34 protein-coding genes are annotated in these 40,837 nt (G+C 39.3%); 1 reads left to right on the top strand and 33 read right to left on the bottom strand.

All coding sequences use genetic code 11. From position 1 onward, the window contains the following. Positions 1–10: 10 nt before the first annotated feature. Positions 11–274, bottom strand: a complete 264-nt coding sequence (locus tag D9603_RS11955) for a ribbon-helix-helix domain-containing protein (protein ID WP_128731481.1) — start codon at positions 272–274, stop codon at positions 11–13. Positions 275–294: 20 nt separating this feature from the next. On the opposite strand from D9603_RS11955, the gene D9603_RS11960 reads away from it, so the two are divergent. Continuing rightward, entirely contained in the window at positions 295–690 is a 396-nt protein-coding gene (locus tag D9603_RS11960) for a VOC family protein (protein WP_128731482.1), read from the top strand. Between the two features lie 339 nt (positions 691–1,029). On the opposite strand, the gene D9603_RS11965 is transcribed toward D9603_RS11960, so the two are convergent. The 32 genes from D9603_RS11965 to D9603_RS12120 all read right to left on the bottom strand — a co-directional run bounded on the left by D9603_RS11965 (position 1,030) and on the right by D9603_RS12120 (position 40,368). Then, positions 1,030–2,619, bottom strand: a complete 1,590-nt coding sequence (locus D9603_RS11965; RefSeq protein WP_128731483.1) for a hypothetical protein — start codon at positions 2,617–2,619, stop codon at positions 1,030–1,032. 219 nt (positions 2,620–2,838) lie between these two features. After that, on the bottom strand, positions 2,839–4,443 hold the full coding sequence (locus tag D9603_RS11970; protein WP_128731484.1) for a hypothetical protein: 1,605 nt from the start codon (positions 4,441–4,443) through the stop codon (positions 2,839–2,841). Between the two features lie 291 nt (positions 4,444–4,734). Further along, on the bottom strand, positions 4,735–6,321 hold the full coding sequence (locus tag D9603_RS11975) for a hypothetical protein (protein ID WP_128731485.1): 1,587 nt from the start codon (positions 6,319–6,321) through the stop codon (positions 4,735–4,737). Between the two features lie 642 nt (positions 6,322–6,963). Continuing rightward, entirely contained in the window at positions 6,964–8,301 is a 1,338-nt protein-coding gene (locus D9603_RS22125) for a YjbH domain-containing protein (RefSeq protein ID WP_241651654.1), read from the bottom strand. After that, positions 8,295–9,083: a YjbH domain-containing protein gene (locus tag D9603_RS22130; RefSeq protein ID WP_241651650.1), complete on the bottom strand. Its 789-nt coding sequence runs from the start codon at positions 9,081–9,083 to the stop codon at positions 8,295–8,297. The genes D9603_RS22125 and D9603_RS22130 overlap by 7 nt, the downstream gene beginning before the upstream one ends. A 497-nt stretch (positions 9,084–9,580) precedes the next feature. Further along, positions 9,581–11,542 carry a nucleoside-diphosphate sugar epimerase/dehydratase gene (locus tag D9603_RS11985; RefSeq protein WP_128731486.1) on the bottom strand — a complete coding sequence of 654 codons (1,962 nt, stop codon included), beginning with the start codon at positions 11,540–11,542 and terminating at the stop codon, positions 9,581–9,583. A gap of 132 nt (positions 11,543–11,674) precedes the next feature. Beyond that, a complete protein-coding gene (locus D9603_RS11990) occupies positions 11,675–12,850 on the bottom strand; it encodes a DegT/DnrJ/EryC1/StrS aminotransferase family protein (protein WP_128731487.1) in 1,176 nt (391 codons plus the stop codon). Position 12,851: 1 nt separating this feature from the next. Continuing rightward, entirely contained in the window at positions 12,852–13,475 is a 624-nt protein-coding gene (locus D9603_RS11995) for an acetyltransferase (RefSeq protein ID WP_128731488.1), read from the bottom strand. Next, positions 13,465–14,067, bottom strand: a complete 603-nt coding sequence (locus D9603_RS12000) for a sugar transferase (RefSeq protein ID WP_128731489.1) — start codon at positions 14,065–14,067, stop codon at positions 13,465–13,467. Before D9603_RS12000 ends, D9603_RS11995 begins: the two co-directional genes overlap by 11 nt. Continuing rightward, entirely contained in the window at positions 14,060–15,286 is a 1,227-nt protein-coding gene (locus D9603_RS12005; protein ID WP_128731490.1) for a glycosyltransferase family 4 protein, read from the bottom strand. Before D9603_RS12005 ends, D9603_RS12000 begins: the two co-directional genes overlap by 8 nt. Beyond that, positions 15,283–16,704: a phosphomannomutase gene (locus D9603_RS12010; protein WP_128731491.1), complete on the bottom strand. Its 1,422-nt coding sequence runs from the start codon at positions 16,702–16,704 to the stop codon at positions 15,283–15,285. The genes D9603_RS12005 and D9603_RS12010 overlap by 4 nt, the downstream gene beginning before the upstream one ends. Positions 16,705–16,819: 115 nt before the next feature. Next, complete coding sequence (locus D9603_RS12015; RefSeq protein WP_128731492.1) at positions 16,820–18,226, bottom strand: mannose-1-phosphate guanylyltransferase/mannose-6-phosphate isomerase; 1,407 nt, start codon at positions 18,224–18,226, stop codon at positions 16,820–16,822. 5 nt (positions 18,227–18,231) lie between these two features. Beyond that, a complete protein-coding gene (locus tag D9603_RS12020; protein WP_128731493.1) occupies positions 18,232–18,705 on the bottom strand; it encodes a GDP-mannose mannosyl hydrolase in 474 nt (157 codons plus the stop codon). Positions 18,706–18,718: 13 nt separating this feature from the next. Next, positions 18,719–19,684, bottom strand: a complete 966-nt coding sequence (locus tag D9603_RS12025) for a GDP-L-fucose synthase (protein ID WP_170178646.1) — start codon at positions 19,682–19,684, stop codon at positions 18,719–18,721. A gap of 68 nt (positions 19,685–19,752) precedes the next feature. After that, positions 19,753–20,868 (bottom strand): GDP-mannose 4,6-dehydratase, encoded by a 1,116-nt coding sequence (gmd, locus tag D9603_RS12030; RefSeq protein WP_128731495.1) that lies wholly within the window; start codon positions 20,866–20,868, stop codon positions 19,753–19,755. After that, positions 20,869–21,567 (bottom strand): hypothetical protein, encoded by a 699-nt coding sequence (locus D9603_RS12035; protein WP_128731496.1) that lies wholly within the window; start codon positions 21,565–21,567, stop codon positions 20,869–20,871. Between the two features lie 137 nt (positions 21,568–21,704). Next, positions 21,705–22,052, bottom strand: coding sequence for a hypothetical protein (locus D9603_RS12040; RefSeq protein ID WP_128731497.1), 348 nt, complete (start codon positions 22,050–22,052; stop codon positions 21,705–21,707). Positions 22,053–22,062: 10 nt separating this feature from the next. Further along, on the bottom strand, positions 22,063–22,896 hold the full coding sequence (locus tag D9603_RS12045; protein WP_128731498.1) for a glycosyltransferase family 2 protein: 834 nt from the start codon (positions 22,894–22,896) through the stop codon (positions 22,063–22,065). A gap of 12 nt (positions 22,897–22,908) precedes the next feature. After that, the gene (locus D9603_RS12050; protein WP_128731499.1) at positions 22,909–23,844 is read right to left on the bottom strand and encodes a polysialyltransferase family glycosyltransferase; all 936 of its coding nucleotides are present in this window, start codon (positions 23,842–23,844) and stop codon (positions 22,909–22,911) included. Between the two features lie 670 nt (positions 23,845–24,514). Then, entirely contained in the window at positions 24,515–25,048 is a 534-nt protein-coding gene (locus tag D9603_RS22135) for an ISAs1 family transposase (protein WP_241651651.1), read from the bottom strand. A gap of 961 nt (positions 25,049–26,009) precedes the next feature. Beyond that, the gene (locus D9603_RS12065) at positions 26,010–27,824 is read right to left on the bottom strand and encodes a hypothetical protein (protein WP_128731500.1); all 1,815 of its coding nucleotides are present in this window, start codon (positions 27,822–27,824) and stop codon (positions 26,010–26,012) included. 84 nt (positions 27,825–27,908) lie between these two features. Next, entirely contained in the window at positions 27,909–29,150 is a 1,242-nt protein-coding gene (locus tag D9603_RS12070) for an oligosaccharide flippase family protein (protein WP_128731501.1), read from the bottom strand. Between the two features lie 85 nt (positions 29,151–29,235). After that, the gene (locus D9603_RS12075) at positions 29,236–29,934 is read right to left on the bottom strand and encodes an acylneuraminate cytidylyltransferase family protein (protein ID WP_128731502.1); all 699 of its coding nucleotides are present in this window, start codon (positions 29,932–29,934) and stop codon (positions 29,236–29,238) included. Next, positions 29,934–31,025: a nucleotidyltransferase family protein gene (locus tag D9603_RS12080; RefSeq protein ID WP_241651652.1), complete on the bottom strand. Its 1,092-nt coding sequence runs from the start codon at positions 31,023–31,025 to the stop codon at positions 29,934–29,936. The genes D9603_RS12075 and D9603_RS12080 overlap by 1 nt, the downstream gene beginning before the upstream one ends. Further along, positions 30,982–31,638 (bottom strand): NeuD/PglB/VioB family sugar acetyltransferase, encoded by a 657-nt coding sequence (locus tag D9603_RS12085; protein WP_241651653.1) that lies wholly within the window; start codon positions 31,636–31,638, stop codon positions 30,982–30,984. Before D9603_RS12085 ends, D9603_RS12080 begins: the two co-directional genes overlap by 44 nt. Continuing rightward, positions 31,631–32,701 carry an N-acetylneuraminate synthase gene (gene neuB / locus D9603_RS12090; protein ID WP_128731503.1) on the bottom strand — a complete coding sequence of 357 codons (1,071 nt, stop codon included), beginning with the start codon at positions 32,699–32,701 and terminating at the stop codon, positions 31,631–31,633. The genes D9603_RS12085 and neuB overlap by 8 nt, the downstream gene beginning before the upstream one ends. A 7-nt stretch (positions 32,702–32,708) precedes the next feature. Next, the gene (neuC, locus tag D9603_RS12095; RefSeq protein ID WP_128731504.1) at positions 32,709–33,857 is read right to left on the bottom strand and encodes a UDP-N-acetylglucosamine 2-epimerase; all 1,149 of its coding nucleotides are present in this window, start codon (positions 33,855–33,857) and stop codon (positions 32,709–32,711) included. A 3-nt stretch (positions 33,858–33,860) separates the two neighbouring features. After that, positions 33,861–35,015: a LegC family aminotransferase gene (locus D9603_RS12100; RefSeq protein WP_128731505.1), complete on the bottom strand. Its 1,155-nt coding sequence runs from the start codon at positions 35,013–35,015 to the stop codon at positions 33,861–33,863. Positions 35,016–35,029: 14 nt separating this feature from the next. Then, positions 35,030–36,220 carry a UDP-N-acetylglucosamine 4,6-dehydratase gene (locus D9603_RS12105; RefSeq protein WP_128731506.1) on the bottom strand — a complete coding sequence of 397 codons (1,191 nt, stop codon included), beginning with the start codon at positions 36,218–36,220 and terminating at the stop codon, positions 35,030–35,032. A gap of 337 nt (positions 36,221–36,557) precedes the next feature. Next, a complete protein-coding gene (locus D9603_RS12110; RefSeq protein WP_128731507.1) occupies positions 36,558–38,792 on the bottom strand; it encodes a polysaccharide biosynthesis tyrosine autokinase in 2,235 nt (744 codons plus the stop codon). Positions 38,793–38,806: 14 nt separating this feature from the next. Beyond that, complete coding sequence (locus D9603_RS12115; protein WP_125254061.1) at positions 38,807–39,241, bottom strand: low molecular weight protein-tyrosine-phosphatase; 435 nt, start codon at positions 39,239–39,241, stop codon at positions 38,807–38,809. A gap of 11 nt (positions 39,242–39,252) precedes the next feature. Next, on the bottom strand, positions 39,253–40,368 hold the full coding sequence (locus D9603_RS12120) for a polysaccharide export protein (RefSeq protein ID WP_128731508.1): 1,116 nt from the start codon (positions 40,366–40,368) through the stop codon (positions 39,253–39,255). Positions 40,369–40,837: the final 469 nt, after the last annotated feature.

Below are 40,837 nucleotides of genomic sequence, written 5' to 3' on the forward strand. Positions count from 1 at the left end.
AATAGACCACTTAATTAAGCAAGTTGGTATAAGTTAAGCAAGTGACCCGTAACATAGAAGCAAGATTGTTAATCTCACCATGACGTTCTATCACCTCTTGATACAGTGTAGATATAAACTCAGCGAGTGATAGTTGCTCCTGTTTTGCGATAATTTCTAACACAGACCAAATTTCGTTTTCTAACGCAAGGCTTGTTACCACGCCTTGAATACGAATAGAGCGCCGATCAACTTCATATCGATGCGGTGCCGTTGAAGCGTATAGCTCACACATAAACATTCCAAAGGTTACAAATGGCAAAAATGATACATACCATGATCAGAGTAAAAGATGCTGATCAGTCAATTAGATTTTATCACGACGTATTTGCATTGACTGTAAAACGACGTATAGATTTTAGCAACTTTTCTCTTATTTATCTGGGTAATGGGCAAACCTCGTTTGAGCTAGAGTTGACTTGGAACCATGACATGCAGTCAGAATACATTCATGGAAATGGCTACGGGCACCTTGCTTTTGTTGTAGATGAACTAGAGTCTACCTTTGAGCAAGCCCAGGCGCTTGGTTACCGGCCAAAGGCAATTAAAGATTTTTACAATCAAGATGTGCTAGTTGCCAAGTTCTTTTTTATCACCGATCCTGATGGGTATGAGATTGAAGTTATTGAGAAAAGCGATGTATATCGCTGATCTGAGATTTAGGATAAAAGCGAGATAACCTGAAGCTGCGTTAGGGATCGAGTGAGTTTATCGTGTATTACACACGCCTGACATTATACTTTTCAGCAAAGAATTAGGTATAACGCAGCTTTTATGCTTACTCTTGCAAGATTTCAGTTTTTTTAGGCTCGACTAACTCACACTCCAGCGCAACTCCTTGGGTAGGCGCAATTTCTTGATATAGGGTAGCCTCTGATTATACAAAACTTTTTGCAGTCCGAATTAATGCCACTCTGAAGGTATGGTTAAAGGTTACCCAGAAAAAAGCCGCGTCTCCGCGGCTTAGATGATTGGACTAATCATTATTTTCTATGCACCTGTCACTACTGAGCAAGTCACCGGCACATTAATTGTTTCAGCTGTACCGTCCGCTGTAATTGTTGCAGTTACAGGGCCTGTCGCATTAGCTATTCTTGGCTTAACTGACACGGTATAGGTTTGCCCTTGAACCATGTCACTTAAAGTGTAGGTGCCGCTGCCACCATTTGTAGCCACTCGTCTTGAGCTATTACCCCGAGCATACCTCACAACGGCAGCAGGTACTGGTGTAGATACGGTACTATCGTTTGTACAAGTCGCTGTTATAGAGACGTTTTCACTCACTAGTGTAACAGGGTTAGTCAGCGGTGTATCAAAAGTGCCACAAACAGGGATTTCACCATTTGATTGAAACCAAGTGTTACCAGAAAAGTCAAACACTCTAATACTTGCAGTTGCAGTCGACGATACATTAACTCGTGATGATTGAGGTCCGGTCAACAATGTGGTGTTACCATCTTGTGTAATCCCAAACAACTCGCCCATATCTGAAGACTGCAAAGTCACAAGTAACCCTGAGCTTGGCACTAATGCACCGGATGTATTGATTATCACGCCAGCATCACAGCGAGGTTCATTTCTTGTAACAGCGAAGAAAGTTAAGTGATCCGTTTGAAAGGTACCGTTGTAGGTGTTTGTGGCCTCATTTAACGCGCCAACGGTGACCATTTGTTCTTCAGCAGACCATACGCCAGTGTCCTCATTGTGCGATCTGAGGTTTAGCATATCACCAGTTTTAACCTCTACACCATTGACTTTTTTTCCAGCTGGTATGGACATTGAAACGGTGATTGGGCTTGAGAATTTTTTAACTTTTTTACCGTTTGCAGCTGTCATTACAACATTTGATACTCCAATAGATTGAAGTACGTTGCCAGAGTCGTTACCAGTATTCAAGCCAGCAGGTAAAACTAAGGCTGCTGCTGAGCTATTTGAGTCTGCACCACTCACGTTAAGTGAAACAGCGCCAGAGATAGCAGTACCATCCGCATCCTGTAATACAACACCTGAAGGGATTTTTGCACTAGCTCCAGCTTTACCCGTTGTTTCAGCAACAATTTCACTGGTGGTTGTACCATCAGTACCTACTGACGCTTCAACAGTAGTGTCAGACACATCATCACCAGTTTTGGCCACGATAGGAAGCAGAGTATTGACAGCGGTGCTGTCCCCTGATGTCTCAAGCGCTACTGTAAAGTCTTTACTAAAGTAACCTTCAGCACTTACCCGAATGGTCACCTCACTCAATTCGGCGCCCTCTTTTTTGGTGAATATGAAAGCACCTTCCTCATCACTCAGTGATGTTATCGCATTACCATCTACGTCTACAATATTGCTTGATACCGCTCCACTTTCTAGGAAGCGGATTGTGCTTGGCACAATATCATTTGACGTTCTATCCACAACGCTCGCACTGATCACTAGAGCGAGTGGATCTGAACTTTCTGGTGGAACCACTACAGGATCCGTTGGTTCAGGCGGCGGCACAACAACATTATCGTCGTCATCACTAAAACAACCAGAAAGCACAAGTGCTGAAGCCACTGATAAGGCCAGTACAGACTTTTTATTTGAAATCATGATTAATCCTTGTTCCGATTTTTAAAGCGCACGAGTGCGCAGTAGCGCATTTTTTAATATCAAATAAAAACTATAGAAGAGGTTTTAAATTTCTCCAGCTTTGGAATGAGATTTTTATGGCGCTGATCACCCGTTACTTCCAAACTGGTGCAGCTTGTGGAAGAAATTTTTAGTAGAGCTGATCTAAATGCCAGCTCTACTGCTTTGTTTTATAAAATATTAGGCTCCTGTTACCTCAGAGCAAGATATTGTGATATTCAATGACTCTGCTGCACCTCCTGCAGTTATAGTCGTAGTTTGAGCAGCGACGGGGCCATTGGTATCATTGACGCGAGGGTTAATGCTCACGTTGTATGTTGAACCTTCAACCATGTCAGAAAACTGATAAGAGCCGGCACCTAAATTTACAGCTGTTTTAGCAGAAAAACCAGGTAGAGAGTAACGTACAACTGAAGCTGTGAGTGGTACAGACACAGTAGCATCGTTACTACACGTAGCTGTTAGACTGAAGGTTTCAGCAACATAGGTTACAGGTTCAACAAGCTCAGCCTGCACCGTTCCACACACTGGGACTTCACTTACCGAGTCAAACCAAATGTTATTAGAGAAGTCGAATACCCTGACTCGAGCCGTTGCCTCAGCAGAAACGCCATAACGAGTCGCAAGCGCACCACTTAATATTCTCAAAGAGCTTGAGCCCCCAGGCGCGTAACCACTTGCGCTTGCATCAGATGAGGTTTCTGTTACCAAAAGGCCCGCAGAAGGCACGGCTGCTCCAGTAAAATTAACCACCATATCATTGGTACAAGCTGGCGTTGAACGCGTTATGGCAAAAAACGTTAGATGGTCAGTTTGAAAAGACCCAGTATAGGTATTGGTCTCCGCATTAAAGCTCCCAACCGTAGCTTGAGTAGACTCAGCAGTCCATACACCGGTATCTTCATTGTGAGACTTAAGGCTCAATGTATCGCCAGTTTTGATTGGTACACCGTTCACCGTTGTTGTTGCTGGGATAGAAGTCGTTACTGTGATTGGGTTTGAAAACTGCTTAACTTTGCTACCTGACGCGCTATTCACTAACACGTTTGCCACCCCAACTGCTTGCTCGATATTAGCAGCGCCGCCTGCATTCAGTCCTTCAGGTAAAATAGCAGTGACTGCACTGGTTGAAGCGTCTGCGCCACTGACATTAACCGAAACTTGGCCAGTGACAGGGTTGCCTGACGCATCTCGCAGAATAACCCCTGCGGGTATGTTAGCCCCAACGGCCGCTTTACCTGAAGTTTGCGCTACAATCGCTTCAGAAGACGAACCATCATCTCCTATCGTTGCAGGAACCACAGTATCTGATACACCCTCAGCATTTTTGGAGGTGATCGCCAACTGCACGGGCAGCACCGTTTGCCCTTCTTGTGCCGTTAAGTTAACCACAAAACTTTTACCGATATAACCGTCAGCGGTTATACTCACCGTTACCTCTGTTAGTGTTGCATCCTCTTTTTTTGTAAATGCAAAGCTTCCACCAGTCCCCTCAATCATGGAGATGGCATTACCATCAACATCAACGATATTTTGAGATGCGACACCGTTTTCCAAGAATCGAACATCAGCGTCGACCACCCTTTGCGTTGCTGCATCTACGATATTTGCGCTCACAACCAAAGCTAGTGCATCGGGCAGCTCAGGTGCAACCACAACGGGATCTGTTGGTTCTGTTGGTGGTACCACCACAACCTTGTTGTCATCATCATCACTAAAACAACCTGACAGTGTTAAAGCTGACGCTACAGATAAAGCGAGTAAAGATTTTTTGTTCGAAATCATGATGGATCCTTGTTCCCTTTTAGCAAGCGCCCATTGGCGTGGTGGCGCATTTTGATATGTTGAGATTTAAATATAGAAAAGCTTCAAGGATTGTCTAGGCTGGAGGTAAAATAATTTTATTGTAGAAACATAAGAACTAAAAGGGTTAAGGTAGTTGGGCTGGGCAGCTTATATGGGTGGACAAAATACAATAGTCCATACGAATACACCATGAAAAAGGCCAATGATAAAATCATTGGCCTTGACAAACCGTCAACTTATTTTAAGACGGCTCACAATAACGATAAATGCTTATGCACCTGTAACTTCTTCACAAGTAACAGGAATGTTACCAGACTCACCGTTACTATCTGCTGTAATTTCGAAAGACTGAGGTGATGCACCTTCAATACGAGGGTCTACTTGTACGCTATAAGAATTCCCTTCAACTAAGTTCGTCAAAGAAAATTGGCCATTACCTGTGCTAGATGCAACCAAACGAGCTCTATTAGGTTGTCCGTAAGTAACCAAAGCAGCAGACATATCAATGGTCTGCGTCTCATCATTTGTACATGCAGCGGTTAGTGAGAACGTTTCATCTACTGTTGGGTTCGTATTCGCAAGCTCAATATCAACTGTACCACACAGTGATGCGTTTGCAGCACTTCCCCAAGAAGTGCCATTGATATCAGATACCAGAACTTCTACCGTCGTATTTTCAGTAATACCAAGGTTTGCAGCTGTTTCAGCCGTTGCTAACTCTAGTGATGTTGAACCACCAGCAAGAGCGCGAGTCAGATTAATTGAGTTTGAGACAAAGCGAACGTACAGACCTGAAGCAGGTACAGCTTCACCGGTAAAGTTTACTGTGGCTGCCGATGTACATGGAGCAACTCTAGACACTGGTACAAATGAGGAAAGGTGCTTAGTCTCAAGTGTAGCTGCAAACATATCAGTTTCAGCATTATAAGCACCAATAGTTACTAGGCTGTCTTCTTCAGTCCACACGCCTGTATCTTCGTTATATGAAGAGTATGGCATTGTATCACCAGTTTTTATCTTTTCGCCGTTTAGCATGGTTGAAGCAGGGACGGACATAGATACAGTAATACTATCACCACCAAAGCTCTTTACTTTGTTACCGTTGGCATCATTCATAATGACAGTTGCAATGCCAGCAGGTACTGAAACTGAGTCACCACCCATACCATTTAGCCCTTCAGGGATAATGGAAGCTGCTGCACTAGATGATGCATCAGCACCTGCAACGTTTAGTGAAACTTCACCAGATACTGGCTCACCTGCAGCATTAAGCAATTGAGTACCAGCTTTAATTTGTGCGCCCGCAGCAGCTTTACCAGACGCTTTACCTGCACTGATAGGCTCAGCTGTTGTACCGCCTTCGATTGTGGCCGTCTCTACATCAGCAACAATACCAGTACCGTTTAAAGAAACCAGCGCTAACTGTGTATTGACAGCAGTAACGCCTTCTGACGCGTTTAGACCTAATATAAAGCTTTTACCAAGGTAGTTATCTGCAGTGACGATAGCTGTAATTTCTGAAATATCAGCACCTTCTTTTTTTGCAAAGACAACTGTACCATCTTCTACTGTTACTTCTGTTATTACTTCGCCGTTTACATCAACGATATTTTGTGAAGGCTCACCATTTTCAAAAAACTTTATCGTTGCTGGTAATACATTAGTAGTTTCTTGATCAACAACGCTTGCAGATATAACAAGAGGAAGTGCTGCTGGTGCTTCCGGAGCAACAACTACTGGATCAGTAGGTTCTGTTGGCGGAATGGTAACGTTGTTATCGTCATCACTAAAACAGCCTGAAAGCGTTAGTGCAGACGCTACAGAGAGCGCTAGTAGAGATTTTTTATTTGTAATCATGATTAGTCCTTGTTTTCCTTTTGTTAACTTTCGCTTTGATGACGCGTTAACTCATAAAAAAAGCCATATTGTGGACAATATGAGCTTAAGTTTTTAAATCATTTTAATTAAGACAGACAGGGACTAAGTCGCTCCCTGACTAAAGCCAACTTAGCTACTTTACCTATTCGAGATAAAACAACCAGATAGTCGAAGTTAGCAGCCTTAATTTATCACAGAAAAGCGGTAGTTCCAACCGCCTGTGATCAGTTGAAAGTAGGATACCTGTGGCATATTAAATAAACAATGAACAAAGTCAAATATGTGGTAAAAACACGCTTACTTAATACTTATTAATTAACAAAGTAGCGATGGTAAAGTACAAATATACAGCAGTGAAGACCACAGACACACCAAGCCCATCTTTTTAGCTGGTATCTATCATTTTTTGATTTCTTATATCATTGTTAATGGTTGAGGAAATTCCCAGTGCTGATAGCTAACTGAATTGTAAGATGTGGTGCTAAATCAATAACATCGCGAGGTAAACTCGCTCCCACAATATGGCCACTTTGATCGGGACAGGTTTCCCCGCGATAAAAATAACGTCTGATTTATCAGTGTAAAACTCAAAAGCGCGGGTTTGCCCCGCGCCTTTATGTATTACCTGTAAGTTAAATACGCTTCTCTCAACCTTGCCAAGTTACTATAAATATAACTGCTTGATAAGCGCCCTTGATTAAGGAATGTTTTGTCTAAATTTACAGGGGTTTTAACTGTATGAGCACGACCAACAACTAAGGCATTAGTCGATTCACCAATACGCGTACTTACCTCATGACGCCACGCTTCATTGCCTTTAATTTGGCCATATCGGATAGGTGCCATATCTTTGCGTGGAGTAAGTGGAATACTAAATGCGATACCAGCTACTTGGACATCAGTATCTTGTGCAAATACAGAAATATAGCTGTCACCAAACCAAAAGCGCGTTTCAAGTTTTACGCCGCTATCTTCATAAAAGAACCGCCCAGCGGTGGCATGAAAGCTCACATCCTGCTCGACCCAGTTATAACGATATGACAAGGTTTGATAATCCCTGTCTAAATCAAAGTCGTCATATTCTAAATACCCAATTTCTGCATTAATTTGGTGACGACCATTTTCACTTAGCCAAGCGGTCTCATTCTTGATGCCTGTGTAATCGTTAAACTCTTTAAAGAAGCCAATATGGGTTTGGTTATAAATACCGTAAGGTAAATCTAGCGTTTGATAGATTGTTGCTTGGGTAACACCACTGTCTTTTGCAAAGCGGCCAAATGGTTTACCGGCCTCATAGTCATCTGTTTTAGCAACTTCCGTTTCAGCGCTAACGCTAATACCACCGCCATACCACATCGGTACATCTACATCGGCTTTAATTGCGAGTGAAAAGTCGTAAACACCTATTTCAGTCGCAAAATGTGAATCTAGTGAAGGCCCAACTGTTACCCGAGGCCTAAAGTAAGGGCTATTGGCCTTAGGCATACCCACCCAAGATACACTGCCGATTGGATCCATTTCTCCGCGGCGAATATCCATATCTGGCGTGCTGCTGGTATTAATAAACTCACGGTAATTGTCTATATCACCACGCACTGAGAGCATTGGAATACCGCGGTTTAGCAACTGAATAGTATATTTGGCATTTGGTTCATCAATGTGCTCTGCAATTCGACCAAGTACCAAACCTATGGCGTCTATATCATTGCGATTAAACACATAGTTCTCAAAACTTACCACAATATGTGGGTCACGATTGAAGCCAACGCTAATAGCCTCAAGGCCATCATCAATTAGGGCATTTTTAAGCTCACGAGTTTGTAATGTGAGGGACTTTCTAAACTCATCTCGCTCAGTTACTTCTTGTTTAGCTTGTTCTAGCGGCTTTTGAGCTAATTCTCGTTGCTGTTGATAATGAGCTTTAAATGCAGCTTCTCGTTTTTTATGGTTATTTAAAATAGGCGCAGGCGCGCTTCAGCGGGGTCATTCAACTGAGCCTGCTTAAATAATGGCATAGAGAAGTTAACTCCCCAAAAGGTGTCCTTTTCAGCATGATCGGTATTACTGTAGAACTTGCTAGTTAACGTAAGCGTACCTACATCGTAAATCCACTTTTTAGGTACTGTTAACCGTAAGCCTGCATTCACAGCATCTGCATCGTGTTCAAGCTGTAATGCAAACCAGTCTAGTGGTTGCCATTCAATCCCTGCAAAAGCACCATCCATTTGCCCTGTAGCACGGTCGCTTACTGCAAAACCCGCAGAAAATCTAAAATCGTTCCATTCACGAGAACCAGCTAGGTAATAAGTTTCGTAGTTATTTGCAGCACCACCTAAGTCTTTACCGCCGATAGCAAGGTTAAACCACTCTTTGGGAATAAAAGGAATTTGGTATTTTAAATTAAAGGAGAGATCTCGCGTTTGCCCTTCAGCCTTCACCTCTGATTTAAACATATTATCGTGCATCGAGCTTGCTGCTATTTGACCACTTACCTCTAGCCCATCGAATAATCCAGCTGAGAATATATAGTTATGACCATCTTCATACCTCACTCCATTTAGATCGAGATTATTATTATAACCAATATCAATACTGCCTTTTTTGAGTACTTCAGCGGTAGGTGTGTTTAATAACCCAGTATAACCTGCAAATGCAGTGTAATTATTTATTTGGGTGTCAGCTAAGACAGGCATACAAGCAAGCACAAAGCTACTTGCAATTATCGTATTTATTTTTGACATGTGCGCAGACCGATTTATAGTTTTGTATTCTTGACATTAGATGAAGTAGAGCAGGCTCACGAGGACTCCTTGCCCTAACTCTTAAGTTTATTCAGCTATCGTACAGTGAACTGTAAAAAAACCCAAGTCCACTGTTAGAGGTTCTGCCTACTGCCGCGCGCACAACCCGATATAACTTTGCTCTAGAAGAGCAACTAATGAGCCGAGTATCTACTATTGCTTATTTTCAATAGCTCCCTCTTGTCATTACAGCTTCCCCCATGAGCACTTTAACTGAGGAGCACTCCGTAGGAGCGAGTTTACCTCGCGAGCTCCTAATTTCTCGCCGCGTAAAGCGGCTCCTACCATTATCCCGCGAAAGGTTTAGTTCCAAACAACTAGAATAAAAAACCGTTTCATTCACTTTATTTGCCATCATTAAGCAACCCATGTGGGAAGAAGCTCACTCCACGGTAGTTATTAAGCCCAACCACTCAAAGCAGCTCTCAGCCAAACCACTACGGGTTTCTGAGATTAACAACTTTTCGCTCTGCTTCGTCTTGAGTAGGAAGCACTTGACGCTTTTCATTCCAAACTAAGTCACAAATACCATCTGTAGGATTAAAGCCCGTAGGCGCTTCTAGCATCAACTTACGGATAAGCTTATGATCAAAGTTATGACAAGCATCATCCATCGCTTTCATTAACGACTCTAACTCAATAAGTGGCAATTTGACCTCATTAGCAGTCATGATTCTTGGGTGTGAAGTATTCTCAACATTGTCACCAATCAAAAGCTCTTCATACAACTTTTCACCGGGTCGTAAACCGGTACATTGAATTTCAATATCACCGTGGGGGTTCGACTCTGACTTAACTTCCAATCCTGATAGGTGAACCATTTTTGTCGCTAAGTCTTTAATTTTAACCGACTCCCCCATATCTAATACAAACACATCACCACCTTTACCCATGGCTCCCGCTTGAATAACTAACTGAGCGGCCTCTGGGATGGTCATAAAAAAACGTGTAATGTCTTGATGAGTCAGGGTAATAGGGCCACCCTCTTTGATTTGTTTGCGAAACAAAGGTACTACAGAGCCACTAGAGCCAAGCACATTACCAAAACGCACCATACAGAATCGTGTATGTTTAGCAGTTACTTTGCTCTCGGCAAGTGCTTGCAACACAAGCTCTGCCATCCTTTTTGTAGCCCCCATTACGTTAGTTGGGCGTACAGCTTTATCTGTAGAGATTAGAACAAAAGTCTCGACCTCGGCATTTATTGCAGCCTTTGCCGTGTAGTATGTGCCAAAAACGTTATTACGTACCCCTTCTACTACATTTTGCTCTACCAATGGTACGTGTTTATAAGCGGCTGCGTGATATACGGTTTGAATACCAAACGCCTTCATGCAGGTTTCAATGCGGTTAATTCGTTGCACCGAGCCTATCACCGGGACAATTTCAACAGTAATCCCTTTATCTAATGCTAATTGGGCTAATTCTTTTTCAATGTTATATAGGCCAAACTCCGATACCTCAAATAGCACTAACTTTTTTGGTTCGTTTAAGACAATTTGCCTACATAGCTCAGAGCCGATAGAGCCACCAGCTCCTGTTACCATAATGACTTTATTTTTGATATTGGCAGCCATTAAATCTGTTTTTGGTACCACAGGGTCACGCCCGAGTAAGTCTTCAATTTCAACTTCTTTAATTTCACTTAACTGGGCTTTGCCATCAATAACATCCGCCATACCAGGCACCGTCATCACTTCCAGTGGTAACTTTTCCAGCTTAGTTAAAATTTCTTTTCGACGAGAGCGAGGTACGCTCGGCAAAGCGAGCAATACTTTATCCACCCGCTTTTTGTCAATTAAGTTATAAATTTCATCAAAAGCGACTACGGGGATCCCTTGAATAATAGCGTTATGTTTACTCTTATCGTCATCTAGATACGCAGTAACATAATAGTCCGGCCCAGTTGCGAGCGCTGTAGCTAACTGCCTACCAGCATCACCTGCTCCATAAATAACCACTGGAGTTTTAGTAAATGAAGTAAGCCTCCAGATGATCGCTCGCACTAAAATACGCGAGCCACCAACAGATAAGATCATTAGCCACGCGTAAATAAATGGCATAGTACGAGGAAGGGCAGTATGAGTAAAAAATGAGGAAAGTACAAGCACCACAGTACTAATGAGTGTGCCAAGTACCACAGCGCCCACAGCATTTGCTCCGACATAACGAAGTACAGCGCGGTACAAACCAAGTTTTACAAAAATAACTAAACTAGCTGGTAGTAATATACCAAGTACTAGCCAATTCTTATAGTTAGCAAGTGGAGCCAAGCTATCTAACCTAACGATAAGCGCTAACCAAAATGCTGTAATAATAAATAAAGAATCTAATACGAGGGTGAGCAGTCGCTTTTGGCTACGAGAAGCACCTAATAAGGCGCGAAACCAACTATCCATTGTGTTCCCTTTTTTATTCAAATCCGAACTAAAACCGCAGGCAAACTAAAGCATAGTACACATTACGGTATACACAAAAATAGCAAACATGTTTGGAGGAAACATGAAGAGTATAATTGTACTCTTCACTATTTATTTTGATGCTTTTTTGAGCACCCCTTCAATAGCAGCGCAAGTTTTGTTAATTTCTTCAGTTGTAAGTGTAGGATGTACCAAAAACATCAAAGATGTTTCACCCAATTCTACCGCATTCGTTAAACGCTTTTTTGGCCGCCATGGCGTATTATCAAAGGCTTTTTCTAAGTAAACTTCTGAGCAACTACCTTGAAAACAAGGCACGCCAAGTGTGTTGATTTCGTCGACTATGCGATCTCTTGTCCAGCCTACCTCTAGCTCCGCAGAGTTTACAAACAAATAATGTTTATACTCTGCATGCTCAATATAATCCGGCACGTTCACTGTACGTACGACATTGAATGCTTTTGCAACTTGATCTATCGCCTGGGCATTGCTTTGCCTTTTAGCAGTCCAGTCTGACATACGAGTAAGCTGGATACGCCCGATCGCAGCTTGCATTTCTGTCATTCGCCAATTGGTACCAAAGCTCTCATGCAACCAGCGAAATCCCGGAGGGTGTTCACGATTGTAAATGGCATCAAAGCTTTTGCCGTGGTCTTTATAACTCCACATTTTTGACCATAGGTCTTTGGAGTTTGTAGTAACCATTCCACCTTCACCACCAGTGGTCATTATTTTATCTTGGCAAAATGACCAAGCACCTATATGGCCTATAGTACCAACCGAACGCCCCTTATACTTAGCACCATGTGCCTGAGCACAGTCTTCTATAACATAGAAGCCATACTCTTTACTGAGGGCCATAATTGCATCCATTTCAGCAGGCATCCCAGCTAAATGCACCACAATAACGGCTTTTGTTTGTGGCGTTAAAACCGCTTTAATAGACTCAGCAGTAATAGCTTGGCTATTTAAGTCAACGTCGGCAAATACAGGAGCCGCCCCAACTGTAACAATACTACTTGCAGAAGCTAAGAAAGTACGAGGAGTAGTAATAACCTCGTCTCCTTCGCCAACATTCAATGCTTTCAACGCAACATCTAACGCTAATGTGCCATTACCAAGTGCAATCGCGTATTCCGCGCCAGTCCAAGCTGCAAACTCTTTTTCAAATTCACGCCCTTTTGTACCTGTCCAGTAATTCACTTTGTTAGAAAGTACAACTTTACTTACTGCGTCTGCTTCTTGCTGAGTAAAGCTAGGCCAAGGGGAAAACGGGGAATTTAACATCTTAATCCTTCACAACTTTAGCAGGGTTACCATATGCTGTAACACCTGCTGGAATATTTTGTACAACAACAGAACCGGCACCAATAATCGCTAGTTCTCCAACTTCAATCAACTGTTTAAAAGAGCTCCCAATACCTACCCACGCTCCACTGGCAATTTTACAGCCGCCAGCAATGGCTGAACTTGGGCTTATGTGAACATAGTCCTGTATAAAACAGTCGTGCTCAACTGTCGCATTCGTGTTGATGATAGAGCCCCGACCGACTTGAGCAAAAGCGTTGATCACTGCACCAGCCATAACAACTGTACCTTCACCAAGGCTAGCTAATTTACTTACCGTAGCACTCGGGTGGAGCAATGCAGGCGTTTTAGCTCCAAGAGCTAACAGTTTCTCCAGCTTCTCTTTTCTAATTTGATTATTACCAATAGCAACTATTACGCCTTCGTAATTATCGAGTCTTTGAGCTAACGCTTCCGAATCTCCAACTACAGACCAGTGCTCAAGCTTGCTCTTAACTCCAAATGTATCATCAAAGAACTCGACGTGATAAGCATTTAATTCAGCGATTTCCGCTATTACTTTTCCGTGACCACTTGCCCCTAAAATAGCCAGTTTAGCCATCATTTTGATTTCCTTTGAACGGCTCCATAGTCACGTGTCCATCACCACTTATTCCTTCGCGTACAAAGACTTTTTTTACAGTCAAAAAGAGTATTTTTATATCGAGTAAAAAGCTTTGGTTTTCAACATACCAAACATCAAGCTTAAATTTTTCTTCCCAGCTAATTGCATTGCGGCCATTCACTTGTGCCCAACCAGTAATCCCAGGACGGACATTATGGCGACGCGCTTGCTCAAGATTATAAAGAGGTAAGTACTGAACGAGTAAAGGTCTAGGTCCAACTAAGCTCATATCCCCTTTAATCACATTTAGCAATCCAGGTAGCTCGTCTAAGCTAGTTGAACGTAAAAAACCACCAAACTTGGTCATACGCTGGTCATCTGGCAATAAGTTCCCCTGCTTATCTTTAGCATCGAGCATGGTTCTGAACTTCATCATCTCAAACACCTTACCATTCAAGCCGGGTCGTTCTTGAGTAAATAAAATAGGCGAGCCCAGTTTAAAACGAATCAGTACAGCTACAACAACAATTACAGGTAACACTGTGAATATTGCACAGAGACTAACAAAAAAATCAAAAGTACGCTTAAACATTGACAGCATCCAAAAGTGTTTTCTCTACCCGTTCGGCCATTATATCCCTTGAAAAATGCTCATATGAGAGCAATTTACAACTTTCAATGGCTTTAGCGTACTTACTTTCATCGTTTAAAAAGCACGAAATACTTTTAGATGCTTTCTCATAGTCATCAACATCCAATACTAAACCACAATTATACTCATTAATGAATTCTTGTTGCCAACCCCCGTAATTAATTGCAATTGGAGTTTGTGATGCTAACGCATCAAACAATTTATTTGCCGAGTTATGCCACATTTCTTTCACAGGTCCAAATAAAGATAACGATAAGTCAGCAGCAGATAGCAGCTCAACGATCTCGGTTTTAGGAACTGGTGGTAGTATATAAAGGTTATTATTTAAAACCCCTGCTTTCTTAGCATCGGCAATCACTTGCTGCTTTTCCATACCATCACCAATAGCCACAAAACATAAATTAGCATCGAGCTTTTGTGCTGCTTTTGCAAGTTCCACAATATAACCCACCTTATTAATTAAACCAAAGGTGCCTGTGTAGGTAATTAACTTGCGGCCACGCACAAAATCGAGTTTAGTGTCTAAGTAATTACGACCAACACTTTTATCCACATCAAATAAACCAGTGTCGCAGCTATTAGTCGCTAAAGTAACATGCTCAACGGGAATACCATGTCTTGTAATACCATCACACATTCCCGGCGATAAGCCAATAAGGCGTTTGGAATTTTTATAAGTGTATTTTTCTAACCAAGTTGCAAACCTAATAACAAGTTTATTTTTAATCACACCTGTTGCGACTGGTAACTCAGGCCAAAGATCACGAACCTCAAAAACGAGAGGGACTTTTTTTCGCTTAGAGTAAATCAAGCTAGGAATTGCAATTGTTAATGGTGTACTGGTCGCATAAACTACATCAGCTTTGATCGAAAGTGACTTTGACGTTGATTTAATTGAGAAGCTGATAAATTTGAAAATACGCTTAATAAAGCTATCTTTGTTTGAGTAGTCAAGATGTAGCACGTGTAGCTTAATCCCATGAATTTCAACAAAGTTCCAGCCATTTTTCAAATTATAATTTTCAGAAAAGTATGCCGAGCTTGTTACAAATGTAACATTGTGGCCACTTTTAACTAGCCGCTTCGCCATTTCATATGAGCGAGTTCCCGCATTCGACTCTGGTGTAGCGAAGTACTGGTGTAGATAAATAATTTTCACTCCCACCTCCCACTAACCAGTTGCAACAAATCATGTACTAAAACTAAACTTTTTAACTCAGACTCAGTTTCTGAATAACACCTTAATTCAGGTGCATTACCAGAAGGCCTCAAATGCACAACATCACCATTTTCAATTGTAATTCTTACACCATCGATTGTATTTACTTCATATTCAAGTTCATAACCAAGCTGAGCAATGAAGTTGCTAGCATCTTTATTAAGTTCTTCAATTAATTCTACACTTTTTTCTTTAGCAAAGTTTTGCAAGCGGTCACTTGCTGTAAATCGTTGTGGTAATTTCTTAATTTGGGATGATATTGGCTGGTTCTGTGTTAGCAACATAAGCGCAGGTAGAAGTGCATCACGAGTAGGTAATGCTTTGATTATTTTTCCATTTAAACTAACATCAGAACCCAATAAATATCCTCCATTAGCTTCAAAACCAGCTACATTTTGATAGTCATTTTTTAGGTTCGCAAACTTAGCTATTACATAAGGTGATCCGATCTTTGTTCGAACTACATTTTTAAAACTATTTGACTGTTCAATTGCAGTATTACAGCTAACAGGCACTGCTAAAGCGTCAATGCTTAGTAATTGACTACATAGCAACCCCAATATATCACCACGCAACCAGTTGCCATTTTCATCTGCAATTAATGGGCGGTCTCCGTCTCCATCAGTTGAAAAAATAGCATCAAACTTATATTCGTTTGACCAATTGAATGCTTTTTGCTGATCCGCATCCGACACTGCTTCAGTATCTATAGGAACAAATTCGTCGCTACGGCCAAGACTTGTTACTTCTGCACCTAACCGCTGAAATAGTGATTTATAGATATCACGACCAGCACTCGAATGCTCATATATACCTATCCTTTTGTGTGCTAGAGAGTCTTCGCTAAATAAGGTCGCATAACGATTTATATAAGCCTCTTCAGCGTCCTTACTTACTATAAGTTCAGGTAAATGATTAATCGTGCTTAGCTCTGCCGTATTAGCCAAAATAGCTTGTTCATCAGCCTTTGTAATTTCACCATCGGGACGATAAAACTTTAGCCCATTGCGGTCAAATGGGATATGGCTACCAGTTACCATAATTGCTGGCATATCATCTTGCATTGCTTTATGGGCAAGTGCTGGAGTTGGAATCACTCCATAATACACAACACCTATATCACGTTGATTTAGGGCAGCAGCACAAGCCTGCGCAATTACATAACTACTTGGCCGATTATCTATCGCAATCGCCACAGTATCAAACTTAAATTCACCTTTAATTGCTGAGATAAAGGCTATCGCAAATGCCGCATTCACATCTGTGGTAAAATCTTTAACAAGTCCACGAGCACCACTTGTACCAAAAGCAATACCGCTATGAGCAATAACTTCTGAGCAAACTAACGGGCTATCCATAAAAAACCTATCTAATTTAATCTTTATATAAACTTACAAGCGAGTACAATTTCAACTAATAAAATACACTAACTGCATGTCAAATGACATCTAACCGTGATACCCACTTTTTAGTTTACTTCACTCGACCATAGCGGTCTTCAAAACGTACAATATCATCTTCGCCTAAGTAGGGACCTGACTGCACTTCAATAAGTTCTAAATCTACTTTACCAGGGTTTTCTAGTGCATGAACTGCGGTAATAGGAATGTATACTGACTCATTTTCAGTCACGAACTGCTCAGTGTCATCGATTTGTACTTTTGCAGTACCAGAAACCACAATCCAATGCTCTGCTCTGTGGTGGTGCATTTGCACAGATAACTTTGCACCTGGCTTTACCGTGATACGTTTTACTTGGAAGCGCTCACCGTTATCTACTGAGTCATATTTACCCCAGGGACGATATACTTCACGGTGGAATTTCACTTCAGATCGCGCGTCAGCTTTCAACTGGCTAACGATTTGTTTTACCTTTTGAGATTCATCTTTGTGCGCAACTAATACAGCATCTTTGGTATTGACGATGACTAAGTCTTCAACACCCACTGTTGTGACTAGCTTGTCTTCACCAAATACTAAAGTGTTTTTTGTATCTACAGATTTAACGTCGCCGATGAAAGCATTACCATTTTCATCTTGAGTCGATACTTCCCACAAAGCTGAAAATCCGCCTACATCGCTCCAGCCGGCATTCATAGGAACCACAACTGCGTCTTGTGTGTGTTCCATTACTGCATAATCAACAGATTCATCTGGGCATGCTTCAAATGCTTCTTTATCTACTCGTACAAAGTCCATGTCATTATTTTGTATTTGTACTGCTTTTTCACACGCTTCATAAATATCTGGGCGAAATGCTTTTAGCTCTTCAAGATAACGACTAGCTTTAAATAAGAACATGCCGCTATTCCAGTAATAGTAACCACTGGCAATATATTCATGAGCCGCCTCAAGATTCGGCTTTTCGACAAAACTATCAACAACAAAGCCGCTTTCAACTTCAGCACCACGCTTGATATAGCCATAGCCCGTCTCTGGCGTATTGCCGACAATACCAAAGGTCACTAATTTACCTTGCTCTGCCAACAACGTTGCTTTATTTACACTTTCTTGGAAAGCAGCTTGGTTTTCAATGACGTGGTCAGCAGCTAAAACGAGCAATAATGCATCTTGATTGTTTTCAACTGCTTTAAAAGCTGCTAACGCAATAGCAGGTGCGGTGTTACGACCCACTGGCTCTAAAAAGATACCACTGTGCGCTACGCCTATTTGGCGAACTTGCTCTGCGGCGATAAAGCGGTGCTCTTCATTACAAATTAACATTGCTGGTGCATGTTCAAGACCATTCAATCTTAAAATAGTCTCTTGCAGCATCGTGTTTTCACCATGCAACTTTAAAAATTGTTTTGGGTAGTTTCCGCGTGATAATGGCCATAAACGTGTGCCTGAACCGCCTGCCATGATGATTGGAAGTATCATATTCTTTATCCCAGTGCTTTTTGTAATGCTTCAAAGTACCATTTTGTATGCTTATGGACTTTTTTATCTTCTAATAAGCTGTCTATATCGAACCATTGATATTTACCATGTTGAATATCATGCGGTAGGTCATATAGCGGTTTGCTCAACCTCAGGATATAAGCAATGGCGACATAATGTGTGCTAAAATCGTCACCAAAAACATTGTCATCATAAAAATGGTCATATGGCCCTAAAAGACTCGCTTCTGATAGTGAAAATGCCTCACCAAGCTCTTCTTGAGTTAACCTTTCAAATGCCTCTGCAAGCGGTTCATTTTTTAAAATTCGTCCTCCAGGCACAAACCAATTCCCTTGTGCTGGTTTATTTAGCCGCTCACCCAACAGCGCTTGGTTATTTCCATCTAATATAACCAAATCAATTGAAACAAGTGGCGCACTTTCTATTACTGTCGAAAACGTATTTTTATTTAGAAACATCCTATGTTCTCTATTATTTTCTAAAATTATCTTGGTTTGCTAAAAACCACCCATAGGTATCAATTAAGCCTGCTTCTAAGGAAATGCTATATTCCCACCCCAGTGACTTAAGACGAGACACATCCATCAATTTACGCGGCGTACCATCAGGCTTAGTCACGTCAAATTCTATAGCACCTTCAAAACCAACTACTTTCGCTACTGTCTCTACAAGCTCTCTAATTGTACAATCTACGCCTGTGCCTACATTTATATGACTTAACATCTCTTGTGTATTTGCACTGTATGTTTCTGAATCTAAGTTCATTACATGGATTGATGCAGCAGCCATGTCGTCTACATGCAAAAACTCTCGCATCGGCTTGCCTGTGCCCCATGCAACCACTTTATCATCACCTGCTAATTTAGCTTCATGAAAACGACGTATAAGTGCTGGAATAACATGTGAGTTTTCTGGATGGAAGTTATCATTTTCACCATACAAATTAGTTGGCATGACAGAGCGGTAATTACGGCCATATTGCCGATTGTAAGATTCGCACAGTTTGATACCTGCAATTTTAGCTATCGCATAAGGCTCATTGGTAGGCTCTAACACCCCAGTTAACAGCGCAGTTTCTGTCATCGGTTGCTCTGCAAATTTAGGGTAGATACAACTTGACCCTAAAAACAGTAAATCATTAACACCAGATAAGTGCGCGCTATGGACGATATTATTTTGAATCGTTAAATTCTCATAAATGAATTCTGCCGGGTAAGTATTGTTAGCAATAATTCCGCCCACTTTTGCCGCAGCAAGATATACTTGGTCTATTTGATGCTCGTCAAAAAATGTACGAACCGCCTGCTGGTCTAACAGGTTTAACTCAGCCCTGCTTTTTGTAACAACTTTAACATCATCAGATTGCTTTAACTTTCTAACTATCGCGCTGCCAACCATACCATTATGGCCTGCGACAAAAACTGTTTTGGAACTCATTTCTTTATCCATTATAAAACACAGCATAAGCTGGGTTATCATTCTATTTCTGACTTACTACTCTGGGATTACTCCACTGAAACACTCACATCATAGCCATGAGATTTCAATAATGCATGCTGCTTCGCTTTAGCTAAATCATGTTGGACCATTTCTGCACACATTTCTTCTACAGTAATCTCTGGCTCCCAACCTAGCTTCTCTTTCGCCTTAGTAGGGTCGCCTAACAATGTTTCAACTTCTGCTGGACGAAAGTAACGCGGATCTACACGCACAATCACATCACCTACTGATAGCGCCTGTGCATTATCACCTTCAATCGCAACCACTGTCGCTACTTCATCAACACCTTCACCACTGAATTCAAGCGTAACACCCAGCTCTTTTGCTGATAAAGACACAAATTCTCTTACTGAGATTTGTTTACCTGTCGCAATTACAAAATCTTCAGGACTATCTTGTTGAAGCATCATCCACTGCATGCGAACGTAATCTTTTGCATGACCCCAGTCACGTAGCGCATCCATATTACCTAAATATAAACACTTCTCTAAACCTTGTGAGATATTCGCTAGACCGCGCGTGATTTTACGCGTTACAAAGGTTTCACCACGACGTGGAGATTCGTGGTTGAATAAAATACCGTTACACGCATACATACCATAAGACTCACGGTAGTTTACCGCAATCCAGTACGCATACATTTTCGCTACAGCGTAAGGTGAGCGAGGGTGGAAAGGTGTAGTTTCCTTTTGCGGGATCTCTTGTACCTCACCATAAAGCTCAGACGTTGAAGCTTGATAGAATTTAGTCTTTTTCTCTAACCCAAGAAAACGGATTGCTTCTAATAGACGTAAAGTACCAATCGCATCTACATCAGCTGTATACTCTGGTGCTTCAAACGATACAGCTACATGGCTTTGGGCACCTAAGTTGTAAACCTCGTCAGGTTGTACCTCTTTAAGAATACGAGTTAAGTTTGAAGTATCTGTTAGGTCGCCATAATGAAGGAAAAAATTAGGGTTTTCCTCATGTCTGTCTTGATAGATATGATCTACACGCTCGGTATTAAAACTTGACGCGCGACGCTTAATACCATGAACTTCATAGCCTTTTTCAAGTAGAAACTCAGCTAAGTAAGAGCCGTCTTGACCTGTAACACCCGTAATTAAAGCTACTTTCATTTATATCACCGTTTTATATTTTTTTAATAAACCTATCGAAACTAGCACTAATGATAACATAGAGTAGTTGTAAATATTTGTGCTAGGAATTGCAGATACATAAACTATATTCAAGAATGACCAACAAAAGACTACTAGCAAAGCATACAGAAAAGAATGGGGACTTTTCCTTAATTCAAGAAGTAGGAGTACACAAGGTAAGCAGAATAATACAACCAAACCAAGTAAACCAAAGTCTAGCATTATAGATGCAAGTCCGGAATGTGTGCGAAGCTCATAGGCAATACCATTGTGAACTACAGTAAACTCCATAGATGAAGAACCAACTCCGGCACCAATTAACATATGTGTAAAATTGTTGAAAGTTTCGATAACAGCTTTAAAAACCTCTACCCTCATCATTCCAGAACCTAACCTACCAGATGCATTGACAAAAAGCTCAAGCTGGGCTTGAATTAGCCAAAAGAAAGGAACAAACATCAATACTGCCAACAATAAAAGAGTTTTAAATAATTCAAATCTTTTTATAATAAAACTTTCGAGAAGAAGAAAAGTCGTCAAAAAAGATGATAAAAATACTATTTTATACTGAACCCGGTAATTACCAAACTCAGAAACCGCATATAGAATATAAATTAAAATCAAATATAAACTATAAGTAGCCCACCTCTTTTCATCCTTAAAAAAAAACTTCCCCACCAAGGCTGCGAACTAAAAAAATAATAACAAACAAATACGGCAAATTATTCTGAAAAACAATTATTAAATTATCACCACCCAAAAACTTATTTACCACTTCTAAAAACAAAACCCCTAAAAGGTAAAAAAAGACTGCCTTAGATAGTAATTCGAAAAGCTCTAAAAAGCTTCTTTTTTTTTATTACTAAATACAAAAACACACCTGTAAAGAAAGAAAGAAGAACATTCAAAGCTTCAAAGCTCAAATTATTGATATTTAAAATGGAAGTAACCGCAAAGTACAACAAAACAAAAAACATATACCAAAGCTGAGATGCTGATACTTTCCCAAAATTATAATAAATTAAAGATGCGAGTGACAACCCAAAAAAAACAAACATTACAAAAACATCTGGAATGTTGGCTTTTATGATAATCAAAGATACATAGTCTGACAAAGACAGAAGTGCTACAAGCACCGCTAATGGTGTAAGTTTATTAATCAATAATTTTTCCTCAAAAAATTTTCCTCAAAAAAGTTTTGACAAAGCCATTAAAAAACATACTCAAAACTATTAACTGTGATTTAAAAGGGCCAAAATTACACCTTAAAAATAAATATTTTTGCTTTATAGAATTAGATTTTTTCTCATTAAGCGAACTTTTAAAATAACCAAAAATACTCTTTTGATTTATAGCTGAATTATCATTATCATCCAGATGAACCTCAATGTCATTAACAATGCAATTTTTTATGCCTTTTTTTGTAGCTCTTAGTGTAAACTCTGAGTCACCATGATATTGGAGCAAACAAGTACTAACATTTCCATTTTTCAATAAAACAGAACCTTTCATACACAAAAATCTAGCAGTCAACATATCCACACTTGTAAGCTTACTCTTTTTGTCAATGCTGTGATCTGTGATGAAAGGTAGCCATGATTTTACTTTACAGCCACTAGAAATAATATCGCCATTGCGCTTCAACTTTGTTAAAGGGTGTAAAATACAGTTATCATCGAGAATATCAAATATTTTAAACGTACCATTATTCACTTCTACATCGTTGTTAGCTAAAACAATAAAGTCATTGGCAAGCTCGTGAGCTTGGATGTTGTCGAATAAATACTTAATTCCAATATAGACTGTTTCACACCACCAGACATCACCTTTTGTTTTAAGAACAGTTACATCGTGACTATTTAGAAACGTAATATAATTTGAATATCCAGGACTTTCGTCATCAACGATTATAAAGTGCACGTTTAAATCAGTAGAGTTACGAACAGACTCTACAAAAGAAACTGTCAAACTAACCCTCTTAAAAACAGGTAAAATAATATAAACCACTTAACCTCCTCTTTAAACTATTGCATCTTCAATTTTCAATACAAACTTTTCTTCATTAAAGCCATTGGAAGTGAGATAGTTTCTGTAGAAAGACTCTTGCTTACTGGCGCTTAGCATTAACAAGCTTTTAGCTTTTTTCTTTAGAGATGAATTGAAAAGAGCACTACTATAAAAACCACAGATATGATCAACACTGTCTATATCAATAAATTCCATGGGAATAGTATTTTTTATATATATAGCCCCCTTTACATCTTGGAGACATTTAGAGAGCCCTAATCTAGGGTGTCCTTTTATGATAATTTGTATGTTATTTTTTTTACAAAGATTTATTAAGTCGCTATAGATTTCTTTAACAAAAAAAAGATTTCTATTACGCTGATCATTTGAATCAACAATCAACAACTTCTTTGCTTGAGCCTTAATTTCGCCTAGTATCAAGAGCTTATTTATTTTCCTTTCTTCGCCATAATCCCAAGATTTAACTTCAATTCTCTTTTCGTTAACCGGTAGATAAAACTCTATTTTTTTATTACAACGCAACCTCACCCCAAATAAAAACAAATTAATTACATAGCTAAGGTTAAAACACTCCAAACCATCATTATAAAACTCTCCAAAATAAACATTACAGTCAACAAGGCCATTTATTATTGACATAGTTGTAAAGTCACATTCATTTGTAAACACGAATATATCATCAATATCAACACCATATTTTAAAAAGAATTTTTTTATAGATAAAAAGTTCAAAAAAAGCCCAAATATACTTTTACGCCTATACACAGGTAAAAATATCAAGTCTTCAGGGGGTACAACTTTATATTCAATTAAAAAATCATATACACCTTTCACCTCCCTTATCACAATTTTACAGTTTTTGGTTGCTTTATATTTATTAATTGAAGCCATCAAATATTTAGGAGATTGACATATAACATAATTCATAATTATTAAATCTTATAAAAACCGATTACTTTATAGAGTGAAAACCATTCAAAACTAGCCATATTGTTCAAATAGCTAGCGACAAATCAATTTTTCAACATTAACTCTGCTGCTAATATTTGGGAATATCTAGCTCTCTCATTTTATTTATTCCCTTCACTTTAATTATTGTTTCAGTATGATGATTATTGAATTGACGACTTTTCAACTTATCACGGATTAGTTGTTTAAAACTATACATCGCCGTCTCGGCAAGTGAACCTAGCTGAGAGCATACTTCGTTAATGACAATTCAAAAATAAGCTCTGCCCTGAATTCATCGTCAAAACTGGCCCGAACAAACTTGCCATCTATCGAATCTTTACGCCCTGATTGCTGCTTTAGCGAATTGCAAACATCACATCTGAACAGCGCCATATTCTCTACCGAAACAGACCCACTTATCTGGCAAGCGTCTTCATTAAACACAACATCCAATATTACTGGTTTTCTATATTCCAATGATGGCGGATCGCTTTTTGCAAAATCTGTCCACCTGGCTCGATAGAAGTAACATAAAAGTGTGTGTCTATTTTTGTTATTGAACCGGACTTACTGTGCCTTTCGACTGCGTCCAGCTAGGTAAGCCTTGGCAGTTTTTCTGCTTTAGAGCATAAGTGATGCGTGTTTCCTAACATCCATAACCTCTTCTGACTTGTACATCCTCAGGCGAATTCTTTTCTTCTCCAAAGGCAGTTTCAAAACACGAACTGACTGCTTTATAAAGTGTTTTCTTATTTACTTTGACCTGAAATAGACAGTCAGCCCCTCTTGAAGTCAGCGCCGAGAGAGCCGTTTTCTGGCAATGTAGCTGTATCTCATTGGGTTTACTTTCTACTTTACGCTGATGCAAATTTAAACCAGAGTCACAATCAAAAACGGACACCAAGTGTAGCTTTTTACTGGCACCACGCAGAGTTTTGCCACCAAACGCAATGATTAGCTTACCAGACTTCGAGCACAGTTTGTTAACCCAACTGAACAAGGCTAAAACCAACGAACCAGTCTCCACTGTTTTAAGAAATCGTGTAATGCTATGTTGTGTTGAAATACCGCGCTTAAATGCTCTTAACTGCCTAAGCAAAGGGAATTTACTGCTCCCAAACACTTCGAAACCTTTCCAACCTTCACAGCCAGATAAAACCGCCGAAATGATAAGAAACAAAGCATCTGTAGGCTCATGATGTTGATAGGTAGAATAACGCTAACCTTCAAGAAGCTCAAGGAGGCCAAATAACGACAAAACTAACAAGTAGATAGTGATAATGTGAGTGTTATTAGGTCAGAAAACAGCAGGATGTTAAAACCTTTTTACAAAGTGCGCTCCCGCTGTGGGAAGTGAACGAAGATGGTACTCTGAATTTATTTTCAATTGCGTCAACCCTATATTGGAACATCATAAATATGGCATTACCTCTTAGTGAACCCGCATAATCGCGTTTATGTAGTAACCTCTTCGTAGCAGCTATGTGTGTCATATACGCCACCACCAGTTACTCTGCCTATATTTCTACGCAGTGGCCTGACTAAAATAAAAGTGTAAGGGCTTCACCATCTGCCACTTTAACTATCAACAGCTAAGCCCCTATAATATCTTGACTTGCCGCATCAACGAGCAATTGCAATTTTCGCAAAGATAGAAGCTTATTCGCACGATGTTTTCTCGTATGCTATTCACCATTTCCGCACTGCTTAGGGCCTGTGCTATCGACTACGATGTCTATGAAACCTTTGTCTGCGTTTGCATAAGCAGCTTTAACCGGATGATTGTAACAAGGTATCCATTATATTGGGCAAGGACCTACAAACTCTTCTAAGTCTCTTAGTGAAAATGGTATACAGCCTTAAAGGTCAAACCGGTTTCAATTGCTAAATCAGAATAATAATTTGAACGACCAAGGCCACCTTGTTTTTCGGTATTTTGCTTCTTTGAGATGACACTATCACTTTGCCAAATGTTGATGTTACCGCGTTAAACTAAAGTACGATTGTACCGTGAACAACTCCTAACTTTCTTCATTTCAAGACATGGGTTAAGTCATTTAATGATCTGTTCACACCAAACCAAAGAAGTTCAATTATTTAGGAAACAACGCAGGCCACAATAAAAAATTTATATCTTTAAGTTATTTAAAGATGTGCTCGAGAGCTTTAATATGAAGATAGTAACGGTACAAACCTACAATATGACCGGGATAGTGCTGCGGTTTAATAAATTTTAAGCTTTCTGGACATTCATTTTCGAAATAATCCTCAACTATTTTTTCAACAGATTCCCTGGAACTCCTATTTCGTAAAGCTAAAGAAGCTTTCGCTTTATTTCTTTCAAAAAATCTAAAGTAGATATCTTTTGAATAGGCAATTGCATGGCTATTGAATTTAAATTTGTCCATTAAGCTTTTAACTTTTTGTGCCCATGTATAGTTTATGGTTAATGAAAAGCTCTCTTTGTTCAATGTTTGTAAATTACCATGTGAGAAGAGCGGTATTTCCAAAGCTTGAGGACAAAGCTTATGAATAACCCTCAATTGAAACTGGGCGTTTTTTCTCCATTCAGCAGGCAACGACCATGGAAACTCATGCAGCTCTGGGATTGATAATATTGCAAAAGATGAAGTAAATTCATTTATAAGATTCAAAGATCTTGAATCAGCCTTTCTTGCATGAATCCAACGAAACTCATCAAAATCCTTAGCCAAAATATCGTTATTTATATTAATCCCTAACAATGAAGCCTCTCTAAGGTACTCTTCACGTAATTTACTTTTTATTTCTTGACTATTAGGTAAAAAATCAACATTATTAATATCACCGTATCTTCCACCAAATAAATAATCATTAAAGAACTCATCTAGGGAGATTTTTTCTCTCTCAACGACGTACTCCCTCAGTCTTAAATTTTCACCGAAATAGCCAAACTCCAAAAAATCGGGGTAATTCGGGATAGCACCTTCATATTCATTAAAAAACGCTTCTGGAGCACCATAAATTGCAAATTTAAACCCATATTTTGCATAAAGATTATAGATATTAGTATTCGTATAATCTTTATCTATATGACCCCAGTCCATAATATGATGGTTTAAGGAGAAGATTTTTGAGTATTCTTGTACGCACTCTAAATCCTCCTGATTGGTTGTTGTTAAAATTCCATTTCCTCTACCGTATAAGAGTTGAGGATTAACTCCCACTGACATGAGGCCACTAAAAATTAGTCTATTATCAAGCCCTCCAGTCTGATGCACACCAATATTATTCCAAACTTTAGATATTTGAACTATATACTTTCTAACCATTTCTACGTATTGTTCTACTGCATGGTCGATTGTTTTGCCATCGAAGTTCCACTCTTTCTTCTGGTAATTACCTTTGACTACAGCAAGTCCTTTACTGTCTAACTTTAGGTGCTCAATTCCTCGAAGTTTGTATATACCTTCTATGAAAGTTTCATTCCCAATGTATCCTGATAAAATAGTTTCAGAAATTAAGCTCGATATATTTATATTTTTATTCGATTTAACCTCTGCAAGCTCTTTGAGGGAATTGGAGATGGCAAAAGAGTCTCCTTCTTCAAAAAAGTAAAGGTCGTGTATAGCATATGGATCACAAAAAACAGACACTTCACTATTTTTAGATAAAGCTATACTGTAGTTTCCTAAAATCTTATTGCGAACATCGATTGAACCACTATAGTCAGCTAAAATATGCTCCAACGCTTCAGCACTAGTTGAGTCGTTATAAATTAGAGTGCCGCTTCCCAATATGAAGTCTGATTCATTACTTTCAAAAAAATTTTCAGCTTTATTAACCCTTTTGTAAAATGAAGCAAAATAAACACCTAATCTTTTTATAACACTACTAACTTCCAAACCTGAACTTACATTCCTTTCAATTAAAGAATTAAATAAAAATTCATTATTTGATATTACTATACGGCTCACTTTCACTCCCTACCCCCCTTTAAACTGGGCTGGCATCTTATTATAAGCTTTTAACTTTATACTAAAAACTAACTAAATCTATGTTTAGCATTTATATCTAAAAACCCAAGGAAGTGGCAAAACCACGCTTGATAATATAAATGTAAACATTAGCCTAATTGCCATTGATATTGAAAATGCAATCCCCGCGCCCTCAATTCCAAAATACTTGGTCATCGTGTAAAAAACCAAAATATGCACTGCACTAACAACCATTGTTGAAAATGAGAGAGCAGCCGTATTTTTTGAGTAATACACTATATTTAATATAGATATATAAATACCATTAAAAACCTGCCCTAAAGCTAACCAAGGGATTACCTTTGTAACTTCATGATACTTAATATCTAAAAAGCTCTTTACGAAAAAACACAAGGCGATATTAGCAACAAAACCACACAGTGAAATAGCCAATGACCATATATATATATATTTGACTAGTAACTTCTTACTTTCAGTTGATTCTGCTGACAATAACTCCATTTGAATCGGGGAAAAAAACTTATTGAAAGCATCAGAAAGAATACCTACAGCTGACATCAATTGAAATCCCACCATATATATCCCTACTATTTCCACCCCTAAATTAATTTTCAGTACCAATCTATCAAAAACAGTTAATAATAAAACCCCCAATGAGTGAGGCAGTAATGGTAATGAAAAATAAAGAATATCTTTACATTCTCTAGTCGACCAACGCCTAAAATTTATACACCCATCTTTATATAGTGAATAAATACAAATTAAAGAGAAAATTAAATACGTATAAAATATTGAATCAACTCTTCCTTCGACTCCCATACCTAAGTTCACTACAAATATTATTGCCAGAATGTTACCTGACAAGCCAATCATAACTTGTAAAACACCGTAAATAATGGCTTTTTTTCTTACAAGCCACTGACTCAGCCTTAACTGAATAACAACTGCAAATACACCAGAGGCAAAAGAAAGAAAAACATATTCTATTTTTAAATCCGAAACAGCACTTATAGAGTTAGAAAAAAAACATATGAGTAAAAACAAAAACAATGAAGTAATTATAATTAAAAAAAACGAGGTGTTGACATAACTATTATTATCAAAACCTTTTGAAAAATAGTTACGTTCAGATGATGTTACATATGAAGAGCCAGAAATTGCTCGAAAGAAAATAAAAAACATCTGAAACAAAGTAACATACCCATACTCTGTAGGTGTAAGGTGCTCTGTAAATAAAGGTAACAAAGCTAAAGGCAACAAACCATTGGTTATATTAGACAACAAATAAATGAAAACGCTTTTCATTAAACACTTACCCTATAGTGAAAAATGAAGTTTCTAGAGTAAATTGAGTGTTCATTAATATAAAAAAGAATTTCACACCCAAATTCTAGTTTCTTGATTTTCTGGCAAGTAAAAATTCAGCCCATTCAAAATCTAATTTATTATCAATATCAACCGAGTCAATTTGTGACATTTCATAGGCATACGTAGCGTCGTTATATGCCATAGATCCGGAATCTACTAGTTCCTTAAGTTTATATATATAAATAGCACCATTTAATCGATAGTAAGTATCTAAATCCTGAGAGTTTATGTTGTTAGATACTTTCAGAAACCCAGCCATATTTCCATTATCAGGAAGGGTATTAGCCCAAAGAGGTGAGTGCTCACATTCCGTAACAGAGACTACTGCAGCGCCACTTCTTTCAATAAGCAGCTCTAATGCATTATCTATATGTTTATAATCGCGAAGTGGAGATGTAGGCTGCAGAATTACAATGATATCCGCTCCTTCGCTGTACTTTTCAATTGTGTAAAAAACAACATCTTCTGTTGTTGCCTTATCTGTAGATAATTCTACCGGTCTTAACTCAGGTACCAGGGCAGAGCTTTGTTTAGCTATATTTGCAATTTCTAAATTATCTGTACTAACTACAACTTTATCAATATATTTGCTTTTTTTAGCAGCCTCAATAGTCCAATTAATTAGTGGGGCACCATGTATTGGCAATATATTTTTATTTGGTAGCCTTTTGCTACCCCCTCTAGCTGGAATTATAGCCATTACTTGCATGTTATTTATCATTACTTTAAACCCAATGTATATATATCTACTTGTGCCTTTTTGAAATCATCATGACGTCCTACATCTAGCCAGTATTCATGAATTGGAAACTTTAATACTTTTAAACCTTCTGCTTGTATTTTTTTGAATAAGCCAGGCATATCTAGTCGCTCATTTTTTAAAAGTGAATTAATGATGTGATTAGAAATTACATAAATACCAGCGTTAACGAAGTAACGGTATGTGGGTTTTTCAACCATAGCAGAAATTTCATGCCCTTCTCCTTCAATAACCCCAAAAGGAATTTTAATCTCATAATCCCGCACACACATCGTTGCATCACTTGATTCTTTAATATGAAAATCAAGTACCTTAGAAAAGTCAGCACTAGTTAAAATATCGCCATTAATCATAATTAATGGTTCTTTAGGTAAGCTGTCAGGTAATAAAGATAGTGCACCTCCAGTACCAAGTGGAGTTTCTTCATGTATATAAGTGATGTTGACACCAAATTCACTTCCATCACCAAAGTAATTTTCAATTACTTGAGGTAAATAGTGTGTTGAAATGAAAAACTCGTAAAACCCATAACTTTTAAAGTTATTAATGAGTGTTTCTAGCATCGGCTTATCACCCACTTTAAGCATCGGTTTAGGGCAATCATCGGTTAAAGGTCGTAAACGTGTGCCAAAACCACCGGCCATGATAAAGACAGGGTTATTGCGCTTTTCAACCATAAAGGTATCGTGAAGTGTTTTGAGGCCAACGATCCTACGTTCATCATCAACAATAGGTAATGATAAAATTTCTCTTTCTTTCATCATTTTTTGTAATTCATTAGAGCACAATGAAGCGCTGGCAACAGTTGGGTTACGATTCATAATCTCTTCAACAGCACATGATAGTTCAACACCTTTTAGTATTGCTCTTCTTATATCACCATCTGTTACAACCCCCTTGATAACTCCATTAACAGCAACAATAGCCACTCGTAAAGCTTCTTTATCAATAACGGATAGTGCTGTTCTGATCGACTCATCAGGCCTAATTATTGTGTTCTCCCAATTTTTAATGCTCACCATCACCTCCTTTGCAAAAGTTTTTTGCTCCATAGACTACTTTCCCTGAAGGAATAGAGTGTGTTACATTCGCACCTACTCCAATGATACTCCCTACACCAACCACCACATTATTTATAATGTTAGCACCTGTAGCAACATGAACATACTTTTCTAATTTCACCTGACCACTTAGCGTAGCGCCCGGCGCTATATGGCAATTTGCGCCAATAACACAATCATGATCAACACTTGCCGAAGTGTTTATAATACTATTTTCACCTATACTCACACCTATATTCACTACAGAGTTATTCATTATCTGTACACCTTGAGCAAGATTAGCAAAGTCAGAAACTATTGCCGAATCAGAAATAACAGTAGCGAATTTATAACCTTGCCGCTGATAGTAGTTATAAAGTGTTTCTCTCAAGTTTTGCCTTGGTATCGCACCAATACCATTGACTAACATAACTCTTAGCCTATCAAAGGCTTTTACATCATCATCGTTTTTAAAATGTTCTAAGCCATTAAAAATAGCATGTCCAGCAGTAATCTCTGGTGCAATCACACCTACAATCTTTTTTCCTTGCTTTAATAATATCTCAGCCAATGCGGCGGCATGGCCACCCCCGCCTATCATTAGGTAACTTAGCTGCTCACTCATTAATTAATTCACCAATCTTATAAGCCCGTTGACTTTGGCAACCTAAATAAGACCAATATTTGATAGGGCTAACTCCATTTCCCGGTCGCTTAACTGTTAGATTATCCTCATTAAAAATATCTCCAAGAGCGATATCCTTAGCTGCAACTAGGCTTTTCCTTGCCACTGTTTTGTTTTTTACTTCTGAAGGGCGCGGCCCTTTAATTCCGTCACCTAAAGCTTTTTCGACTGTTCTTATACCTTCAACCATTCCTTTTAGCTCAGCAGGGTCTAATGAGGCTTTGTGATCCGGTCCCGGTAGGCTTTTATCTACTGTAAAATGTTTCTCAATTAAAACGGCTCCCTTTGCAACTGCCGCAATAGGCACAGTAATTCCCTCACTATGATCTGAATAACCAACAGCTAACTTGAAGCTATCTGACATAGTACTCATCGCATTCAAATTGATATCGTTAAATGGTGCTGGATATTCAGTTGTACAATGTAGCAGAGTCACTTTTTGCTTTAACAAACGCTTTCCCTCATCGCTAAAATATGCGGCCTGTAACTGGTCAAACGTTGGATTAGAACTAGGGTTTAGATAACCAAAAGCAATCACCGATAGGGCCTGCTCAATCTCAGCGAGTGTTGCCATTCCTGTTGATACTATTAAATCACAGCCGGTTCTGGCATGCTCGAGTACTAATGGCGCATTAGTTATCTCTCCGGAAGGTAATTTTAACCTTTTAATACCTAGATCATTAACTAAAAAGTTAAGGCTTTCTGAGTCAAAGGCTGTCGACAAAAACTCAATTCCTAATTCTTGACAATATTGAACTAATTTGTAGTGCGACTCAAAACTTAACTCTAATCGTTTTAACATTAAATACTGCGACTCTTTTTGGCCACTATTCCTTGTTTGATAATCGGCCTGCTCAGCCTCTCTTGTAACTATATTCTTTGCCTTAAAAGTTTGAAACTTAACTATGTCGGCACCGGCATGATAAGCAGCATCAACTAGCGCATAAGCTAATTCATCACTTCCATTATGGTTCACTCCGGCTTCTGCAATTATTAGGGTCATAGAACTCTCACTTTAAATCATAGAAAGGTTTACTTTCTTCAAATCGCATACTTTTTAGCATGGTGATAACTTGTTCACTAGCGTTACCTGCACCATAAGGGTTTTTTATTGTTTCGTTTGGTGCTGAATAATCTCGGTTTAAAGCAGACTTTATACTCTCGACTATTGCTCGCTCGTTTGCATCACAGTGAAGAACACTTTTAGCAGCTAAACGACCTTGCTGCCTCACTCCTATATTAACAGTCGGTACATTGAAAGAGGGCGCTTCGATTATGCCACTTGATGAGTTACCCACTACTGCCGAAGCATATTTTACGGTACTGAGGTAACGTTTCTGTCCAAGAGAGGGAACTGCACACACTCGCTCTGTGTTTAAACGCGCGTATTGCTCAAGTAAAGGTATAATTTGCCTACCACCATCATCAGCATTAGGGTAAGTTAAAATTACTTGATGATTTGGAAACTTGTCCAATGCAGCTAACAATGCGTAAAAGCTCTTTTCTGGCAACTCTTGGCCTAGCGTAACCGGATGGTAAGTAACTAAAAAGTAAGGCTTCTTCAATGGAAAACATAACGAATGTGCAATTTCTTCCATATTCATAAATTCAGTACGTTTCAAATGATCAAGCCCTAATGCACCTACCGTTTTAACTCGATGAGGCTGCTCCCCTAGTTGAATTACTCGTTGGCGATATAAATCTGTTGAAGTACCATGCAAATAGCTTAATTTTGTAATGGCATGGCGTATTGCATCATCATATGCCCCTTCGGTTATTTCACCACCATGAAGATGTAAAATTGGTATTCTCAAGATCATCGCGGTTTGTGCTGCTGCTAAAGCTTCAAATCGGTCGCCCAATATAACAAGCGCATCAGGTGAAAGTCGACTTAAGGCGTCCGCAAAACCTAAAACCCCTAGGCCAATACTTTTAGCAGTACCTACTGCGCTGTCTGACGAGAGTAGTATTTCTATTTTTTCATCAATGATAAAACCGTCTTGCTCTATCTGCTGATAGGTTTCACCAAAGTCCGGTGATAAGTGCATCCCCGATACCATAAGCTGTAAGGTAAGTTCAGGGTCATTTTGAATATCTTTTAGCAGCCAATACAGCAAACCATATTCTGCACGAGTTCCAGTAAATACAGCAATTTTCATAGACTACGCTCCTGTAAGGTTTTTAACAGGTGAACTTGGAATATTAATTAAGTGACTTTCAATAAACTCTGAATATACGAGGCTTCCTTTTAAGCAATCTTTATACATAGGTAAACGATGCATTAACTGCCAAGTTGGTCTCGTCATTACGCCATTTTCATTGGTATCTTTTAGGAGCTTTTCGCGAACTTGTGGGCTTGGACATATAATCGCATTTAGCCAATAGTTTGATTGCGCATATTTAGGCTCCGTCACGAACGTAAATTCTGAATCGCTGAAGAAGTCTCTGTATAATTGTGCTAAATATCGTTTATTTTTTATGAACTTGGGCAGAGCTTCGATCTGCGCACACCCTAATGCAGCATTTAAATTTGGCATTCGGTAATTAAACCCAGCTTCATCATGATAGAACTCATAAGGATGCTGAACTTTTGCTGTGGTGGTTACATGTTTTGTGCGCGCTCCTGACCCTAAAGATTTACAAAGCACGATCCCACCTCCACCTGTGGTAATTACTTTATTTCCATTGAAGCTAATAGCACCATACTCACCAAAAGTACCTGTATGTTGACCTTTATAAAAAGATCCCAAACTTTCTGCTGCATCTTCTACTAAAGAAATCTGCCAATCATTGCAAACAATTATTAATTCATCAAGCTCAACAGGGTGGCCAAACGTATGCATTGGAACCACGGCTTTGATACGTTGCTTTGTACTTTTCAGCACAGCTCCATGCTTTGTTAGCTCCGCATGCTGTTCTAAAAACCGCCTCAAAGCTTTAGGACATAAACCTAAACTAACCGGTGATACGTCAACAAAAGCAGGTTCAGCTCCCATATGATATAGCGCATTGCAGGTAGCAACAAATGTTAATGCTTGCGTTATAACAATATCATTAGGTCGCACACCGGCCATATATAACGCAGTATGCAAGGCTGCAGTACCATTCACAGTTGCAACGGCTCTAGCACTATTAGTATAAGTTTCTACTCGCCTTTCAAAATCCTCCACAAATTTACCTACACTAGAAACAAATGTACTTTGAATTGTTTGTAATACGTAGGATTGCTCATTACCCTCAAAACATGGTGCATGAAGCGGAATGAATTCATTGGTTTGATAAAGGTCTTTGATAAAAGAAACAAGTTGGTTTGTCATAGTTGAAAACCCGATTACATTTTACTATCTAAATACTTACCAGTCTCTTTATGACCAAAATCAGGTATCATTTGAAAGAACAGCTCTACTATATCCTTCTTGGTCCAAACTTTACTTTCTTTCAATTTTTCAATCGCATTGATGAATAAATCGATTTTATCTAAGTTATAACTTGCATCACTTTTTATAACTCCAAAACTTTCAAACTTTTCCATATCAAGCATCTCATTGACGGTAAAAAATTCTTCAAAATCTTTCTCACCAGTTGTATCACTACCTGTGAATAAACAAGGCCACTTTCCGTGTATTGGTAAGTCTTTAGCGAACTCCCTCGCTTCGTCTTCATCAACACACAGATAAGGCTCATAACCCTTATCAGCTAAATATCTCTTTGCGATATCAGCAAAAGTAGTTAAATGTAATGATTCACTAAGCTTTGGGAAAAATATATCTCGATTTTCTCCAAAAATACATGACATTAGGCAAAGTTCGCCTGACTCCTGTGGAGTTACAAAATAACGTTTTATATCATTAGGAGCTACTATTGGCTGTTGCTTCTCAATTCTCTGATTAAATCCATGCAATAAAGAACCATCTGAAAATGCCACATTTGCGAAGCGAGCAGTCGAAATTGCTATTTGCTCACTGCGGCGCATTAAAAACATTTCCATGATACGCTTTGAAGCCCCCATCATATTGACTGGATTTGCTGCTTTATCGGTAGAGACACAAAAGTACTTTTTTACACCTTTGTCAATAGATTGCTGAATTGTTTTATCTGTATTAAAAATATTAACATCAACCATGCGCATAAGAGTAAACGGATCTTTCTCGCTTCGTACGTGCTTCAATGCAGATAAGTTAAGTACATAATCATACTCACCATCAGCTTTGATAAAAGCATCATATTCAATTGAGCCAATATCTAAGGCAAAGGTCTGAAAATCACCGTCAATATAACCGTAAGTACTACGAATATCTCGTACAAGCTCAACCATGTTGTTTTCGCTGATATCAACAACATGTAACTTTCTCGGGTTGCGCTTAAAGATCTCTTTTGTAACCGCTTGACCTATAGAGCCCGCGCCGCCTATCACCAAAAATCTGGACTGCGATACACTTTCCGATAACCTATCCTCTACTCGTTTTATATCTTGATCAAACAAGAGCTTATTTCTACCTATTAAGTTTAATATATTGCTCATTGATAAATACCTTTAGTGTCGATTAAATTCACCTGAATTTTTGGGTCTTTTTTATTAACCTAAGCTCTTAATGAAGAATAGAAGTACATTTTTTTGAAGTGAGTTTAGAGTTTTATCAAACGATGGTAACTTTGACGTATTTAAGCCATCTACTTTCATCACATCTAACAGTTAATATTCTCATTCGATTGATTTAACAACATTCAATCACTAGAAAAAGCAATCATGACAAAGTGTTGCTACAAATATTTTTTAATTAGGGAAAGAGTATAAGCTATTGGGTAATTCTCTGCTTTCGTGGACAAACCTTATAGCGCGGCAAAAAGCCGCGGTAATTTTATACTTTATCTGACTTATACTCATAATTGTAATAGCCGTAGTAACCATAAGCGTTAGTTGATTTTCGTACTACACCGTTAAATACCACCCCTTTTACATCAATACCATTTTGCTCAAAACGATTTCTCGTAATTTCTAGCTCTTTTAGATGGTTTTGACCAAAACGTGTCACCAATAAAGTAGTACCAGCGTGAGCACCAACGATTGCAGGATCGGTTACTGCTAAAATCGGTGGTGTGTCAACAATAACTAAATCATACATTTTGCTCACTTCACTTATTAATTTGCTGAAGTTTTGATGCATTAAAAGCTCTGATGGGTTAGGAGGGATTTGACCACGAGTCATTACATGCAAACCTTCAACCTGAGTCGGCTTGATCACTTGGGCTAAGTTTAGTCGACCAGATAAGTAATCACTTAATCCGTCATCCCACTTCATGCCAAACTGTGTTTGTAGGTAGCCCTTACGCATATCGGCATCAACCACCAATACACGTTTACCGCTTTGCGCTAACACTGTTGCTAGGTTTACAGTGATAAATGATTTACCAACCCCCGGGCTTGGACCAGAGATGGCTATTACATTATTTTTGGCCTCTAGCATAGCAAAGTGTAAGCTAGTACGTAGGCTTCGTAGTGCTTCAACAGAGAGGTCTGCAGGGTTATCAATCGCTAAAATAGATTTTGCTTTTGCGGTTTTACCTTTACGAGCCTTAGCAAAGCCAGTCAACTTTACTTGGTAGTCAGAAAATGGAACGCTTGCGTAAACAGGCATACCTAAGGCTTCGATTTCGCCAGGGTCTTCTATTCCTTTATGTAGCGCTTTTTGAATAAGTACAATTGCAATTGCTAGCATACCACCTAACATAGTCGCCATGATTACGATGAGCGCCTTTTTTGGTTTTACAGGCTGAGTAGTATTTACCTCGGCGTAGTCAACTATGCGTACGTTACCAACTGTACCTGCACGTACTATGTCTAACTCTTGAGTTTTAGCAAGAAGTAAGGTGTAAATTTCATTATTTACTTCAACATCACGTTTTAAACGCAATAGTTCTCTTTGCGTTTCAGGTAACCCTTGTACCTCACCAGTAAGCTCATTGCGCTGGCGCTTTACAGTATCTATTTGCTCTACAACACCGCGATAAGAGGGGTGCTCACGCTTAAATTTGCGGCCAAGCTCTAAGCGCTTTAATTCAAGTTCTTGTAGTTTAGTTTCAAGCGTGACGATTTGCTCTAATACACCTTGAGTCTCTAAACTAATATCAATAGATTCTTGGCGGATTTGATAGTCGTTAAATGCCTTTTCAGCACGCTCTAGACTGCGCTTAACTTCTGGTAGCTGTACCTCTAAAAATTCAAGTGACTGCTGTGCTTCTGCGCTGTTACGCTCAACATTACGGCGCACATAAATGCTCGCTACTTTGTCTAATACTTTTTCAGCATAAGCAGGCGTTTTATCTTGCAGTGCAAGATTAATAATACCGGAGTCTTTGCCTTTTTCAGAGGCTGAGATTGCACTTTGTAAATCAAGTATTGTTTGTAAACGGTTACGCTTTACGATTGAAAACTCAGTATCTGGCCGCGCGATAAGCGTTTTAATTGTAAGCTCAAATTGCCCAACTTTAACTTCTTCACCCACTTTACCAGATAAAATAATTTCATCATTGGTATTTAGTAGAGCAAAACTGTCGTCGGCTTGCGCTAACAAAGTAAAGCTGCTCCCTTCAGCTCTTTTAGGTACTCTAAAGCGGTGAATTTCTACCTTTTCACCACCCCAGGCATAGGAGCCTGCCCCAAAACTGGCTTCAGCAACTTCGCCCTCGCTTTGCGCTACAAACTGGCGATAGCTACGGCCACCAAAAACTGGAAACAACTTCGGCTCTACCACAATATCTAAGTTTAAAGTATCAACGGCTTCGCCAATCACACTTCTTGATTTAAGTAGTTCGATTTCAGTCACCGCAGCAGAGGTGCTCTCAAACATACCAGACATGTCGTCAAAGCCAGGTACTGAGCCCCCCTTTTCTTCTACTTGTACCATTGCCGTTGCTTGGTAGATAGGTGTGCTGAATATGGCATATGCCACACCGAGTAGCATAAACAGTGCAGTCACGCCTGCAATAAACCATTTAGCATCAAGAAGCGCACCAAAAAGTGCCATTAAGTCAATTTCTTGAGGTTCTTCTTGTTTCGATTTTTGCGCAGAAATTAGATTTGGCTGAGCATTCATATACTCTTAATTCCTTATAAATACTGTTGCCAAGCACCACAGGCGCTGTCGATAAGCTGATATACGTGTTCAAATGCTTCTTTAGACTGGCGGTAGGGATCGGGAATTTCTTTGTCCCCTATCCACTTTCCGAGTAAAAACGTTTTGCCACGAGCTTGAGGGTAACGGCTACATAGGTCATCAAGATGCCTATGCTCCATCACTAAGAGTAGACTATTTTGAGCAACTAGAGCGCTATTTAACTGGCGCCCTTGGTGCGGGCTCATGTCGATCCCTTGTGCTTTAGTCAATTCTTGTGCCATAGCGTCAGCTGATTTACCTTCCAGCGCGGTTAAACCCGCTGATGACACTTGAATATTTTTACCCGCTAATTTGCTTTTTAATACATATTCAGCGGTTGGGCTGCGGCAAATATTACCCGCACAAACCATTAACACACTATCAAACATGAGCTTTCACACTATTGGTTGTCAATATCTTGAATTGCGTCCACTGTTGACAGTGACGGCAATAATAGGCTGATAACTTTGTTCCAGCGAGCAAGAGGCGCACTGGTTACGTAAACGATATCTTGTGGTTGTAGTTCAAATTGCTCGGCAAGTACCAATGATGCTACATTTTTTGCATGCAGCTGGTATACATCCGCAAGCACACCATCTTTTTGGAAATCGCGCTTACGTAATACAAAAATACCATTTGCATCTGCTGTACGTTCGTTAAAACCTCCGGCATCAGTCAGTGCTTCTGCAAGGCTAAGACCAAAGCGGTTCACATCAACTTTGCCCGCTTTTATCACATCCCCCAGCACATATACATTACGCTTGTCATTGCGGCTAATGTGTACAATATCGCCGTGCTGTAATAGACGGTTTTGCGAAATATCACCCTGCGCGTAAAAGTCGTCTAATTGAATCGTTTCTGTTTTATCACCGCGAGTAAAGGTAACCGTTTCCCAGTCAGCATCTTTTGTTAAGCCGCCAGCTTGGTTAATAGCATCGATTAAAGTGACAGGAGTTTCTGTAATCGGATATACGCCAGGTTTAGTTACTTCACCAGTGACATACGCTTTTTGGCTTTTGAAGCCTACAACTTTAACGTCGATTTGTGGCTCTTCAATAACTCGGCTTAATCGCTTTGCAATATCAGCTCTTAGCTCACTCACTGTTCTTCCTGCCGCAGGAACTTTAGGTGCGTATGCAAAGTTGATAGTACCGTCTGCTTGAACTCGGAAGCCATCAAATTCTGCAGTTCTTTGAACTGCTGCCGGAATTGTCAGCTCTGGATGATCCCATACACCAATGGTAATTACATCACCGACTCCGAGGCGGTATTCGTAATTTGAAACATCAATACCTGCCAGTGATGAGCGGTCTATCTCTTTGGCACGTTTGATTTTATGTTCTTGTACCAACTGTGAGTCAATAATGTGAATGTTTACTTTTTCTAGATCGCGTTCAAGATTTGCAGTTTGCTCTCCTGAGCCTATTCCTTCAAAGTGACCACCAGGGATGAGTGTACAACCACTCATCGTCAACAGTACTGCCGAAGCAATAATCGTTTTACAGCGTAGCGCCATTGTATCTTCCCAAAAGTTTTATAATCTTTTCTTTTAATTGCTTTTATTGCCCTTTATTAAATAGTATTAAGGCAATAAAAGTGTAGTCGGCTAATTAAAGCATGCACGTTAGTTAATCGCAAGCGAGTACTGGGTTTTACGTAATATCTCACTCTATTATGTGTTTTCTCATTATTTAATGACGATAAGCGTTATACCTGTGACTTGTTTATATTTGGCTTTGTTTTTTGATTACTTCAAATATCACAATAACCGTTAAGGGCTGTGATGCTGTAAAAGATCGCGAGGTAAACTCGCTCCTACAATGCCAGTAACAAAGTGCTGTTGCATTTAAGATTAGGCACGCTTCCGCCCCTAGGTTGCATGCTACTAAATGCTGATTAGCCTTGCAGCCTTATCATATCTGTATCGCCGTTTTGCATCGGCTTTTTATCGCGAGGTAAACTTAGAATGAAAGTAACAAAGTGCT

The sequence above is a fragment of the Pseudoalteromonas sp. PS5 genome (assembly GCF_004103255.1).
Classification (GTDB): Bacteria; Pseudomonadota; Gammaproteobacteria; order Enterobacterales; family Alteromonadaceae; genus Pseudoalteromonas; species Pseudoalteromonas peptidolytica.

What these genes read in the sequence shown, in the direction of transcription:
- D9603_RS12075 (WP_128731502.1), bottom strand. Translation starts at nt 29,934, where the DNA reads ATGATAAATAACATGCAAGTAATGGCTATAATTCCAGCTAGAGGGGGT.
- D9603_RS12010 (WP_128731491.1), bottom strand. Translation starts at nt 16,704, where the DNA reads ATGGATAGCCCGTTAGTTTGCTCAGAAGTTATTGCTCATAGCGGTATT.
- neuB (WP_128731503.1), bottom strand. Translation starts at nt 32,701, where the DNA reads ATGACCCTAATAATTGCAGAAGCCGGAGTGAACCATAATGGAAGTGAT.
- D9603_RS12070 (WP_128731501.1), bottom strand. Translation starts at nt 29,150, where the DNA reads ATGAAAAGCGTTTTCATTTATTTGTTGTCTAATATAACCAATGGTTTG.
- D9603_RS11965 (WP_128731483.1), bottom strand. Translation starts at nt 2,619, where the DNA reads ATGATTTCAAATAAAAAGTCTGTACTGGCCTTATCAGTGGCTTCAGCA.
- D9603_RS22130 (WP_241651650.1), bottom strand. Translation starts at nt 9,083, where the DNA reads ATGTCAAAAATAAATACGATAATTGCAAGTAGCTTTGTGCTTGCTTGT.
- D9603_RS12050 (WP_128731499.1), bottom strand. Translation starts at nt 23,844, where the DNA reads ATGAATTATGTTATATGTCAATCTCCTAAATATTTGATGGCTTCAATT.
- D9603_RS12085 (WP_241651653.1), bottom strand. Translation starts at nt 31,638, where the DNA reads ATGAGTGAGCAGCTAAGTTACCTAATGATAGGCGGGGGTGGCCATGCC.
- D9603_RS11970 (WP_128731484.1), bottom strand. Translation starts at nt 4,443, where the DNA reads ATGATTTCGAACAAAAAATCTTTACTCGCTTTATCTGTAGCGTCAGCT.
- D9603_RS11995 (WP_128731488.1), bottom strand. Translation starts at nt 13,475, where the DNA reads ATGATGGCTAAACTGGCTATTTTAGGGGCAAGTGGTCACGGAAAAGTA.
- D9603_RS12020 (WP_128731493.1), bottom strand. Translation starts at nt 18,705, where the DNA reads ATGTTTCTAAATAAAAATACGTTTTCGACAGTAATAGAAAGTGCGCCA.
- D9603_RS11955 (WP_128731481.1), bottom strand. Translation starts at nt 274, where the DNA reads ATGTGTGAGCTATACGCTTCAACGGCACCGCATCGATATGAAGTTGAT.
- D9603_RS12000 (WP_128731489.1), bottom strand. Translation starts at nt 14,067, where the DNA reads ATGTTTAAGCGTACTTTTGATTTTTTTGTTAGTCTCTGTGCAATATTC.
- gmd (WP_128731495.1), bottom strand. Translation starts at nt 20,868, where the DNA reads ATGAAAGTAGCTTTAATTACGGGTGTTACAGGTCAAGACGGCTCTTAC.
- D9603_RS12120 (WP_128731508.1), bottom strand. Translation starts at nt 40,368, where the DNA reads ATGGCGCTACGCTGTAAAACGATTATTGCTTCGGCAGTACTGTTGACG.
- D9603_RS12080 (WP_241651652.1), bottom strand. Translation starts at nt 31,025, where the DNA reads ATGGAGCAAAAAACTTTTGCAAAGGAGGTGATGGTGAGCATTAAAAAT.
- D9603_RS11960 (WP_128731482.1), top strand. Translation starts at nt 295, where the DNA reads ATGGCAAAAATGATACATACCATGATCAGAGTAAAAGATGCTGATCAG.
- D9603_RS12100 (WP_128731505.1), bottom strand. Translation starts at nt 35,015, where the DNA reads ATGACAAACCAACTTGTTTCTTTTATCAAAGACCTTTATCAAACCAAT.
- neuC (WP_128731504.1), bottom strand. Translation starts at nt 33,857, where the DNA reads ATGAAAATTGCTGTATTTACTGGAACTCGTGCAGAATATGGTTTGCTG.
- D9603_RS11985 (WP_128731486.1), bottom strand. Translation starts at nt 11,542, where the DNA reads ATGGATAGTTGGTTTCGCGCCTTATTAGGTGCTTCTCGTAGCCAAAAG.
- D9603_RS12025 (WP_170178646.1), bottom strand. Translation starts at nt 19,684, where the DNA reads ATGAGTTCCAAAACAGTTTTTGTCGCAGGCCATAATGGTATGGTTGGC.
- D9603_RS11990 (WP_128731487.1), bottom strand. Translation starts at nt 12,850, where the DNA reads ATGTTAAATTCCCCGTTTTCCCCTTGGCCTAGCTTTACTCAGCAAGAA.
- D9603_RS12110 (WP_128731507.1), bottom strand. Translation starts at nt 38,792, where the DNA reads ATGAATGCTCAGCCAAATCTAATTTCTGCGCAAAAATCGAAACAAGAA.
- D9603_RS12015 (WP_128731492.1), bottom strand. Translation starts at nt 18,226, where the DNA reads ATGATACTTCCAATCATCATGGCAGGCGGTTCAGGCACACGTTTATGG.
- D9603_RS12105 (WP_128731506.1), bottom strand. Translation starts at nt 36,220, where the DNA reads ATGAGCAATATATTAAACTTAATAGGTAGAAATAAGCTCTTGTTTGAT.
- D9603_RS11975 (WP_128731485.1), bottom strand. Translation starts at nt 6,321, where the DNA reads ATGATTACAAATAAAAAATCTCTACTAGCGCTCTCTGTAGCGTCTGCA.
- D9603_RS12115 (WP_125254061.1), bottom strand. Translation starts at nt 39,241, where the DNA reads ATGTTTGATAGTGTGTTAATGGTTTGTGCGGGTAATATTTGCCGCAGC.